The sequence below is a fragment of the Micromonospora sp. WMMD723 genome (genome assembly GCF_049863385.1).
Taxonomy (GTDB): domain Bacteria; phylum Actinomycetota; class Actinomycetes; order Mycobacteriales; family Micromonosporaceae; genus Micromonospora; species Micromonospora wenchangensis.
In genome coordinates this window covers 6,078,197-6,135,536 of sequence record NZ_JBMKNR010000001.1, presented here as the reverse complement: position 1 = coordinate 6,135,536, position 57,340 = coordinate 6,078,197, and the positions used below count along the sequence as shown (strand labels likewise).

Annotated in this window: 53 protein-coding genes, 1 pseudogene and 1 riboswitch (2 of these 55 cut by a window edge); of the genes and pseudogenes, 34 read left to right on the top strand and 20 right to left on the bottom strand. The window is 75.3% G+C overall.

Annotated features, from left to right (window positions below):
- Positions 1–151, bottom strand: the 5' end (the start) of a protein-coding gene (locus ACN261_RS26705; protein ID WP_421482410.1) for a Gfo/Idh/MocA family protein. It extends 1,178 nt beyond the left edge of the window; the window shows 151 of its 1,329 coding nt (coding positions 1–151); the start codon lies at positions 149–151; its stop codon lies off the left edge, out of view.
- A gap of 237 nt (positions 152–388) precedes the next feature.
- On the opposite strand from ACN261_RS26705, the gene ACN261_RS26700 reads away from it, so the two are divergent.
- The 8 genes from ACN261_RS26700 to ACN261_RS26665 are packed head-to-tail and all read left to right on the top strand — an operon-like array spanning position 389 to position 7,961.
- On the top strand, positions 389–1,507 hold the full coding sequence (locus ACN261_RS26700; RefSeq protein WP_421482409.1) for a LacI family DNA-binding transcriptional regulator: 1,119 nt from the start codon (positions 389–391) through the stop codon (positions 1,505–1,507).
- A 16-nt stretch (positions 1,508–1,523) separates the two neighbouring features.
- Positions 1,524–2,864, top strand: coding sequence for an ABC transporter substrate-binding protein (locus tag ACN261_RS26695; protein WP_421482408.1), 1,341 nt, complete (start codon positions 1,524–1,526; stop codon positions 2,862–2,864).
- Positions 2,865–2,899: 35 nt separating this feature from the next.
- Complete coding sequence (locus ACN261_RS26690) at positions 2,900–3,877, top strand: carbohydrate ABC transporter permease (protein WP_425852739.1); 978 nt, start codon at positions 2,900–2,902, stop codon at positions 3,875–3,877.
- Positions 3,877–4,755 carry a carbohydrate ABC transporter permease gene (locus ACN261_RS26685; protein WP_363793172.1) on the top strand — a complete coding sequence of 293 codons (879 nt, stop codon included), beginning with the start codon at positions 3,877–3,879 and terminating at the stop codon, positions 4,753–4,755. Before ACN261_RS26690 ends, ACN261_RS26685 begins: the two co-directional genes overlap by 1 nt.
- The gene (locus ACN261_RS26680; RefSeq protein ID WP_421482406.1) at positions 4,752–5,384 is read left to right on the top strand and encodes a hypothetical protein; all 633 of its coding nucleotides are present in this window, start codon (positions 4,752–4,754) and stop codon (positions 5,382–5,384) included. The genes ACN261_RS26685 and ACN261_RS26680 overlap by 4 nt, the downstream gene beginning before the upstream one ends.
- On the top strand, positions 5,381–6,322 hold the full coding sequence (locus tag ACN261_RS26675; RefSeq protein ID WP_421482405.1) for a PmoA family protein: 942 nt from the start codon (positions 5,381–5,383) through the stop codon (positions 6,320–6,322). The genes ACN261_RS26680 and ACN261_RS26675 overlap by 4 nt, the downstream gene beginning before the upstream one ends.
- Entirely contained in the window at positions 6,319–7,356 is a 1,038-nt protein-coding gene (locus ACN261_RS26670; protein WP_425852736.1) for a sugar kinase, read from the top strand. Before ACN261_RS26675 ends, ACN261_RS26670 begins: the two co-directional genes overlap by 4 nt.
- A complete protein-coding gene (locus ACN261_RS26665) occupies positions 7,353–7,961 on the top strand; it encodes a bifunctional 4-hydroxy-2-oxoglutarate aldolase/2-dehydro-3-deoxy-phosphogluconate aldolase (protein ID WP_357930049.1) in 609 nt (202 codons plus the stop codon). The genes ACN261_RS26670 and ACN261_RS26665 overlap by 4 nt, the downstream gene beginning before the upstream one ends.
- Positions 7,962–8,073: 112 nt before the next feature.
- Here ACN261_RS26665 and ACN261_RS26660 read toward each other — a convergent pair whose 3' ends face one another.
- Positions 8,074–9,090 carry a LacI family DNA-binding transcriptional regulator gene (locus tag ACN261_RS26660; RefSeq protein ID WP_425852733.1) on the bottom strand — a complete coding sequence of 339 codons (1,017 nt, stop codon included), beginning with the start codon at positions 9,088–9,090 and terminating at the stop codon, positions 8,074–8,076.
- A gap of 155 nt (positions 9,091–9,245) precedes the next feature.
- On the opposite strand from ACN261_RS26660, the gene ACN261_RS26655 reads away from it, so the two are divergent.
- The 3 genes from ACN261_RS26655 to ACN261_RS26645 are packed head-to-tail and all read left to right on the top strand — an operon-like array spanning position 9,246 to position 12,366.
- Positions 9,246–10,397, top strand: a complete 1,152-nt coding sequence (locus ACN261_RS26655; protein WP_421482402.1) for a Gfo/Idh/MocA family protein — start codon at positions 9,246–9,248, stop codon at positions 10,395–10,397.
- A complete protein-coding gene (locus ACN261_RS26650; protein WP_421482401.1) occupies positions 10,394–11,545 on the top strand; it encodes a dihydrodipicolinate synthase family protein in 1,152 nt (383 codons plus the stop codon). Before ACN261_RS26655 ends, ACN261_RS26650 begins: the two co-directional genes overlap by 4 nt.
- Positions 11,546–11,550: 5 nt before the next feature.
- On the top strand, positions 11,551–12,366 hold the full coding sequence (locus ACN261_RS26645) for a sugar phosphate isomerase/epimerase family protein (protein WP_421486838.1): 816 nt from the start codon (positions 11,551–11,553) through the stop codon (positions 12,364–12,366).
- A gap of 153 nt (positions 12,367–12,519) precedes the next feature.
- Here ACN261_RS26645 and ACN261_RS26640 read toward each other — a convergent pair whose 3' ends face one another.
- From ACN261_RS26640 to ACN261_RS26570, 15 genes are all read right to left on the bottom strand, one after another.
- Positions 12,520–13,269, bottom strand: a complete 750-nt coding sequence (locus ACN261_RS26640; RefSeq protein ID WP_421482400.1) for a hypothetical protein — start codon at positions 13,267–13,269, stop codon at positions 12,520–12,522.
- Positions 13,270–13,326: 57 nt separating this feature from the next.
- Positions 13,327–13,782, bottom strand: a complete 456-nt coding sequence (locus ACN261_RS26635; protein ID WP_421482399.1) for a hypothetical protein — start codon at positions 13,780–13,782, stop codon at positions 13,327–13,329.
- The gene (locus ACN261_RS26630) at positions 13,779–14,711 is read right to left on the bottom strand and encodes a hypothetical protein (RefSeq protein ID WP_425852731.1); all 933 of its coding nucleotides are present in this window, start codon (positions 14,709–14,711) and stop codon (positions 13,779–13,781) included. The genes ACN261_RS26635 and ACN261_RS26630 overlap by 4 nt, the downstream gene beginning before the upstream one ends.
- Positions 14,708–15,331: a phage tail protein gene (locus tag ACN261_RS26625; protein WP_425852729.1), complete on the bottom strand. Its 624-nt coding sequence runs from the start codon at positions 15,329–15,331 to the stop codon at positions 14,708–14,710. Before ACN261_RS26625 ends, ACN261_RS26630 begins: the two co-directional genes overlap by 4 nt.
- Positions 15,312–18,041 (bottom strand): putative baseplate assembly protein, encoded by a 2,730-nt coding sequence (locus tag ACN261_RS26620; RefSeq protein WP_425852728.1) that lies wholly within the window; start codon positions 18,039–18,041, stop codon positions 15,312–15,314. Before ACN261_RS26620 ends, ACN261_RS26625 begins: the two co-directional genes overlap by 20 nt.
- Entirely contained in the window at positions 18,038–18,514 is a 477-nt protein-coding gene (locus ACN261_RS26615; RefSeq protein WP_421482393.1) for a GPW/gp25 family protein, read from the bottom strand. The genes ACN261_RS26620 and ACN261_RS26615 overlap by 4 nt, the downstream gene beginning before the upstream one ends.
- Positions 18,511–18,849: a hypothetical protein gene (locus ACN261_RS26610; RefSeq protein ID WP_402896025.1), complete on the bottom strand. Its 339-nt coding sequence runs from the start codon at positions 18,847–18,849 to the stop codon at positions 18,511–18,513. Before ACN261_RS26610 ends, ACN261_RS26615 begins: the two co-directional genes overlap by 4 nt.
- The gene (locus ACN261_RS26605) at positions 18,849–20,435 is read right to left on the bottom strand and encodes a phage baseplate assembly protein V (protein WP_425852725.1); all 1,587 of its coding nucleotides are present in this window, start codon (positions 20,433–20,435) and stop codon (positions 18,849–18,851) included. Before ACN261_RS26605 ends, ACN261_RS26610 begins: the two co-directional genes overlap by 1 nt.
- Complete coding sequence (locus tag ACN261_RS26600; RefSeq protein ID WP_425852723.1) at positions 20,432–21,223, bottom strand: hypothetical protein; 792 nt, start codon at positions 21,221–21,223, stop codon at positions 20,432–20,434. Before ACN261_RS26600 ends, ACN261_RS26605 begins: the two co-directional genes overlap by 4 nt.
- A gap of 1,551 nt (positions 21,224–22,774) precedes the next feature.
- The gene (locus ACN261_RS26595) at positions 22,775–23,257 is read right to left on the bottom strand and encodes a phage tail protein (RefSeq protein WP_425852721.1); all 483 of its coding nucleotides are present in this window, start codon (positions 23,255–23,257) and stop codon (positions 22,775–22,777) included.
- 1 nt (position 23,258) lies between these two features.
- Positions 23,259–24,491, bottom strand: a complete 1,233-nt coding sequence (locus ACN261_RS26590; RefSeq protein WP_425852719.1) for a phage tail sheath family protein — start codon at positions 24,489–24,491, stop codon at positions 23,259–23,261.
- Positions 24,492–24,517: 26 nt separating this feature from the next.
- Complete coding sequence (locus tag ACN261_RS26585; protein ID WP_421482386.1) at positions 24,518–25,210, bottom strand: carboxypeptidase regulatory-like domain-containing protein; 693 nt, start codon at positions 25,208–25,210, stop codon at positions 24,518–24,520.
- Positions 25,207–25,815: a glycine zipper family protein gene (locus tag ACN261_RS26580; RefSeq protein ID WP_425852717.1), complete on the bottom strand. Its 609-nt coding sequence runs from the start codon at positions 25,813–25,815 to the stop codon at positions 25,207–25,209. The genes ACN261_RS26585 and ACN261_RS26580 overlap by 4 nt, the downstream gene beginning before the upstream one ends.
- Before the next feature lie 11 nt (positions 25,816–25,826).
- Positions 25,827–26,171, bottom strand: coding sequence for a hypothetical protein (locus tag ACN261_RS26575; RefSeq protein ID WP_421482384.1), 345 nt, complete (start codon positions 26,169–26,171; stop codon positions 25,827–25,829).
- Positions 26,168–26,953 (bottom strand): LppM family (lipo)protein, encoded by a 786-nt coding sequence (locus ACN261_RS26570; protein ID WP_425852715.1) that lies wholly within the window; start codon positions 26,951–26,953, stop codon positions 26,168–26,170. Before ACN261_RS26570 ends, ACN261_RS26575 begins: the two co-directional genes overlap by 4 nt.
- A gap of 248 nt (positions 26,954–27,201) precedes the next feature.
- Here ACN261_RS26570 and ACN261_RS26565 point away from each other — a divergent pair, with 248 nt between their 5' ends.
- From ACN261_RS26565 to ACN261_RS26545, 5 genes are all read left to right on the top strand, one after another.
- Entirely contained in the window at positions 27,202–28,335 is a 1,134-nt protein-coding gene (locus ACN261_RS26565; RefSeq protein WP_421482382.1) for a 3-oxoacyl-ACP synthase III family protein, read from the top strand.
- Complete coding sequence (locus tag ACN261_RS26560) at positions 28,332–29,687, top strand: aspartate aminotransferase family protein (protein ID WP_421482381.1); 1,356 nt, start codon at positions 28,332–28,334, stop codon at positions 29,685–29,687. Before ACN261_RS26565 ends, ACN261_RS26560 begins: the two co-directional genes overlap by 4 nt.
- Positions 29,688–29,699: 12 nt before the next feature.
- Positions 29,700–30,881, top strand: a complete 1,182-nt coding sequence (locus ACN261_RS26555) for an acyl-CoA dehydrogenase family protein (protein ID WP_421482380.1) — start codon at positions 29,700–29,702, stop codon at positions 30,879–30,881.
- A gap of 131 nt (positions 30,882–31,012) precedes the next feature.
- Positions 31,013–31,465, top strand: a complete 453-nt coding sequence (locus ACN261_RS26550; protein ID WP_363795424.1) for a thioesterase family protein — start codon at positions 31,013–31,015, stop codon at positions 31,463–31,465.
- A 278-nt stretch (positions 31,466–31,743) separates the two neighbouring features.
- Positions 31,744–32,955, top strand: coding sequence for an MFS transporter (locus tag ACN261_RS26545; RefSeq protein ID WP_425852711.1), 1,212 nt, complete (start codon positions 31,744–31,746; stop codon positions 32,953–32,955).
- A gap of 4 nt (positions 32,956–32,959) precedes the next feature.
- Here ACN261_RS26545 and ACN261_RS26540 read toward each other — a convergent pair whose 3' ends face one another.
- Positions 32,960–33,736: an AfsR/SARP family transcriptional regulator gene (locus ACN261_RS26540; protein WP_425853658.1), complete on the bottom strand. Its 777-nt coding sequence runs from the start codon at positions 33,734–33,736 to the stop codon at positions 32,960–32,962.
- A gap of 291 nt (positions 33,737–34,027) precedes the next feature.
- On the opposite strand from ACN261_RS26540, the gene ACN261_RS26535 reads away from it, so the two are divergent.
- The 15 genes and pseudogenes from ACN261_RS26535 to ACN261_RS26465 form a co-directional block, all read left to right on the top strand.
- Positions 34,028–35,269 carry an MFS transporter gene (locus ACN261_RS26535; RefSeq protein ID WP_421482376.1) on the top strand — a complete coding sequence of 414 codons (1,242 nt, stop codon included), beginning with the start codon at positions 34,028–34,030 and terminating at the stop codon, positions 35,267–35,269.
- A 73-nt stretch (positions 35,270–35,342) separates the two neighbouring features.
- The gene (locus ACN261_RS26530; protein WP_425852709.1) at positions 35,343–36,242 is read left to right on the top strand and encodes an aldo/keto reductase; all 900 of its coding nucleotides are present in this window, start codon (positions 35,343–35,345) and stop codon (positions 36,240–36,242) included.
- Between the two features lie 90 nt (positions 36,243–36,332).
- On the top strand, positions 36,333–36,668 hold the full coding sequence (locus ACN261_RS26525; RefSeq protein ID WP_088646738.1) for a hypothetical protein: 336 nt from the start codon (positions 36,333–36,335) through the stop codon (positions 36,666–36,668).
- A gap of 827 nt (positions 36,669–37,495) precedes the next feature.
- A riboswitch (cobalamin riboswitch) is annotated at positions 37,496–37,625 on the top strand.
- Between the two features lie 310 nt (positions 37,626–37,935).
- A complete protein-coding gene (gene cobN, locus ACN261_RS26520; protein WP_425852707.1) occupies positions 37,936–41,646 on the top strand; it encodes a cobaltochelatase subunit CobN in 3,711 nt (1,236 codons plus the stop codon).
- Positions 41,643–43,925, top strand: a complete 2,283-nt coding sequence (locus tag ACN261_RS26515; protein WP_425852705.1) for a VWA domain-containing protein — start codon at positions 41,643–41,645, stop codon at positions 43,923–43,925. The genes cobN and ACN261_RS26515 overlap by 4 nt, the downstream gene beginning before the upstream one ends.
- Positions 43,925–44,536 carry a cob(I)yrinic acid a,c-diamide adenosyltransferase gene (gene cobO, locus ACN261_RS26510; protein ID WP_145919775.1) on the top strand — a complete coding sequence of 204 codons (612 nt, stop codon included), beginning with the start codon at positions 43,925–43,927 and terminating at the stop codon, positions 44,534–44,536. Before ACN261_RS26515 ends, cobO begins: the two co-directional genes overlap by 1 nt.
- 80 nt (positions 44,537–44,616) lie before the next feature.
- Entirely contained in the window at positions 44,617–45,978 is a 1,362-nt protein-coding gene (locus ACN261_RS26505; protein ID WP_421486837.1) for a cobyrinate a,c-diamide synthase, read from the top strand.
- Entirely contained in the window at positions 45,975–46,757 is a 783-nt protein-coding gene (gene cobI / locus ACN261_RS26500) for a precorrin-2 C(20)-methyltransferase (protein WP_421482372.1), read from the top strand. Before ACN261_RS26505 ends, cobI begins: the two co-directional genes overlap by 4 nt.
- Positions 46,754–47,581 carry a precorrin-4 C(11)-methyltransferase gene (gene cobM / locus ACN261_RS26495; protein ID WP_088646742.1) on the top strand — a complete coding sequence of 276 codons (828 nt, stop codon included), beginning with the start codon at positions 46,754–46,756 and terminating at the stop codon, positions 47,579–47,581. The genes cobI and cobM overlap by 4 nt, the downstream gene beginning before the upstream one ends.
- Positions 47,578–48,729, top strand: coding sequence for a cobalt-precorrin-5B (C(1))-methyltransferase (locus ACN261_RS26490; RefSeq protein ID WP_425852702.1), 1,152 nt, complete (start codon positions 47,578–47,580; stop codon positions 48,727–48,729). Before cobM ends, ACN261_RS26490 begins: the two co-directional genes overlap by 4 nt.
- Entirely contained in the window at positions 48,717–49,991 is a 1,275-nt protein-coding gene (gene cbiE, locus ACN261_RS26485; protein ID WP_425852700.1) for a precorrin-6y C5,15-methyltransferase (decarboxylating) subunit CbiE, read from the top strand. The genes ACN261_RS26490 and cbiE overlap by 13 nt, the downstream gene beginning before the upstream one ends.
- Positions 49,988–51,781, top strand: coding sequence for a precorrin-3B C(17)-methyltransferase (gene cobJ / locus ACN261_RS26480; RefSeq protein WP_425852698.1), 1,794 nt, complete (start codon positions 49,988–49,990; stop codon positions 51,779–51,781). Before cbiE ends, cobJ begins: the two co-directional genes overlap by 4 nt.
- Complete coding sequence (locus ACN261_RS26475; protein WP_421482368.1) at positions 51,778–52,008, top strand: 4Fe-4S binding protein; 231 nt, start codon at positions 51,778–51,780, stop codon at positions 52,006–52,008. Before cobJ ends, ACN261_RS26475 begins: the two co-directional genes overlap by 4 nt.
- A gap of 46 nt (positions 52,009–52,054) precedes the next feature.
- Complete coding sequence (locus tag ACN261_RS26470) at positions 52,055–52,648, top strand: precorrin-8X methylmutase (RefSeq protein WP_421482367.1); 594 nt, start codon at positions 52,055–52,057, stop codon at positions 52,646–52,648.
- Positions 52,645–53,526 (top strand): annotated as a pseudogene (locus tag ACN261_RS26465) (sirohydrochlorin chelatase); the annotation flags it as partial. The gene ACN261_RS26470 and the pseudogene ACN261_RS26465, both read left to right, overlap by 4 nt.
- A 97-nt stretch (positions 53,527–53,623) precedes the next feature.
- Here ACN261_RS26465 and crcB read toward each other — a convergent pair.
- Together crcB and ACN261_RS26455 are read right to left on the bottom strand one after the other, a co-directional pair.
- A complete protein-coding gene (crcB, locus tag ACN261_RS26460; RefSeq protein WP_425852695.1) occupies positions 53,624–53,986 on the bottom strand; it encodes a fluoride efflux transporter CrcB in 363 nt (120 codons plus the stop codon).
- Entirely contained in the window at positions 53,983–54,537 is a 555-nt protein-coding gene (locus ACN261_RS26455) for a FluC/FEX family fluoride channel (protein ID WP_421482365.1), read from the bottom strand. Before ACN261_RS26455 ends, crcB begins: the two co-directional genes overlap by 4 nt.
- A gap of 311 nt (positions 54,538–54,848) precedes the next feature.
- Between ACN261_RS26455 and paaI the strand changes: the two genes are divergently transcribed.
- The 3 genes from paaI to ACN261_RS26440 form a co-directional block, all read left to right on the top strand.
- On the top strand, positions 54,849–55,229 hold the full coding sequence (paaI, locus tag ACN261_RS26450; RefSeq protein ID WP_421486836.1) for a hydroxyphenylacetyl-CoA thioesterase PaaI: 381 nt from the start codon (positions 54,849–54,851) through the stop codon (positions 55,227–55,229).
- Between the two features lie 206 nt (positions 55,230–55,435).
- The gene (locus ACN261_RS26445) at positions 55,436–56,971 is read left to right on the top strand and encodes an ABC transporter substrate-binding protein (protein WP_425852693.1); all 1,536 of its coding nucleotides are present in this window, start codon (positions 55,436–55,438) and stop codon (positions 56,969–56,971) included.
- A gap of 9 nt (positions 56,972–56,980) precedes the next feature.
- Positions 56,981–57,340, top strand: partial view of an ABC transporter permease gene (locus ACN261_RS26440; protein ID WP_421482362.1) — the beginning only. Its footprint extends 585 nt past the window's final position; 360 of the gene's 945 nt are visible here — the first part of the coding sequence; the start codon lies at positions 56,981–56,983; its stop codon lies beyond the right edge, outside the window.

The window sequence follows — 57,340 nt, the reverse complement described above, 5'->3', positions numbered from 1 at the left end:
GCGCGTCCATCCGGGTCTGGTTGACGTCGGCGAAGGCGACCAGCTCGGCGGTGTCGGCGTGCGCGGTGACCAGGGCCCGGACGAACATCTCCGCCCGCGCCCCGGTGCCGACGAGGGCGTGCCGTCGGCGTGACGTGGCTGGTGGTGGCATCCGTGGACCTCCCGTGGCTGCAAAGGTTTGCAGTGAAGAAACCACGTCGGTGAAGAGCACGTCAACGATCGATGCCAATCCCGTGGCATAGATACCGTTTCATGCGCATAAGGGGGCATGGCAGGAGCGCCCCCGCAATCGACCTGCAACAAACTCCCGTTGACAGTGGAGCAACCGTTTGCATTAATTGGCGGCACCCACGTGACCCCGACCACACCATCGACGAGAGGGCCGCCCGTGCCAGCCACCATCCGCGACGTCGCGCGGGCCTCGGGCGTGCACATCTCCACGGTGTCCCGGACCTTCTCGGCACCGCACCTGGTCAACCCGGAGACCCGGGGCCGGGTGCTGGCCTGCGCCGAGGACCTCGGCTACCGACCCAACCGGGCCGCCCGCGCCCTGATCACCGGCCGGACCCACAACATCGGCCTGATCATCGCCGACATCGCCAACCCGTTCTTCCCGCCGCTGATCAAGGCGGCCGAGGGGCAGGCCCGGCACCGCGACTACCACGTCTTCGTGGCCGACACCAACGAGGACCCGGCCGCCGAGGAGGAGCTGGTCCACGCGCTGGCCAAGCAGGTCGACGGGGTGCTGCTGTGCAGCCCCCGGATGAGCAACGGCCTGATCGAGCAGGTCAGCCGGGAAGTTCCGGTGGTGGTGATAAACCGGCAGGTCACCGGCCTGCCCTGCGTGATGATGGACGTCGGCCAGGGGGCGCGCGCCGCGATCGAGCACCTGCTCGGCCTCGGCCACCGGCGGATCGCCCTGCTCGGCGGGCCGCGCGGCTCCTGGACCCACCAGCAGATGCGCCGGGCGGCCGGCGCCGCCGCCCGCTCCGGCGGGGCCGAGCTGACCGTGCTCGGGCCCAACCCGCCCACCGAGACCGGCGGCGGTGAGCTGGCCGCCCGGGTACGCGACAGCGGCGTCACCGCCGTGCTCGCCTACAACGACCTGATGGCGATCGGGCTGATCGAGGGGCTCGACCAGCTCGGCATCCGGGTACCGCAGGACGTCAGCGTGGTCGGCGTCGACGACATCGCGCTGAGCCGACTCACCCGCCCCAAGTTGACGACGGTGGCCACGCCAACCGCGGCCGCCGGCCGGACGGCCGTCGACATGCTGCTGCAACACGACTCCGACCCGCGCCCGCGCGGCGGGGGACGGGCAGCGGCCGTCGGCGACCGTCGTACCACCGCACAGGTAATGCTCCAGACCGAACTGGTCATTCGCGACTCGACCGGACCCGTACCCGGTCGATCCCGTCCCGGTTCCGATCCGGATGGCCCGGGTCCGCATCGCCTTGCGGACCCGGGCGGCCCGACCGTGACCACCGGTGGCGTCGTCGCCTCCTAACCCGAGGAGTGAGCGCATGCACCCCGCAACGTCCCCCACCGCCGGCACGCCGGCCGAACCGCACCACCGTACCCCCGTGCCCCGTCGTCGATTCCTGCGCGGCGTGCTCGCCACCGCTGTCGCCGTACCGCTGATGTTCGGCGCGGCGGCCTGCGGCGACGACTCCGCCGGTGACGACGGCCAGGTCAAGCTCTCCGTCTTCTGGTGGGGCGGTGAGGCGCGGGCCAAGCTCACCGAGGACGCCCTCGCCCTCTACACCAAGAAGCACCCGAACGTGACGTTCGAGAAGACCTGGCAGGCCAACCAGGGCTACTTCGACAAGCTGGCCACCCTCACCGCCGGCGGCAACCCGCCGGACCTGTTCCAGATCGACGACAACTACCTGGCCGAGTACGCCGGCCGCAGCACCGTGCTCGACCTCAAGAGCTACCAGGACTCCGGCAAGCTCGACGTGTCGAAGTTCCCCAAGAGCCTGCTGGAGTACGGCGTCGTCGACGGCAAGCTGGCCGGGGTGGCCGCCGGCGAGAACACCCAGGGCCTGGTCTACAACAAGACCCTGCTGACCAAGAACGGCCTCCCGGAGCCGACCACCGGCCAGAGCTGGGAGGAGCACATCGCCTGGGCCGAGCAGGTGGCCAGGAAGGCCAAGATCCCCGGCACCCAGGACCCGAGCGCCGACTACAAGGCGTTCTGGATCTGGCTGCGCCAGCAGGGCAAGGACCTCTACAACGGCAAGGACCTCGGGTTCACCGCCGAGGACGTGACCAAGTGGTTCACCCTGTGGAAGGGTGCCCGGGACCGGGGCGCCACCCCCACCGCCGACGTGATCCACGAGGGCAACGCCAGCGACGTGACCAAGCAGCTCGTGGTCACCGGCAAGGCCGCGACCTCCTGGGTCTGGGTCAACCAGATGCCCGACCTGAAGAAGAACACCAAGGACGAGCTGGGGGTGGTGGCCTACCCCGGTGACCCGAGCGCCCAGTGGGCCCGTGCGTCGATGTACTGGTCGGTGTTCAAGGGCAGCAAGCACCGGGACACCGCCGTCGACGTGATCAACTTCCTGGCCAACGACCCGGAGGCGGTGGCCCTGCTCGGCACCGACCGGGGCCTGCCGTCCAACATGGACCTGCGGGCCACGGTCAGCCAGACGGTGACCGACCCGGCGATGAAGCAGTCCATCCAGGTCGAGACCGAGCTGGCGCAGAAGTTCGGCCAGTCGCCGCAGGTGCCCATCAAGGGACACAGCAAGGTCAAGTCCGAGCTGGTCAAGGCCGCCGAGAACGTCCAGTACCAGCGCGCCACCCCGGAACAGGCCGCCGAGCAGTTCCTCGCCGCCTGCAAGTCCGCGATCGCCTGACCGGCACACCGCGGACGACGAAAGGAGCCGGACCCGTGGCCCTCACCACGGTGCCCGGCCGGACCGGACGCACCGGTCCCGCCCGCCCCCACGCCAAGCGGCGTCGGGGCGGGCGGGACCGGCACGCCGAAGGACTGGCGGGGTACGTATTCCTCTCGCCCTGGCTCATCGGACTGATGGGCGTCACGGCGATCCCCATGCTGCTCTCGCTCTGGCTGAGCTTCACCAACTACGACATCCTCACCCCGCTGTCCGAGGTGCAGTGGGTGGGCCTGGCCAACTACGAGCGGATGTTCACCGCCGACCCGTCGTACTGGCACGCGGTGCGGGTGACGGTGACCTTCGCCCTGGTGGCGGTGCCGCTGAAGCTGGCTGCCGCGCTCGGGGTGGCGCTGCTGCTCAACAGGGCGTGGCGGGGGGTGGGCCTGTTCCGGGCGCTGTTCTACCTGCCGTCCCTGCTCGGCGGCAGCGTCGCGCTGGCCATCGTCTGGGTCAACATGTTCAACCGGGACGGCGCGTTCAACTCGTTCCTCGTGCTGTTCGGCATCGAGGGGCTGCCCTGGGTCAGCGACCCGGACTGGGCGTTGCAGACCCTGATGGTGTTGGCCATCTGGCAGTTCGGCGCGCCCATGGTGATCTTCCTGGCCGGGTTGAAGCAGGTCCCCGGCGAGCTGTACGAGGCCGCCTCCGTCGACGGCGCCGGCCGGGTCCGCCAGTTCTGGCACGTCACCCTGCCGATGCTCTCCCCGGTCATCTTCTTCAACCTGGTGCTGGAGACCATCAACGGGTTCCAGGGCTTCACCGCCGCCTTCGTGCTCAGCAACGGCACCGGCGGGCCGGTCGACTCCACCCTGATGTACACCCTGAAGCTCTACATCTCGGGCTTCACCGACCTGGAGATGGGCTACGCCTCCGCGATGGCCTGGGTGTTCCTGCTCGCGATCGGCCTGATCACCGTGGTCTTCTTCAGCACCGGGCGGTTCTGGGTGCACTACTCCGACGGGGAGAAGTGATGGTGGCGGTGACCTCGACGGCGCGGCGGCCCGGCCGGCGGCAGGGCGGCCGGCAGGCCGTACGCCTGCTGGTGCTGATCGTGATCGTGGCGGTGGTGCTCTACCCGCTGCTGTGGATGGTGGGCACCTCGGTCAAGTCGCAGGAAGAGATCGTCAACAACATCGGCCTGCTGCCCGAGCGGTTCACCCCGGGCAACTACACCGCCGGGTGGGGCAACTTCGACCTCAGCTTCGGCACGTTCTTCCTCAACAGCGCCATGGTCAGCCTGTTGACCGTGGTCGGCAACGCGGTCTCCTGCCTGCTCGCCGCGTACGCCCTGGCCCGGTTGCGGTTCCGGCTGCGGGGGGTCTGGTTCGCCGTCATGATCGGCACCCTGCTGCTCCCCGGCCACGTGCTGATCGTGCCGCAGTACATCCTGTTCCGCAGCCTCGGCCTGGTCGGCGGGGACTGGCCCTACCTGCCGCTGCTCATCCCGCAGTTCCTGGCCACCGAGGCGTTCTTCGTGTTCCTCATGGTGCAGTTCATGCGGGGCATCCCGCGCGAACTCGACGAGGCCGCCAAGATCGACGGGGCCAGCCCGTACGGCATCTTCCGGCACGTCATCCTGCCGCTGAGCCGCCCGGCGCTGGTCACCACCGCGATCTTCTCGTTCATCTGGACCTGGAACGACTTCTTCCGGCAACTGGTCTTCCTGTCCAGCCTGGACGACTACACGGTGCCGGTGGCGCTGACCCTGTTCATCGACTCGACCAGCCAGAGCGCGGTCGGCCCGATGTTCGCCATGTCGGTGCTGTCGCTGCTGCCGGTGTTCCTGTTCTTCCTGGCCTTCCAGCGGATGCTGGTCGAGGGCATCAACACCAGCGGGTTGAAGGGATGACCGCCGCCCCGCTGGTGCAGGAGGACGCCGTACCGGCCCGCCGGGACTGGCGCGACACCCTGCGCGACGCCACCGACCTGGCACTGCTCGGGTTCGCCGTGACGCTGGCCGCGCTGCCGGTGCTCACCCTCGCCCCGGCCCTGGCCACCGCCAGCGCCGCCGTGCACGACCGGCTGACCCTCGGCGGTTGGCCCGACCTGCGTACCACGCTGTCCCGGTTCGGTCGGGCGCTGCCCGCCGGGCTGGTCGCCAGCGCCGTCGGGCTGGCCGTCGCCGTCGCGCTCGGCGTCGACCTGGTCGCGCTGGCCACCGGCCGGGTACCCGGTGGCGGCGTCGCGCTGGCCGGCACCGCAGTGGTCACCGCCGCCCTGGCCGGGTACGCCGGGCTGACCGTGGTGGCGGTCGGTCGAACCGGCGCGCGGGGTTGGCGGGCGGCGGCCCGGGTCGCCGCCCGCACCGGCCTGGCCCGGCCGGGGACCTGGGCGGCGGCCGGCGGGGTCTGCGCGGTGGCCGCTCTGTTGGGGATACTGGTCACCCCGGTGGCGGTGCCGATCCTGGCCGGCTACGCGCTGGCCGCCCTGCACGCGGTCGCCGCCCGCCGGCCCACCGCCCGGATGGAGGCACCGTGACCGGTCACCCCCGGCCCGTCCCGGCCGGCCCCGGCCCGACGCCGACCCGCGCCGCCCCGGAACCGGCCGACGACGGCCCCCGGCCGCACGTCGAGGAGGATCCCCGGCTGCGCCTCGGCGACGTCGAGGTGGCCCGGTACGTGGTGCGCCCCGACCTGGACCCCAAGCACGGACCCCGGCCCTACCTGCACCCGGTCCGGACCCTGGCCGGCACCCCGGTCACCGACGCCCTGCCCGCCGACCACGTCTGGCACCTCGGGGCGTCGCTGGCCGTGCAGGACGTCGACGGCACCAACCTGTGGGGCGGCCGGACGTACGTCCGGGACACCGGCTACACCTGGCGTGACGACCACGGCGTGATCGCGCACACGCACTGGCGGGAGCGCGCGCCGGACCGGCTGGCACACGCGTTGCAGTGGCGCGACCGGGCCGGCGGGGTGCTGCTCACCGAGCACCGCCGGCTCGCCGCGAGCCCGGTGACCCCGGACGCCTGGGCGCTCGACGTCGACTACACCCTCACCGCCCCGGCCGGGCGCGACGTCCACCTGGGCAGCCCCGCCACCAACGGGCGGCCCGGCGGGGCCGGCTACGGCGGTTTCTTCTGGCGGGCCGTCGCCGACGGTGAGCCGGTCACGTTCACCGCCGACGCCGACGGCGAGCAGGCCGCCAACGGCAGCGCCGCCCGCTGGGTCGCGCTCACCGGGGTCGCGCCGGGCGGTGGGGCGTACACCCTGGTCTTCACCGGGCTGGGGCTCGGCGACAGGTGGTTCGTGCGGACGGCGATGTATCCGGGGGTCTGCGTGGCCTTCGCCTTCGACCGGCCGGCGGTGGTGCCCGCCGGTGGCCGGCGCACCGGCCGGCACCGGGTGCTGGTCGCCGACGGGGTACGCGACCGGGCCGGCGTCACCGCCCTGCTCGCCGCCGCGGAACCGCAGTGACCGCCGCCGACCCGACCGGCGGGGCCGGGCCCGGCCCGGAGGTGGTCACCGTCGGCGAGTCGATGGTGGTGCTGAGCCCCGACCCGACCGGACCGCTGGACCGGGCCGACCGGCTGGGCGTCTCGGTCGGCGGCGCGGAGTCCAACGTGGCGTGCGCGCTCGCCGCCCTCGGCCACCGCACCGCCTGGGTCAGCCGGGTCGGCGACGACCCGTTCGGCCGGCGGGTCCGCCGGCACGTCGCCGCCACCGGCGTGGACACCGGCCTGGTCACCGTCGACCCGACCGCCCCGACCGGCGTCTACCTCAAGGACCCGACGCCCGACGGCACCGCCGTGCACTACTACCGGTCCGGGTCGGCGGCCTCGCGCCTGCACCCGGGGGTGCTCGACGAGCCGGCGCTGGCCGGGGCGCGTCTGCTGCACCTGTCCGGGGTGACCGCCGCCCTCTCGCCGTCCTGCGCGGCACTGGTCCGCCGGGCGGTCACCGATCGGCCGCTGCCCGTCGCCCGGGTCACCTTCGACGTCAACCACCGGGCCCGGCTCTGGTCGGCGGCGACCGCCGCGCCGGTGCTGCGCGGGCTCGCCGACGCCGCCGACGTGGTCCTGGTCGGCCTCGACGAGGCGCACACCCTGTGGGGCGTCACCGCGCCGGCCGCCGTGCGGGACCTGCTGCCCGGCCCGGAACTGGTGGTGGTCAAGGACGCCGCCGTCGGGGTCACCGCGCTGCCCCGCGACGCGGCGGCCGTCTTCGTGCCGGCGCTGCGGGTGCCGGTGCACGAGCCGGTCGGGGCTGGCGACGCCTTCGCCGCCGGCCTCCTGTCGGGGCTGCTGCGCGGCCTCGACCTGGACCGCTGTCTGCGGCTCGGGCACCTCTGCGCGGCCCCCGCCCTGACCGTCGCCGGGGACACCGCCCCGCCGCCGCGGCGGGCGCTGGCCGATCGGCTCCTCGCACTGCCGGCGCGGGACTGGGCGAGCCTGGACCTGGTCGACGCCGGCCTGCTCCCCACCCCCGCCACCGGAAGGAACGGTCGATGACCGCGCACGACTTCGCACCCCTGTTCGGCACCGCACGGGTGATGGTGATCCTGCGGGACCTGCCGCCGACGGAGACCGTCCGACTCGCCGAACGGGCCTGGAACCTCGGCATCGACGTGGTCGAGGTGCCGATCCGCACCCCGGACGCGACGCTGTCCCTGCGGGCGGCGGTGGAGGCCGGCAAGGACCGGGGCCGCCGGGTCGGTGCCGGCACGGTGCGCACCCCCGCCCAGGTACGGCAGGCCGCCAGCGCCGGTGCGGCGTTCACCGTCGCCCCGGGGCTCGACCTGGCGGTGGCGGACGCGGCGGTCAGCTACGGCATTCCGCACCTGCCCGGGGTGGCCACTCCCACCGAGGCGCAGCTCGCGCTCGACCACGGGCTGATCTGGCTCAAGGCGTTCCCGGCGGCCAGCCTCGGTCCACAGTGGTTCAAGGCGATGGCCGGTCCGCTGCCGGAGCTGCGGTTCGTGGCGACCGGTGGGATCGACGCGGGCAACGCCGCCGACTTCCTGGCCGCCGGGGTGCGGGTGGTGGCGGTGGGTTCGGCGCTGTCCGACCCCCGGCAGATCGACCGGCTCGCCGAGCTGGCGACGACCCCCGCCTGAGCCGGTGCCGTCCCCGCCCACCCACCCGCCGCGCGGGCCGGTGCCGGCCGTCGGACCGTCGCTCCGAGGGTCGTCGGCCGTGCTGCCGGTCCGGCGGCCCGGTGCGGGCGGATCAGGCCGGGGCGGGGCCGAGGCTGTCCCGGACGACCAGGGTGGCCGGCAGCACCTCGACCCGGGACCGGTCGGCGGCCGGGCCCAGCGCCAGGGTCATCGCCCGTGCGCCCAGCTCCACCAGGGGCAACCGGACGGTGGTCAGCGCCGGGGTGACGTCGGCGGCGACCGGCATGTCGTCGAAGCCGACCACCGACACCTGCCCGGGGACCGGCACGCCCCGGGCGCGCAGCAGGGTCAGCGCGCCGACGGCCATCGAGTCGTTCAACGCCACCAGCGCGGTCAGCCCGGGGACGGCGTCGAGCAGCTCACCGGCGGCGCGGGCGCCCCCGTCGCGGTCGAAGTCGGCGTACCGGACGCGCTCGGCGGGCAGCGGGTGGCCGCCCTCGGCGAGCGCGGCGCGCAGCCCGTCGAGCCGGTCGGTGATGGTGGTCAGCACCTGCGGGCCGGCGACCACCCCGATCCGGGTGTGCCCCCGGCGCAGCAGTTCCGCGCCGAGCAGCCGGCCGCCGTCGGTGTTGGCCGGCATCACCGCGTCGCCGGGATGTTCGTGCCGGCCGACCACCGCCACCCGGCCGCCGGTCGCCTCGTAGGCGGCCAGCTTCTCGGCGAGCCGGGCGGTGAAGGTGGCGTCGTGGTAGCCGGAGCCGGCCAGCACGATCGCGGCGACCTGCTGGGCGCGCAGCAGCTCCACGTACTCCAGCTCGCGTTCCGGGTCGCGGTAGCTGTTGCAGATGATGACCAGCCGGCCGTGGTCGGTGGCGACCCGTTGCAGCCCCCGGGTCAGCTCGGCGAAGTACGGGTCGGAGACGTCGTGCACCACCACGCCGACCACGCTGCGCTGCGGCCGGGCCAGCAGCTGGGCGTGCGCGTTGGGCACGTACCGCAGGTCGGCGACGGCCCGCAGCACCCGTTCGCGCAGCTCGTCGGCGACGGGCTTGCTGCTGCCGTTGATCACCCGGGAGGCGGTGGCGGGGGAGACCCCGGCGCGGCGGGCGACATCGGCAAGCGTCGCCATGGGCACCCCCGAAAGTGTCCGGGCCCGGTCGGGGCCGCACGGTAGCGGACAGGTTACCGCAACGGGCGGCGGCGGCCTCTTGCCCGTGGTGGGGCGGCCACCTAGGCTGCTAGGAAAGCGCTTACCTATGCGATGTGCAAAGGGGAAGGACGACCATGACCCGAAGGTCGATCGGCATCATCGTCAACGGCGTCACCGGTCGGATGGGCTACCGCCAGCACCTGGTCCGCTCCCTGCTCGCCCTGCGCGAGCAGGGCGGCCTGGCACTCGACGACGGCACCCGGATCTGGCCCGAGCCGATCCTGGTCGGCCGGGACGAGACCCGGCTGCGGGCGGTCGCGGAACGGCACGGCCTCACCGACTGGACCACCGACCTCGCCGCCGCCCTCGCCCGCGACGACGCGGAGATCTACTTCGACGCCCAGGTGACCCAGCAGCGGGAGAAGGCCATCCGGCAGGCCATCGACGCCGGCAAGCACATCTACACCGAGAAGCCGCTGGCCGAGTCCAGCGCCGGTGCGTGGGAGCTGGTCCGCGCCGCCGACGCCGCCGGCATCCGCACCGGCGTCGTGCAGGACAAGCTCTTCCTCCCGGGGCTGCGCAAGCTCAAGCGTCTGATCGACGGCGGGTTCTTCGGCCGCATCCTCTCCGTGCGGGGCGAGTTCGGCTACTGGGTCTTCGAGGGCGACTGGCAGCCCGCCCAGCGTCCCTCCTGGAACTACCGCGCCGAGGACGGCGGCGGCATCGTGATGGACATGTTTCCGCACTGGCAGTACGTGCTGGAGGAGCTGTTCGCCCCGGTCCGGGCGGTCACCTGCGTCGCCGCCACCCACGTCCCGCAGCGCGTCGACGAGGCCGGCCGGCCCTACCCGGCCACCGCCGACGACGCCGCGTACGGCATCTTCGAACTCGACGGCGGGATCATCGCCGCGCTCAACTCGTCCTGGGCCACCCGGGTGCACCGCGACGAACTGGTCGAGTTCCACGTCGACGGCACCGAGGGCAGCGCCGTCGCGGGACTGCGCCGCTGCCGGGTCCAGCACCGGGCGGTCACCCCCAAACCGGTGTGGAACCCGGACCTGCCCGCCACCGAGGACTTCCGGGCGCAGTGGACCGAGGTGCCCGACAACGAGGAGTTCGACAACGGATTCAAGGTGCAGTGGGAGGCGTTCCTGCGGCACGTCGTCACCGGCTCCCCGTTCACCTGGGACTTCCTGGCCGGGGCACGCGGCGTGCAACTGGCCGAGCTGGGGCTGCGCTCGGCCCGGGAGGGCCGCCGGGTCGAGGTGCCGGAGCTGTCCCGGTGACCGCCGTCGTCCGGCTGCCCGACGGCGGCACCCACCGGCTGCGCGGGGGCGCGGGCCACGATCGTCCCACCGGTCCGTCCACCAGCAGAGTGGCGTACGCCGCCGCGCACGTCGTCGCCGACCCGCGCGCGGAGAACGTCCCGGGCGCCCCGGCCGCCGTCGACTGGGACACCACCCTCGCCTTCCGGCGGCACCTCTGGTCGTACGGGCTGGGGGTGGCCGAGGCGATGGACACCGCCCAGCGCGGCGCGGGCCTGGACTACCCGGCCACCCGGGAGCTGATCCGGCGCAGCGCCGCCGAGGCCCGCGCGGTCGGCGGCCGGATCGTCGCCGGGGTCGCCACCGACCAGCTCCCACCCGGCCCGGCCACGGTGCCCGAGGTGACCCGGGCGTACGCCGAGCAGCTCGCCGACGTCACCGCCGCCGGTGCCCGCCCGGTGCTGATGTGCAGCCGGCACCTGGCCGCCGCCGCCACCGGCCCCGACGACTACCTGCGGGTGTACGACGAACTGCTCACCGCCGCCGACCAGCCGGTGGTGCTGCACTGGCTCGGTGCCATGTTCGACCCGGCGCTGGCCGGCTACTGGGGCTCGACCGACCTCGACGAGGCCACCGGGACGGTGCTGCACCTGATCAAACAGCACCAGCACCGGATCGACGGGATCAAGGTGTCCCTGCTCGACGCCGACCGGGAGGTCGCGTTGCGCCGCAGCCTGCCCGCCGGGGTACGCCTCTACACCGGCGACGACTTCCACTACCCGGAGCTGATCCGGGGCGACGGACAGGGCCACTCCGACGCCCTGCTCGGTGTCTTCGCGGCCATCGCGCCGGCTGCCGCCGCCGCGCTGTCCGCCCTCGACGCCGGTGACCTGGACCGGTACGACGCGGTGTTCGCGCCGACCCTGCCGCTGGCCCGGCACCTGTTCGCCGCGCCCACCTGGTTCTACAAGACCGGCATCGTTTTCCTCGCCTGGCTGGCCGGGCACCAGGAGCACTTCACCATGCTGGCCGGGCAGCAGTCCGGCCGGTCCCCGGCCCACCTGGCCCGGCTGCTCGTCCTCGCCGACGCCGCCGGGCTGCTGCCCGACGCGGAGCTGGCCGCCGCGCGGGCCCGGGCGTACCTCACCGTGGCCGGGGTGGCCCAGTGACCGGGGTGGTGCCGGCGTCGGGGCTGGAACGGTTCTCGTTCAACCAGGCCACCGCCCAGCACTGGCCGCTTCAGGCGGCCGTCGCCGGCTGCGCGGCGGCCGGGGTGCCCGGCATCGGCCTGTGGCGGGAACCGGTCCAGGCGTACGGGCTCGACCGGGCGGCCCGGCTGGTCCGCGCCGCCGGACTGACCGTCACCTCACTGTGCCGGGGCGGGTTCTTCACCACCCCCGACTGGTGGGACGAGAACCGGCGGGCCATCGAGGAGGCGGCCACCCTCGGCACCCGGGAACTGGTGCTGGTCTCCGGTGGACTCCCCCCTGGCAGCCGCGACGTCGACGGGGCCCGCCGGCAGGTCGCCGACGCCGTCGCCGCGCTCGCCGACGAGGCCACCGCCGCCGGGGTGCGCCTCGCCATCGAACCGCTGCACCCGATGTTCAGCGCCGACCGGTGCGTCATCGCCACCCTCGGCCAGGCGCTCGACATCGCCGAACGGTTCGACCCCGCCGTGGTCGGCGTGGTGGTGGACACCTACCACGTCTGGTGGGACGACACGGTGTACGCGCAGATCGCCCGCGCCGGTGACCGGATCGCCGCGTTCCAGGCGGCGGACTGGGTGACCCCGCTGCCGGAGGGGGTGCTGCTCGGCCGGGCGCTGCCCGGTGAGGGCTGTGTGGAGCTGCGCCGGCTGCGCGAGGCGGTCGACGCCGCCGGGTACACCGGGCCGGTCGAGGTCGAGGTGTTCCAGGCGGCGCTCTGGTCCCGTCCCGGCCCGGACATCCTCGCCGCCACCATCGACGCCTACCTGACCCACGTGTCCTGACCGGGCCGTGAGCGGGACGGCTGCGGGACCCCGGGGCCCCGTCGTCATGGGGACCCAGTCGCCCGCCGGGCGGCGGGAGGGACGACACCCCTGCGGTGGACCGGTATGCCCCACCCCACCACCGCGCCGCCCCGGGGCCGCGCGGCGGGCGGGTCACCGGACGGTGGCGGTGGCGCGGACGGCCTTGACGACGGCGGGAACGGAGCCGACGAGCAGGACCAGGCCCCAGACGAGGGCCACGACGGCGAAGACCAGCGCGCCGACGTCGTCGAGGATGCTGACCAGGATCACCGGGACCAGCCGGTGCAGGAACTCCAGCACCACCGTGCCGACCAGGGTGGTCAGCGCCAGCAGGACGAGCCCCTTGTTCTGCAGGAACCGGGGCTGGGCGAGCAGCAGCAGCCCGGCCCAGACCAGCTTCAGCGCCAGCACCAGGCCGAGCAGCAGGCTGGCCTCGCCGACCGGGAAGAAGCCCCACAGCGCGAGGTAGGCCAGCGTGCCGAAGGGCACGGCGAGGAAGAGCGACACCATCACCGTCAGTTCCACGAAGACGGTCAGCAGCAGCACCAGCGACGCCAGGACCAGCAGGACCGCGAAGACCAGGGTGGCCACCCCCTGCACCCGGCCCTGCACCCGCTCGGAGAGCAGCAGGCTCAGGCAGAACAGGCCGGTGGTCCAGAGCGCCACCACGTCGACCAGCGCCAGGTAGCCGGTGCCCCGACCGGACGGCTCGCTGATCCGTCCCACCGCGCCGACGTCCACGCCCAGGTCCCGGGCGCCGGCCAGCAGCTCCCCGCCCGCGTCGCCGCCGCCGGTCAGCAGCGACGAGCCCAGTTCCAGCGCCACCACCAGCACCACCGCCAGCAGCGCCAACAGCAGGAACGGCCTGCGCAGCTCACCCATGCCGGGTCACCTCCCGGACCGGTGGCACCGCGACCCGGGGCACCGACAGGTGCCGGGTCACGAGGTGGCGATGGTGACGGTGCACCCGACACCTCCCGGGCAGCCCAGGCCGACCTCGGTGGCCCCGTCGAGGGCGATCGTCGCGACGGCGTCGCCCCCGTCGGCGGGCGTGACGTCGTCGCGTACGGTCAGGTCGGCGTCGCCGGGCGCGGGGGCGGTGACCGCGAAGGCCGCCCGGCTGCGCAGCACCAGGGTGCGCAGCCCGCCGGGGTCGTCCACCCGCAGCGCGCAGCCGCCGACGAAGGAGAGCACGTCCCCGGTACGGTCGCAGTCGGCCCGTACCGTCGCCGGGTCCACCGTGGTGGCGTCGCCACCGAGCCGGCCCAGCCAGCCCAGGGTGCCGGCGTCGGCCGGGTCACCGCGACCGGCGTGGCCCACCCCGAGCGCGCCGACGAACGCGGCGACCAGCAGCACGGCGACCGCCACCAGCAGCAGCTTCCGCCGGCCGCTCACGGTCGGCCCGTCGACGCGGGCAGCTCGGTGAACCGGACCAGGTCCACCCCGGCGAAGTACCGCTCGGTGCCCTGGGTCCGGCCGACCGCGACCAGGGTGAGGGTGTGCGGGCCCCGACCGAGCCGTACCGTGCCCACGTCCTCGACGTCACGCAGCGCCGGCTGCTTCGAGAAGCCGAGAAAGGTGCCGCCCACCTGCACCCCGTCGACCTGCCAGATGGTGTTGGCGTAGTCCGGCGCGGTGGTGCGGGACGCGGCGAACGACCAGGTGGCGTCCGCCGGCAGGGTGACGGTGAGACTGACCCGGTCACCCACCGCCAGCCCCTGCAGGAACAGTTGCCGGCCACCCGACCAGGTCAGCCCGCAGCAGTCCGGCTGTTCCACCACCTTCACCGCGGCACCCGCCGGTGACTCCGTCCTCGCCCCGGCGAGCAGGGTCTCCGCCTCCACCGTGACCACCCGGGCGGCGGGCGGCGGTGGGGCGGCGTCGGGGCGGCTGAGCAGGTAACCGACCACCGCGCCGACCAGCACCACCAGCGCCACCGCCGCCGCGATCCACGGCCACGGGGCCCGTCGGGGCGGGGCGACCCCGGTGACCTCGTACGTCACCCGGCCGCTCGCGCGGGAACTCTCCTCCGGCGCGGTGTTCGCCGAGTACGCGAAGCCCGTCATGTCGTACCGCCGGGGCGGGGTACCGGCCGGCACCGCCAGCCGGACCAGGAACGACACGGAGTTCTGCCCCGGCACCACCCGCTGCGGCTCGGCCACCGTGAACCAGGCCCGCTGGCTGCCCTCGCCCGGCGCGACATCGAAGACCACGGTGTCCGGCGCGCCGCCGGGATTGGAGACGGTGAAGGTCAGCTCGCCCCGGTTGGCCGGGTCGAGGGTGAACTGCTCGGCGGTGGCGACGACGGCCCATTCGGTGGTCATGACGGCTCCTCAGGCGACGGTCCGGGCGGGGGCGGGGGGCCCGGGGCGGGCACGGTGGCGCGGCCGACCGCCGGCCCGTACGGCACCGGCCCACCGTCGGCCTCGGCGGGTGGGGCGTCGGCGAGGACGACCTCGGCGGTCACCGCCGCCGGTTTCTCCGCCGCGACGATCCGGGTCACCACGGTCAGCAGCCCGGCCGCCGCCACCGGTACCCGGACGACCAGGTGGAACGGCCGGTCGGCCGGCTCGTCGAGGACGAACCCGGTGACCCCGGTGGCCAGTTCCAGCGCGGTCCGCATCCCGTACGGGGTGCCCCGCCAGCGGGCCAGCAGCGCGCCGTGCGCGACCAGGTCGCGTAGCCGGCCCACGGGCAGCGGCGGCGGGACGTCCGGCCGGGGCGGGCCGAGCACGTGGTCCATCGCCACCCAGCGGGTCAGGTAGCCGGCGAACCCGGCCGGCGTGCGGTACGGGTCGAACAGCACGTCCACGTCGGCGAGCAGCGCCTCGTCCGGGGCGTGCAGCGCCTCCATCACGTCCAGCAGGGCGGCCAGGACGCTGCCCGGCCCGGCGGCCCGCTGGTAGGCCGCCGGCAGCAGCCGTTCAATCGCGGCCCGGCGCATCGTGGCCCACCACCTCGATGTCGTGCTCGCCGGAGCAGAGCAGCCAGGTGTCGGGGACGGTCACCACGTCGGCGGTGGCCTGGTTGGCGCTGGCCGTCCAGTCGACGGCGTCGCCGCTGCGGTACACCCCGCGTTCGCCGCCGGCCAGGATCAGCCGGCTGCCCCCGCCCGTCCCGGTGACGCTGCCGGCGATCGCGTCCACCGGCACGAACCGGGTCCGGTCCCGCAGCGGCAGGCCGCAGTTGACCACCACCGGCTGCCACTGCGGCTGCGCGGCCAGGGTGTCGAGGCGGACCACCCCGCCGCTCTGCGTGGCGGCCACCGCCAGGGTGCCGACGAAGGCGAGGTCCCGGCAGGTGCCGCCGACCCAGCCGGCCTGCACCTGCTGCCACTTCACGTCGGACTCGAACAGCCGGGTGCGGTGGCAGCCCTGCCCCGGTTTCTTCGGGTCCGGTTCGCCCGCGCCCGCCCAGAGCAGGGTGGCCGGGCCGTCGTACTGCACGGCGAGGACCCGGTTGTCCACGTTGGCCAGGCCGACGTGGGTGAAGCTGCCGGGGCGGCCACCGGCGGTGGACAGGTACACCCCGAAACCCGCCTGCGCCGCGACCGCCACCCCCGGCGCGCCGCGCTCCGAGACGAACGACCGGACGGCGTAGAAGCCCCGGTCGGCGTCGGCCGGGTCGACCAGGATCTGCAACGGCACCGCGCCGGGCAGCAGGGACACCTCGTACAGGCCGGTGTCGGTGGCCAGCAGCAGCGCGCCCGCGCCGTCCCGGTCGATCCAGGCCAGGTCGGTGATCCGCGAGTCCAGGCCGGTCAGCGCCGTCCAGGTCTCGCCGAGGTCGGTGCTCAGGTGCACCCGGGAGCCGCCCGCCGTCCGGGTGGTCACCACCGCCACCGCGCCGGGGCGGGCCACCACGCCGGGACGCACCGGGGCCGGGGCGGGGGCGACCCGCACCACCGTCTCGTCGTCGTCGAATCGGCCCGCCGGTTCCCAGCCCACGCCCGCGTCGGACGAGCGGAACAGCACCGCGCCCCGGCCCGCGTACCAGGTGCCGGGCTGGTACCGGTCGACGGCGACGGCGCGGACCTGCGCGTCGGGGGCCTCGTCCACCACGAACCGGACCGACTCGACGTAGCGCACCCCCGGCTCGGCGTGCTCCAGCATCCGGTACACGTTGGACGCGCGCAGCGGCTCGCCGAACGCCCAGCCGGTCGGGTTCAGCGCGGTGGGCAGCGGGCTGAGCGTCAGGTGCAGCCGGTCGTGGATGCGCCGGCGGACCGCCTCGACGTCCTCCTCCGGCCGGACCACCACCCGGGCCCGGATCGACACGGCCTTGTACCGGGCCCAGCCGGCCCGGCAGCTCGTGCCCAACGCCCGACGTCGGTCCAGGTCGGCCTCCACCCGGCGGCGGGACTCCTCCACCTCGTGGGCGCGCAGCACCGCCACCGGCAGCCGGCCACCCGGGCGGGCCTCCGGCGGCACGTACGGCACCAGCACCACCTCGACCTCGCCGGGGCGGGCGAAACTGTAGACGGCGGCCCGGGTGAACGCCCGCGCCCGGGACACCCCGCCGGAGCCGGCGGCGAGGATCTCGAAGTCCCGGGCGGTGACCGCGCGTTGCTGGGCGAAGAACTCGTACGGGCCCCGGACCAGCGCCGAGTCGAGGCTTTCCAGCTCCCGTCCGCCACCTGCCGGTTCCGGGTTCTCCGCCCGTACCCCGGGCAGCGGGTCCCGCAGGGTGGTCAGGGTGCCGGCGGCGACGTTGCCGGCCCGGCCACCGCCGGCCCGGTACCACAGCCGCACCCGGGCCCCGGCCGGCGGCACCGCCGCGACGGTGACCGGCCCGCCGCCCGCCCGTGCGCCGTCCGGTCCCACGTCGGCCGGTCCCACGTCGTCCGGTCCCACGTCGGCCGGTCCCACGTCGTCCGGTCCCACGTCGTCCGGTCCCACGTCGGCCGGTCCTGGGCCGGGCGGGTCGGCGTCGGGCGGGCGCAGGTCCAGCGCCGGGGCGAAGGTGACCAGCCCCGAGCAGCGGTCCACCAGGTAGACCTTGGCCTGCGGGCCGACCCCGGCGAAGCTGTCCACCGGCCGCCACACCTCGTACGTCGCGCCCTCGTGTTCCCGGGCCACCGCGCCCAGCTCCACCGAGCCGGCCGGCACCTCCACCCCGAGCAGCAGGTCCCGTGCCTCGGCGGTACGTGTAAGCGGTGCCCGGGCGGCCCGCAGCGCCTGCCCCGGCTGGCCGGTGCCGACGCCCAGCAGCTCCGCCTCGACCGGTTCACAGTGGTGCATCCGGACGGTCACCTCGTCGGCGTCCGCCGGCAGCAGTGCCGGCTCGGTGGTGACGAAGACGACGGGCCTCGGGTCGAGGCCCCGGGCCGCCGCGACCCGGGTGCCGGCCGGGATCCGCACCGCCGCCCGGTCACCGCCGGTCCGGACGAACCGCACGTCGGCCCAGGCCGCCGTCGGCGCGTGCCGGGTGACCCCGAGCAGGTTCAGGAACTGCACGTACGCCTTCTCCGGCAACTGGTTCAGCCGGAAGATCATCACCTCGGTGAGGTGCGCGAACGCCTCCACCAGGGCGATACCCGGATCGTGCGCGGACAGGTCCGTCCAGCCGGGGCAGGACTGCCGGATGCGCTCCCGGGCCTCGGTGACCAGATCGAGGAAGGTGCGGTCGTCCAGGTGCGGCACGGGCAGCGTCATGACCGGTCCCCCTCGCCCCCGTCACCGGTCGACCGACCGGCGGCCCGGTGCGCGGGCGGGTCTACGTCGGCGGGGAGCAGGTCGACGGAGAGGACCAGCTGACCGGGGGAGAGGCTGGCCCGCACCCGGTAGTCCAACCGGATCACCAGCCGCCACGGGTCGCCCGGGTCGGGGCCGGCGTCCACGTCGATCACCTCGATCCGGGGCTCCCACCGGCGGATCGCCTGCCGCACGTAGTGGATGGCCAGCCCGGCGGTGGTGTCGTCGTTCGGCGCGAACACCAGCCGGTGCAGCCGGGAGCCGTACCCGGGGCGCATCAGCCGCTCGCCCGGCGTGGTGGACAGCAGCAGGTACAACGCCTGGCGTACCGTCTCGTCGCCGTCGGTCACCGCGAGCCCGCCGGTCGCGGTCAGTGCCAGGCCTCCGGCGCGGCCGGCGTCGAAGCCGGCCCCGACGAACCGCAACGCCCTCACCGGTCGGCCCCCACCAGGCGCTGCCGGGCGTCGTGCACGGTGTGCCGGACCAGGTTCGGCGGGGTGCCGTCGGTGAACCCGGCCAGGTGCGACAGGACGATCCGGTGCCCGTCGACCCGCAGCCAGTCGCTGTAGCCGACCCGCACCGCGAGGGTCCTCGCGCACGGTTTGACAGTCGGCCCGTAGTTGGGGCAGGCCACGATGTCCCGCCCGACGGGGTCGTCGTCGACCAGCACCGGCGTCCCGGCGACGGTCAGCCAGCCCTGCGACGCCCGGTTGGTGACCCGGCCGTCGTGGTCGCAGGCGATCAGCGAGTCGAGGGTGATCCAGCGCATCAGGCACCTCCGGAGTGGGCGCGGGCGAGCGAGCCGGCCTGTTGCCTGGCGGTCGCCGCGTCCTCGGTCGCGTCGGCGTGCAGGAAGTCGACGCTGCGGGCCCGCACCACCAGCGCCCGGCCCGGCGCGGAGAGCACCAGGTCGGTCGCGGCGTGCAGGGTGGTCAGCTCGGGGGTCAGCTCCAGGAAGCTGCCGGCGTCGGTGGCCAGCCGCAGCGTCCGCGCCGCGTCGTCGACCACGATGGTCTGACCGCTGCCGGTCCGCACCGACCAGCGGCCCGCGCGCCCGTCGGCCACCCCCGCGTCGTACGGGGTGACGGTGCCGAACAGCGAACCCAGCACCACCCCGGCGACCGGGTCACCGCCCGGCAGGGCCAGCAGCACCGTGTCGTCCGGGTCGGGCAGCGCCACGATGCCCTTGTCCCGGCCCGCCCCCGGGCAGAGCACGGCCAGCCAGCCGGCGTCCAGGTCGCCGTACCCGGGCAGCCGTACCCGGACCCGGCCGAGCCGCTCCGGGTCGTCGACGGCGGTGACCACCCCGAGGGTGACCACCGCCCCGCCGGCCGCGACGCGCGGCGGGGAGGGCGGCGGGGCGGTGGCGAACCGGGTGAGGTGGCCGCTGGCGTCGACGGTGTGCACCACCTCGGTGAGGACGTACACCCCGGCCAGGTCGTCGGTCACCCCGGCCAGCGCGACCCGGCGGCCGGGGCGCAACGCCGGGTCACCCTCGGCGACGCCCTCGGCGGTGACCAGCGCGGCCACCCGGTCGTCCAGGCCCGCCTGGGCGAGCGCGGCCAACTCGTCGTCGCCGCGACCGGGCTGGTCCAGCACGGTCCGCACGCCGTCCGCGCCGACCGCCGCCGGGTCCGGCCGCAACGGCACCCGCCGGCCGCTGCGCGCGGCGTCGACCCGGTGCCCGAGCGGCTCGGCCCGCTGCGGATGCCAGCCCAGCGCGGCACTGCTCCCGGCGGCCCGGTCCAGGTTGGCGGCCAACCGCACCGAGTGCAGCGTCCGGCCCAGGGTCAGCGGCACCGGCTCGCCGTGACCGTCCAACGTGACCAGCCGCACCCGGTCAGCCTCGACGGCCAGGTGCAGGCCGGCCCGGCCGGCCACCTCCCGCAGCAGCTCCAGGTCGCTGTGCCGGTGCTGGAGCAGCCGGTCCAACCGGGGCCCGTCGACCTCGGCGTCGACGGCGAGCCCCACCGCGCCGCACAGCTCCCGGGCCAGGTCGGCGGCGGTGACCGCCTCGAAGACCCGTAGCTGCTGCCGCTTGCGCAGCCGGTGCAGCAGGTCGTAGCCGAGCCAGCGGGACAGGGCGGTGCCGTCGGCGGCGTACTCCACCTCGACGCAGGTGACCTCCCCGGTGAACAGCAGGTCGTCGCCGAGCCGGACGGCCAGCGTCGCGCCGGTCGGCACCGCCGGGCCGGGACCGGGACCCCGCGCCGAAGCGCCCGGATCGGCTTCGTGCACCACCTCGCACTGGGTCGGCTGGTCGAGGCGGGCGGCCACCCGGACCGACCGGATCCGCCGGTCCGCCGCCCCGCCCAGCGGCACGCCGTCGAGGAACACCGACGGGCGGGCACTCACCGCACACCCCCGCCGGCCTGCTCCGGGCCGGTGCCGCCCGCGCTTTCCACCGGGGACACCCCGGCGGGCCGCGGTGCGGTGGCCGGGGGTACCGCGAGGGCGGTGCCGGCCGGCACGGCGAACGGGTCGGTGATCCGGTTGTGCTCGGCGAGCAGCCGCCAGCGCAGCGGCGAGCCGAGCGCGTCGTGGGCGAGCAGGTCGAACCGGACCCCGGAGTAGCCGGGCGTGGCCGCACCGTCCCCGGCCGCCACCACCGCCTGCCCCGGGGGCGTCGCGGGCGGGGTGGCGGCGGCCAGTTCCTCGGCGAAGCCCTGTTGCGCCTCGTCGGCCGACTCGGCCACCCGCAGCAGCTTCATCCGCAGCCACGAGCGGCGGGGCGAGCCGGTACGGGTGAACACGTCGAACCGTTCGGCGACGGCCACCACCACCCCGGGCACGTTCCACGTCTTGCCCCAGACCAGCCGGACCAGCGGCGGACGCTGCCAGCCGTACGCCACGGCGGAGTTCTCGGCCAGCATCCACAGCGGCCGGGTGAGGGTGCGCACGTCCCCGGGCCGGGTCGGCCCCTCCACCAGGTCGGTGTCGAAGAGCAGGTCCAGCACCAGTTCGGTCCGCCCGCCACCGGTGAAGGCCAGCGGGTCGTCGGCCAGCCCGATCCCGGTGAGCCGCCCCTCGGCGCTGCCCCGCGGTCGTACCCCGGCGACCCTGGTGACCTGCACGGTCTGCGGATTGAGCAGGCAGTCGATCCGGACGCCGGACTCGTCGACCAGGAAGGCGACCCGTTCCATCAGTACCCCCGCTGTTCGGCGTCGAGCCGGGCGTACCGGGCGTCGTCGCGGGCGGTCCCCGTCGGCCGTCGCCACGCCCCGTCGTCGGGCAGTGCCGGCCACGGGTCGGCCCCCACCGGCCATCCGTGTGGTCCGGCCGCTCCCGCCCCGGTCGGGCCGGCAGCGGGCAGGGCCGGCCACGGGTCGCCGGCCGGGGGCGGGTCGTCTTGCGGCCACCGGGTCGCGGTGGTCCGCCGGGTGGGTTTGCCACGCGCCGGTGCGCCGCCGCCGGGGCCCGGCCGGGTTCCGTCGTGCCGGCCGCCGCCCGTGACCGGGCCGCCCGCCCCACCGGTGCCGTCCCCGCCGGCCCAGTCGCCGGTTGCCGCGCCGGTGCCGGTCGCCGACGCCGGGCCGAACAGCGCTGAGGTCGGTCGGCCGTCGGTCGGCCGTCGCCCGGCACCGGTTCCGGCGGCCGTCCGGTGCGCCAGGCCCGCCGACCGGCCCGGTCGACCGGGGTCGTCGCGGTCCGGCCACCCCGGCGGGACGAGGTCCGCCCGGCCGGGGGCCTGCGACGGTACGTCGGACCCCTGGTGCCGCGTGCCGGCCGGTGGGGGCGTGCCCGGGGCCCGGTCGGCGTCGGAGGAGGGACGGTGCCCCACCCACCCGCGTGGGGCAGGTGTTCGTGCCCCGGACACGGCAGCCGCCTCCGGGTCACGTCGCGACCCCGAACGGGGGCTGATCCCCGCCACCACCTCCGGGGCGGTTCCCGTCGCCGGCTCCGCACCGGTCTCCGTCGTGGGTTCCGGGCCGGTCTCGCTCGTCGGGGGGCGGCGCGGGCTGGTCCGTCGCCGGCCCGGTCGCAGCAGCCACCCGAGCCCGGCACCGATCGTCCACCCCGGACCGGGACGCGCCGCCACCGGACCGGGCGGTGCTCCCGCGTCGGGACGGACCGCCGTCGCCGGGTCCGGGCGATGGGTCCCCGACCGGTCCGGGCGGTGTGTCGAGGGCGGGTACGCACGGTGCGCCGAGGGCGGGTGCGCCGTCGTCGGGTCCGGGCCAGGTGCCGAGGTCGGGCGCGTGCGGTGACCCGCCGATCCGTCGGTCGGGGCGTCTGTCGGGGAGCGGTCGGCCGGGCCGGCGGGTCGGGGGTGAGGGGTACCGGTCACCGGGGTCGGTGTCGGCGACGACCCCCACGGCCCGGTCGGCGGGGTGGGGGCGGGTGGTGGCACCGGGACCGACGGGTGTGCGGGGTACCGGTCGGCGGTGCGGCCACCGGGGTCGGGCGGGTACGCCGGGGACTGGGCGGATGCCGGGGTGGACTGTCCGCGTACCCCCGGGTGGGATGCGGGCGGCGGACCCGGCGGGGCGGCGGCCGGCCCGACCAGGTCGTGCAGCAGGCCGGGGGCGTGCGTGGCGACCGTCCGCAGCCAGTGTTCCGGCGGCTGCCCCGGCCGGCGCGACACCGGGACCGGCCCGGCCCACCGTGTGGCGGGGTCGGTGATGGGGGTGGCCGGGTCGGCCGGGGCAGGGGCCATCGCGTCGGCGACGGCCCGCAGCCGGGTGGCCAGCCAGTCACGCGGTCGTGGACGCCGCGGCACTGCCGTCCTCCAACTCCAACCCCTCGTACGCGAGGGTCAGCGCCACGATCGCGATCTCCTGGGACAGGGTATGCAGGTGCGCGCCACGCCACCGCATCGGCCACGCGTTGATCAGGTTCCAGCGCAGCACCTCGGCGGTGCCGGCGGCGTCGAGCAGCACCACCGACACGTTGCGGCGGCTCACCGTCCCGGTCGCCGCGCCGTGCACCCAGTCCCACAGCTCGCGCGACGGGGTGAGCCCGAAGTGCAGGGTCACCGGCGCGTAGTCGACCTGCCCCGGGACCGACCGCACCCGGTCGTTGCCGGCCTCCCGGTAGGCCAGCCGGCCGATCGTCATCTCCAAGCCGCTGACCTCGGTGAAGTGGCCGTTGGTGATGCCGTTGATGAGCAGCTTGAAGTGGTACGCCCGGTACGGGTCGACAGGTGCGCCCGGTTGCGGGCTGGCCGGGGTCGGCATGTCAGCCTCCGATCGTCTCGGTGTCGGTGCCGCCGGCCCACTGGCTCAGCTTGAACACCACGAACTCCGCCGGCTTGACCACCGCGATGCCGATGTGTGCGACCACCATCCCGGCGTCGCGGACGTCGACCGGGTTGGTCTCCTCGTCGCACTTGACGAAGAACGCCTCCTCGGGGGTGCGCCCCAGCAACGCCCCGTCGCGCCACACCCGGGTGAGGAACGCGCCGATGTCGCGGCGGATGGAGCGCCACAGCGAGTAGTCGTTGGGCTCGAACACCATCCACCGGGTGCCGCCCGCGATGGCCTGCTCGATGGAGATCGACAACCTGCGGACGTTGAGGTAGCGCCACTCGCTGGCCTCGGCGGCCAGGGTGCGGGCCCCCCACACCCGGATGCCCTCCCCGGCGAAGTACCTGATGACGTTGACCCCCTTGGGGTTGAGCACGTCGTGTTCCGAGCGGGTGACCAGGTACTCCAGGTCGACGGCACCGCGTACCGGCTCGTTGGCGGGGGCCTTGTGCACCCCGCGCAGCGCGTCGGTGCGGGCCCAGATGCCGGCCATGTGACCGCTCGGCGGGGTGAGCACCAGCTCGCCGGTGAGCGGGTCACGCACCCGCAGCCAGGGGAAGTAGTAGGTGCCGTAGTCGCACTGCCGGGCCCGGTGGGCGGTGCCGGTGTCGGGGTCGGCCGGCTCGCCGGCCTTGCCGTCGGCGGGCTTGCCGTCGCCGGCCTTGCCGGGGCGCGTGGGGGTGGCCACCCGGGTCAGCGTCGAGATGTCCTCGATGCCGGGCGGCGGGTCGCAGATCGCCACCATGGTGCGCAGCCGCTCGGCCATGCTCAGCAGCGCCTCGTGCGACACCGGGTCGTGGAAGCCGGGCGCGGCGAGGATGGCCACCTCGTCGATCGCCTCCACCAGTTGCAGCCCGGTGCGCCGCTGCCCGGTGCCGGTGAGCTGCCCGTCGGCGCCGACGTTGACCACCCAGCAGCGGCTGCCGCCGTTGTCGAGGAAGCCGAAGACCGCCCGGGCCAGCGGGGTGCTCTCCAGGTCGTCGCCGTCGGCGTACAGCCGGAGGAACTCCGACCAGCTGGTGACGGCCAGCGCCCGGTCGACGTGGGCGGTGCGGTTCGGTGCGACCCCGACGAACGCGGCGACGGCCATCCCGACCGGCCCGATCGGTCGGGCGGCGCTGGGCACCTCCTCGACGTAGATGCCGGGGGAGAAGTAGTGGGGCATCGGTCCTCCTGTACGGCCGGTCCGGCTCAGCGGGCCGGGGGTTCGCAGACGATGACGATGTCCGCGTCGGCCGGGTCGACCTCGGCGGTGAGGGTGCGGCCCCGGCCGACCAGGCGCAGCCGGACCGGCTGGTCGGGGTGCTCCGGGTCGTGCGGGACACCGGCGAGCCGGAACCGCCCGCCCGCGTCGGTGTGGGTGGCGTACGGGGTGCCGACCAGTTCCACCCGCAGCGCCGCCAGGGGTTGCCGCTGCGGGCCGACCACCCGGCCGACGAGGTCACGCAGGTCCAGCCGGCGCAGCCGCAGCGGATGCAGCACCGGTGGCGCGACCGGCGGCGTGGACGTCACCTGGGCCGGCACGTCGACCAGTAGCGCCGGCCGGGGGGCGACGCCCAGCGTCACCCACAACGCCGGGTCACCGGCCTCCAGCACCAGCTCCGGCTCACCGGCCGTGGCGGCGGCGGTCAGCACCCGGTCCAGCCCGGCCAGCGCGGCCGGGCCGGCGGCGGCGACCAGGTAGCGGATCGTGAACCGGTACGGCGCGGGCGTCCCGGTGCCCCGGGTCTGCCGGGCCGGCCGCAGGGCCAGCGGCCACAGGGTCAGCCCGACGCCCCCGTCGGCGGGCGGGCCGACCGGGACGTCCTCGCCGGCCGCCCCGGCCAGCCAGGCGGCCAGCCCGGCGGTGGCCGCCTCGACCGGTCCCGGCCCGTCGCCGGTCATCGCGGCGGCGTTCCCTGGATGCGGTACGCGATGGCCTCGTTCCACACGTGCGGGTAGACGCCGATCTCGAAGTACCTGGTGAACCGGTTGATGGGTGCGTTGGCGTGGTCGTGCCAGAGCAGCCACACCGGGGCGATGGTGAACAGCACGTAGTTGAGCGCCACCAGCGGCAGGTAGAGCGGCCCGAGCAGCCGGGCCTGGAGGATGTGCACGTCCTCGTGGCGTTGGATGCCGGGGCCGGCACCGGCGCAGACCGTGCCGATGGTGGTGGCGTAGCGCGGGGACACCCCCTCGACCAGGCTGACCCGGCAGGTGTGCTGCGAGGTGGGCCGGTCCAGCGAGTGGCCGACGACCAGGTGCAGGGCGAGGTAGAGCGCCCCGGCGGCGGTGTTCGGCAGGCTCCAGGTGTGGTCGACGACGAACAGGGCCACGCCCCGGGCGTCCGGGCCGTACACCCGGGCGGCGGCGACCGACCAGCCGAACGGGACCCCGATCAGCAGGCCGACGACCGCGCCGATCAGCAGGCCGACCGGACCACCGGTGGTCACCCCGAGCGCCGCCCCGCACAGGACGTGGACGGTGGCGCTGACGATTCCGTAGACCATGACACGCCTCCTCAGACCCAGGAGCGGACGAAGCGGGGCTCCCGCCCCTGGGCGAGCTGGCCGGGGGTGGCCCGGGTGGGCTGCCGGTTGCCGGACGGTAGCTGGTTGACGCCCAGCGCGGCGGAGAAGATGACCAGCCCGTTGAAGAACGCGATCAGCCACTTCTCGCCGCCCGCGTCGGTGGCGAACGCCGCGGTGGCGTACGACAGGAGCAGCGCCACGCCCAGGGCGATCCACTTGCGGGCCCTGTCGCTGTCCGGGCCGAGCAGGCCGCCGATGACGTTGGCGGTGAGCAGGGTGGCGGCGCTGGCACCGGCCACGGTGCCGAGGGCGGCCCAGGTGAAGAGATCGTTCACGGCGATCCCCCTTCGGATGGTGCGGGACGGGCGGGGGCGGCCGGGGCGGCGGCGGTGCCGCCCCGACGGCGCAGCAGGACGGCGGTGACCCCGCCGGCCAGCAGGAGCAGGACGAGGACCGCCCCGGCCACCGGCAGCCACGGGAAGCCACCCGGGTCGTCGGTGCCGCTCGCGGCGGCGGGGCTGGCCGACGGGGTGGGGCGCGGCGGGGCCTCGGCGACCGCCCGCAGTTCGGCCGGTTTGGGTTCGCTGGCGACGACCTTCCAGGTGACCGAGCGTCCGGTGATCGTGCCGTTGGAATCGATCACCCGGCCGGGAAAGGTCACCGAGATCTCGAACGACATGAGATGCAGGAACCGCTGCTGGTTCTGGGGATCCTGTTCGGCCACCTTCCCGCCGTATTTCTTGGGGTCGAGCGGCAGGCTGAACCGGTAGAGATCACCGTCGCGGACGAGCTTCACGCTCTCGCTGGTGAAGTTTTCCAGCGGGGTTTTCCGATAAGTGATCTGCGCGCCGTAGAAACGCTCGTCGTCGTAGACGGTCTCCTCGCCGGCGGGTAGGGCGGGAATGTTCTCCCGCAGTTCGGCGTAGGCGACCACGAGGTTCTTGTTGCGGCTGCTGAGCACGGACTTCTCCGCGGTGAGCAGGAGCTGCCCGTCGACGGTGTCGTCGGCGTTGACGGTCAGCCCCAGGTTGAGCTGCATGCATCCGGCCAGCAGGGTCAGCAGGGCCAGACACGCCGTGAGCCGGGCCACCCTGCCGCGCCCGCGTCCGGTATTCATGGGCACATTGTGTGTGATCCACTTCACACCGGGCAGTCGGCGATCGGTCAGATGGCTGTCTCCGATCTTACCGATCCGCTTATCGGTCCGGCCGGCACGGATATGGTCCGCCGGTCGATATCCTGGAGGGTCGGCATCCATTACCGACCATTGTGGATGATCGCGGGAAACCCATTTCCGCGTCCGCTAGATCTGCGTTAAATCTCGGCGGCGACGGGTGCTGAACACGCCGGCCGCAGCCTGGGGACATGCATGCCGACGCCGAACAGGCAAGCCCGACCGAACCCCGCCGCCACGACCCACGACGGCCCCCTGCCCGCCCCCTCGCCGCCGCCGTCCGCACCCCCACCCCGGGTGCGACGCCGGGCATCCTCGCCACCGGTGCCTGCCTACCCGAGCAGGTGGTGACCAACGCGTCGCTGGCCGCGGCGCTCGGCGTCACGGCCGACTGGATCGTCGACCGGACCGGGGTCCACGAACGCCGCGCCGCCGCGCCCGGCGAGGCCACCTCCGACCTGGCCACCCACGCCGCGCGGCAGGCCCTCGACCGGGCCGGCGTCGACCCCGCCGACGTCGGCCTGATCATCCTGGGCACCTCGACCCCGGACCTGCCGCTGCCCGCCACCGCCTGCCGGGTGCAGGCCAACCTCGGCGCGTGGGGCGCGTACGCGATGGACCTGGACGCCGTCTGCACCGGCTTCCTCTACGCCCTGGACGTCGCCCACAAGATCATGCGGTGCGACCCGGCCATCCGGTACGCCGTGGTGATCGGCGCGGACACCTACTCGCGCATCCTCGACTACACCGACCGGCGCACCTCGGTGCTCTTCGGCGACGGCGCGGGCGCGGTGGTGCTGGGCCGCTCGGCCGCCGCCGCCGACATCGCCTACACCCGGCTGGGCAGCGACGGTCGGCAGCACGACCTGGTCCGGATCCCCGCCGGTGGCAGCCGCGCCCCGGCCAGCACCGCCACCGTCGCCCACGGCGGGCACCACTTCACGATGGACGGCCGGGCGGTACGCGCGTTCGCCGAACGCAAGCTGCCGGAACTCGTCGCCGACGCCACCGCCGCCTGCGGGCTGACCGTCGCCGACCTCGACCTGCTCGTCCCGCACCAGGCCAACGTGCGGCTGCTGCGCGAGGTGACCAAGGAACTCGGCTTCGTCGCCGACCAGGTGGCGATCAGCGGCACCCACTACGGCAACACCGGCGCCGCGTCCGTGCCGGTGACCCTCGACGCGGCGATCGACGCCGGCCGGGTCCGCCCCGGGGCCCGGGTCCTGCTCGCCGCCTTCGGCGGGGGGATGACCTGGGGAAGCGCCCTGATCACCTGGCCCGGCGGCACGGCCGGCCAACCGACCCACGAGGAGCCAACGGCATGAGCATCCTGTCCGACTACGCCAAGCGCACCCCCGGCTCGAAGGAACACTTCGCCCGGGCCGGCGCGATGATCCCGGCCGGGGCGACCCGCAGCCTCAACTCCTGGCCGCCGTACCCGGTCTACCTGGACCGGGGGGTCGGCGGCACGGTCTGGGACGTCGACGGTAACGCCTACCGCGACTTCCTGGCCAACTACACCGGCCTGCCGCTGGGCTACGCCGACCCGGACGTCACCGCCGCCATCCGGGAGCAGTTGCCGCACGGCACCTCGCACTCGTTCTCCCGCACCCTGGAGGCCGAGCTGGCGGGGCTGCTGGTGGCGCGGGTGCCGAGCCTGGAGCGGGTCCGGTTCACCGGCTCCGGCACCGAGGCGGTGATGTTCGCGCTGCGCCTGGCGCGGGCCCACACCGGTCGCCCGCTGGTCGCCAAGGCCGAGGGCGGCTACCACGGGACCACCGACGACGTCATGATCAGCGTACGGCCACCGGCCGACCTCGCCGGTGACGTCCGGTCGCCCGCCTCCGTGCCGGAGATGCGCGGCATCCCCGCCTCCCGTACCCGGGAGACCCTGGTGGTGCCGTTCAACGACGTCGCCGCGTCGCAGCAGATCCTGCGCGCCCACGCCGACCGGGTGGCGGCGCTGGTGCTCGAACCGGTGCTCGGCGTCGGCGGGATGATCCCGGCCACCGCCGAGTACCTGACCGCCATGCGGGCCACCTGCGACGAACTGGGCATCCTGCTGGTCTTCGACGAGGTGATCACGCTGCGGCTGGCGCACGGCGGCGCGCAGCAGGCGTACGGCGTCACCCCCGACCTGACCACCATGGGCAAGATCATCGGTGGCGGGCTGCCGATCGGCGCGTACGGCGGCCGGGCCGACATCATGGGGTTGCTCGAACCCCGGGGCGGCACCGACGTCTACGACTCCCGCTCCGGCGGCCCGGCGCTCTACCAGGGCGGCACGTTCACCGGCAACGCGCTGAGCGTCGCCGCCGGCATCGTCACCCTCGGCAAGCTCGACGCCGCCACCATCGACGCGCTCAACCGCACCGGCGACCTGCTGCGCCGCGAGCTGACCGGGGTGTTCGCCGGTGCGCCGGTCGACGCCGTCGTCACCGGCGTCGGGTCGCTGTTCAACATCCACATCGGCCCGCGCCGGGTAGCGGTCTTCCGCGACGTGCGCGCCGTCGACGCCGCCCGCCAGCAGGCCTTCTTCCTGGGTCTGCTCAACCACGGCGTGATCGTCGCCCCCCGGGGCATGGGCTGCGTCACCACCTGCACCACCCCGGATGACGTCGCGGCCTTCACCGCCGCCGTCCGGCTCACCCTGCACGACATCACCGAGGCCGGCTGAGAGGGCACGACGATGCAGATCACCTGGACACAGGAGCAACACGCCCGCCGGGAGCGGTTCCGCCGCTTCGCGGCGACGACCGTCGCCCCCGGCACCGCCGAGCGTGACCGCGCCGGGGTCTTCGACTCCAAGTCCTGGCAGGCGCTGGCCGACGAGGGTTTCTGGACCGCCCACCTGCCCCGCGAGCACGGCGGTGACGGGGGCACCCTGTGGGACTTCCTGGCCGGGCTGGAAGGGCTCGCCCAGGGCGCGGACGACTCCGGTTTCGTACTGTCCGCCGTCGCCCACGCCGGCCTGCTGCACGTACTGTGCGAACACGGCACCCCCGAACAGCGTCGGCGGCTGCTCCCGGCGCTGGCCGGCGGCGCGGTGGGCGCCACCGCCGCCACCGAACCGGCCGGTGGCTCCCACGTCGCCGCCGTCGGCACCCGGGCCCGCGTGCACGGCGTCGACGACTGGCGACTCACCGGGCACAAGGCGCACATCACCAACGCGCCCGTCGCCGACCACCTGCTGATCGTCGGCCGGCTCGACGGCATCGGCCCCCGGGACATCACCCTGTTCGTGCTGGACCGCGACCGGCCCGGCGTCGACACCGGCGTCGCCGAGGACCTGCTCGGCCAGCGGACCAGCCCCACCGGGCCGATCATCCTGGACGGGGTGCCGGTCGGCCCGGCCGACGTGGTCGGGCCACCCGGCGACGGGCTCGCCACCCTCTACTCGTTTCTGGCCTTCGACCGGCTCATGTACGGCGTCGTGGTCGCCGCCCAACTGGAGGCACTGCTCCCCGTGGTGCTGCGCCGCTGCGCCGAGCGCCGGGCGTTCGGCGTCCCCATCGGCGAGCACGAGTTCATCCAGGACAAGGTCGTCGGCATCCGGACCACCATCGAGTCGGCCCGGCACCTCGCCTACGCCGCCGCCGACGCGCTGGTCCGGGGCGACGACGCCTACAGCGCGCTCGCCTCCTGCGCCAAGCTGGCCGCCTCCGAGGGTGCGGTCCGGTCCACCGTCGAACTGGTCCAGATCTTCGGGCACGCCGGCTACGACCGTACCGGCGGCATCGAACGGCACCTGCGCGACGCCGTCGCCATCCGGATCGCCGGCGGCACCACGGAGATGCAGAAGAAGAACATCTACAAGGACGTGGTACGCCGCTACGCCACCCCGGTCGACGCGCCGGCGGTGCCGGCGTGACCGCCCCGACGGGCCCCGGCACCGTGGCCGTTCCGGCGGGTTCCGGCGGCGTTCCTGTTCCGTCGGGTTCCGGTGGCATGGCCGCTCCGTCGGGTTCCGGTGGTGTGGCTGTTCCGTCGGGTTCCGGCGGTGTGGCCGCATCCGGTGCCGCGTCCGATCCGGCCGGTGCTGCCGGTGGGGCGGGCGCCGCCGGTGCGGGGCAGGGGCGTCGGGTCGAGGGGGAGCGGACCCGGGTGGTCCGCGAGGACGACTGCGCGACCCGGTGGGGCAACGAGGGCCTGATGGTCCTGTCCACCCCGGCCATGCTGGGCCTGATGGAACAGACCTGCGTGGAGGTGCTCGCCCCGGTGCTGTCGTCCGGCGAGATGACCGTCGGCGTCGGCGTGACGCTGACCCACGCGGCGGCGGCCGGTCGTGGTGAGCCGGTCACCTACCGGGTCGCCCTCACCGTGGCGGGCCGCGACGTCGACGTCGACTTCACCGTGGTCGGTCCGACCGGGACGGTGCTCGGTCACGGCTCCCACCGGCGTCGGATCGTCGACCGGGCGGCCTTCCTCCGCCGACTGGCACCCCCGACCGGCTAGCCCACCCGCCCCCGGGGGCCCGGTCGGGCCCCCGGGGCACCCGTGCCCCCGCCCGCGCCGTCATGCGGTGATCAAGAGGTTCGCGTCACCGGCCACGGTTTCCTGACGCAAACCTCTTGATCACCCGGGCGGGAGGACCACGTGGGCGGGGGCGGGGGGAGGGGAGGGGGCGGGCGGGTGGGTGGGGGTGGTGGAGCGGTGGGGTGGGTGGTGGGGTACCGAGCGTGTCGGTGGTGACTACTGTTCGTCCCCGGTGGACGGGTGGGAGGGGTGGTCGGGTGGCGACGTCGCGGGTGGACCTCTCGGGTCGGGCCGGCACGCCTTTGCGGGCGATTCTGCGGTCGCCCGGCTGGGTGGGCTGGGCGGTCGCCACCTTCGGGGCCCGGCTGCCGGTGGCGATGGCCCCGCTGGCACTGGTCTTCGCCGGCCGGGCGCTCAGCGACGGCTACCTGCTCAGCGGCCTGCTGGTCGGCGCGCACACCATCGGCGAGGCGGTCGCGGCACCCGCCGCCGGTGCGCTGATCGACAGGTGTAACCCGCGTCGCGTGCTGGCCGGGTGCCTGGCCGCCGAGGCGCTGCTGTTCCTGGCCGCCGCCGTGGTGGTCGGCACCGGTGGCGGCACGGCGCTGCTGGTCGTCCTCGTCGCGTTGGCCGGTGCGGTGCCGGCCGGCGCGCCGGGCGGTCTGCGGTCGATGCTCACCCACCTGGTCGACGTGGCCGTGCTGCCCCGGGCGCTGTCCCTGGACACGGTGCTCAACCAGGTTTGCTGGGGGCTCGGACCGGTGCTGGTCGGGGTGGCGGTCGCCGCCGTCTCGCCCGCCGCCGGTGTCGGCCTGGTCGCGCTGCCGGCCGCGATCGCCGCGGGGGCGGCCCTGCGCCTGCCCGATCCGGCGGCGGCCCGGCCCGCAGCCGGGCGCAGCCGGGTGCTGCCGGTGCTACGCCTGCTGGCCCGCACCCTGGCGTTGACCGCCGCGCTGCGGGTGCTGCTCGGGGTGCTGACGGTGGCGGCGGTGCCGCTGTTCACCGGCAGCGGGCAGGCGTCGCTCGCCGGGCTGGCCCTCGCCGCGTACGCGGTCGGGACCGGCCTCGGCAGCGTCCTGTACAGCCTGCGGAGTTGGCCGGGCGGCCACCAGCGGCAGGCCGACGTCGCCCTGCTGGTGCTCGGCCTGGTGGTCGCGTTCGCGGTGGTCGCGCGACCGCACGCCGTCGCGCTGCTGACGCTGTACGCCGTCGCCGGGTTCTTCGAGGGGCCGACCGTGCTGGCCCGGTCGCTGCACCTGGAACGGGTCCTGCCGCCCGACCGCCGGGCCACCGGCTTCTCCCTCCAGTACGCGGCGATCGGCTGGGGGTTCGCCGTGGGCAGCATGGTGCTGGCACCCCTGTTGACCCGCTGGGGCGCGGCCACCGTGGTCACCGGGGCGGGGCTGGCGGTGGCGGCGCTCGCCCTCGTGGCGACCCTCCTGCCCTCGCGCCCCGACCGGGTCCGGTGACCCGTCACCGGTACGCCGACCCCGACCATCCGGCCGCGGCGGGTCGGCGGGCGTCGGACGGCTCGCTGAGCGCCGGGTCGCCGTCGAGTACCCGCCGGTGCAGCCGCTGCAACGCCGGCCCCGGCTCGATGCCCACGCCGTCGGCAAGCGTCTGACGGAGGTCGCGGTACACCGCGAGGGCGTCGGCCCGGCGGCCCACCTGGCACAGCGCCCGCATCTGCATGTCGCGCAGCCGTTCCCGCTCGGGGTGGAGGGTGACCAGCGCGGCCAGTTCCTCGACGGCTTCGTCGTACCAGCCGAGGCGCAGGTAGGCGTCGGCGCGCATCTCGATGGCGAGCAGCCGCCGTTCACCGAGCCGTCGGCTCTCGGCCAGGATCGAGGGGGACGGGTCGACGTCGGCGAGCGGGTCCCCCCGCCAGGCGGCCAACGCCTCGGACAGGGACCGCACCGCGTCGTCGAGCCGGCCCGCCGCGAAGGCGGCCCGGCCGCGCACCACGTTGGCGTCGAAGAGGTGACTGTCGACGTCGCCGCGTGCCAACCGCAGTTTGTAGCCACCCGGGCCGGTGGTGATGGCCCGCCCCACCGACGGGGGCAGACTGCGCCGGAGACGGAAGACGTACTGCCGGATCAGATTGCCGGCCGAGGCGGGTGGTTCGTCGGGCCACACCTCTCTGGCCAGGCGTTCCACCGGGATGAGTACATTTCCGTTGACCGTCAGAACCGCCATCAGTTTGCGCTGCTTGGGAGCATTGATGCAGTAGTTCTGCCCGGGAAGTATCACAAATGTTCCGAGTATGCCGAACTTCACGAATCCCCCACGATGCGCGTGCCCCCGTACCGTCAGTGCCCACCACTGATTGAAGTTAATCGATCAATAATGACGGTGCCGCGCCATCTCCGTTCGGCCGCGCCGCTGCGGTAAGGAGCACATCGCGCTTGTGGCCGTGACGAAAGCGGTGTGAGATCAGCGGTGGGACGTCGGGCCCGGACGGGACATACCGGGCCGGGAGAACGGCCCACACCAGGAAAGCCGGGCCGGGAAGGCCATGCCAGGGGAAGAGGACCGCGCGCCGTGAACACCGCCACCGAGAACCGAGCCGTCCCACCCCCGGTGGTACGGGCCGCCCGTACCGGGGTCGCGGTGGTCTTCGCCCTCAACGGCCTCGCGGTGGCGACCTGGTTCTCCCGGGTCCCGGCGGTCCGCGACGCGCTCGGCCTCAGCGCCGGCCGGCTCGGACTGCTGCTGCTGGCCATGTCCGGAGGCGCGGTGCTGGCGCTGACCAGTGCCGGACTGGTGACCCAGCGGCTCGGCCCGGCCCGCACCGTCGTCGCCTCGACCGTGCTGGTCGCGGTCGGCCTGGCCGGGGTCGGCATCGCCACCCCGCTCGGCTCGCTGCCAGGCGTCGCGGTCGGCCTGTTCGCCCTCGGCTACGGCTCCGGCACCTGCGACGTGGGCATGAACGTCGAAGGTGCGGCGGTGGAGAAACGGCTCGGCCGCACCATCCTGCCCCGCTTCCACGCCGCCTGGAGCCTCGGCTCGGTGGCCGGCGCCGGACTCGGCGCGGGCGCCGCCCGGCTCGCGGTGCCGATCACCGTGCACCTGGCCGTGCTGGCGGCCGTGGTGCTCGGCGGCACCCTGCTCGGGGCGCGGAACTTCCTGCCCGCCCTGCCCGCCTCCACCGCCGACGGCGCCGCGTCGGCCCGCCGGGGTGGCCTGCTCGCGGCCTGGCGGGAGCCGCGCACCCTGCTCATCGGCGCGCTGGTGCTGGTGATGGCGTTCACCGAGGGCAGCGCCAACGACTGGCTGGCGGTCGCCTTCGTCGACGGCTACGGGGTCAGCGAGGCCGCCGGGGCCGCCGTCTTCGGGGTGTTCGTCGCCGGCATGACCATCGGCCGGACCGCCGGCACCGTGGCCATCGACCGCTGGGGTCGGGTGCCGGTGCTGATCGGCACGATCCTGTTGGCCGCCGCCGGCTCCCTGCTGGCGGTGCTGGCCGGCTCCGGTCCGCTCGCCGTCGTCGGGGTGGTCCTCTGGGGGCTCGGCGCGTCGCTCGGGTTCCCGGTCGGGATGAGCGCCGCCGCCGACGACGAGGAGCACGCCCCCGCCCGGGTCAGCGTCGTCGCGGTGATCGGCTACACGTCGTTCCTGGCCAGCCCGCCGCTGCTGGGTCTGCTCGGCGACCACGTCGGCATCCTGCACGCCCTGCTGGTGGTGCCGGTGCTGCTGATTCCGACCCTGGCCCTGGTGCCGGCGACCCGTCCACCGGCCGGTGCCGCGCCGCAGACACCCGCCGGCCCGATACAGAAAACCTAACAGTCGTCGGCCCCGGCCGGTATCGGGTGCGCGGCCGTTACGCCGGGTCACCGCCGCTGGCTAGGGTCGCCGGATGCCAACCGAGATCACCGCCGCAGCGGCGGGCCGCTGGACCCTGGGCGACCGCACCGTGCACCGGATGGGCTTCGGCTCGATGCGGCTCACCGCCCACCCCGACCGGGACCGGGCGCTGCGCGTCCTGCGCCGGGCCGTCGAACTGGGCGTCGACCACATCGACACCGCCGCGTTCTACGTCTCACCGGGCGGCACCCTGAAGGTCGGCACCGGCCCCGCCCGGTACGCCACCGAACTGATCCGCGCCGCGCTCGCCCCGTACCCGGAAGGGCTGGTCGTCGCCACCAAGGTCGGCTTCCGGGACGACCCGACGACCGGCCTGCACGAGGAGGCCGGCCCGGCGCAGCTGCGCGCCCAGGTGGAGGAGAACCTGCGCCGGCTCGGCCGCGACCACCTCGACCTGGTCAACCTGCGGATCGTCAGGCGGCCCGCGCCGGACTCCGTGGCCGAACGTTTCGGCGCGCTGGCCGAGCTGCGCGACGCCGGCCTGATCCGGCACCTGGGTCTGTCCAACGTCCGCCTCGACCACCTCGACGAGGCGCAGACCGTCGCCCCGGTGGTCTGCGTGCAGAACAACTACGCCCTGGACAACCGCGGCGACCAGGACGCCATGGTCCGCGAGTGCGGTGCCCGGGGGATCGCCTACGTGCCGTTCTTTTCCCTGACCGGCGGCAACCGCGAAGGCGGGGCCCGCACCGACCACGGCGCGGCCGTACGCGCCGTCGCCCGCGCCCACGACGCCACCCCGCAGCAGGTACGTCTCGCCTGGACGCTGCACCAGGGCCCGCACGTGCTGGCCATCCCCGGCACCGGTGACCCGGCCCACCTCGCCGAGAACGTCGCGGCCGCCGCGCTGCGACTCACCCCCGACGAGCTGGCCGCGCTCGACCGGCGGTGAACGGGCCGCCCAGCCGGCTGTCACCGGGCTCGCAGCGCCCTTCCAGGTGGGGGTGCTCCACTGGAGGGACGCCGAGGAGAGGACGGGCAGATGGGCTGGTTCAGCCGACGGACCCGGGCTGACGAGGGTATCCCGACCAAGCTCGACCGGGAGGCCACCCGGGACGACCTGACCGCGTTGGCGGACTTCGTGGCCGCCCACCGGGGGGTGGAGTTCTATCTCGAACCCGAGACGACCGCCACCGACACCACGGTGGTGGCGATCGCGCACGACGGGGAGTGGATCCGCCGCCGCACCGGCTCCCCGCGTACGGCGGCGAAGCTGGCCCACCGGCACGCGGTGCCCCTCTACGAGGCGGCGAAGACCGGGTACCCGGAGCGGATGCGGGCCTGGAACCGGGCCCACCCCGAGCGTCGCCTCCGCTGATCCCGCAGCAACGCGTGAAGCGTGGCGGGGTTGTGGCCCCGTGGGATGTGGGTCCGTGGGATGTGGGTCCGTGGGGGTGCGGCCACGGCGGCGGGTGCGACCGCCGGCCGCCCCGGTCGCCTGCCGCTGCGGGGCAGGGGTGTGGGGTATGTCGTCGCGGGCCCTTTCGAGCTGATGACGGTGACGGATCGGCCCCGCCGGGTGGGACGACCCGTACCGCCAGGTCGGGGGTGGCCGGGGTGGCGCGGCCCCGCGGTACCGGATGGGCCTGTGACCGGAGGGCCTGCGGCACCGGAGGAGGCGGCCCCGTGGCCCCGGGCCGGGGCCGCCGCCCTCAGGCCGCCCCGGCCCCGGGGTGTCGGGCGGGTGGCCGGCGCTACCCGGCGCGACAACTGTCCGGCCAGGTCGGCCGCGCCGGCCCCCGAGTCGTTGACGTCATCAGCTCGACAGCGTGCGAGAGAGGTGTCCCGGCCGACCAGGGCCGGGTCGCCCGGGGCCGGGCAGCCTGAGGGCGGCGGCCCCGGCTCCGTGCCGCCCGGATCAGGTTCGTGCCGCCCGGATCAGCTCCGTGCCGCCCAGTTCCGCGCCGGTCGGTCGCGGACGGTGGCGCTTCCCCGGGCGGGTGGCGGGCTCCCTCGGCGGATCGGTGGGTGCGCGGCACGGGACGCTGCGGGTCGACCGTCGGGAGGGACCGGGCCCACCCGGGAACGTGGGCAGCGGCGGTCGCCGGCCTCGCCACGGGGGGCGATCGGTGCCCTCGCGGGGCCGGTGGCCGCCGTTGACCTCGGGGTGAGGAGTGTGGCAGCATTCGCGGCCTGACGGCAGTGAAGGAAGTCGGTGCGATTCCGACGCGGTCCCGCCACTGTCACCGGGGAGCGATCCCCCCTCGTGGGTCACGACCGTGCGTGCACGGTTGGAAGGCCGGGGGTGAGCGTCGATCCGGGAGCCAGGATACTTCGGCCGTCGGAGAACCCCAGGGCGTGGACACCCGAGGAGGACCCGATGACGCACAGCGTCACTGCCGACCCGATCACGGTCGGTGACTTCCGCATCACCGTAGAGCCCGCGCCGCCGCGTGCCCCCACCTCTCCCACCGTCGCCGGCCGTCGCCGGGGCGGTCGGCCTGCCACGTACCGCTGACGGCCGGTCCGGGGTGCCCCGCCGCCGGTGGGGTGCGTCGTACCTCCGCCGCCGCTGACCGGCGTCCCTCCCGCCCCGCTCGGCCCGGCCCCGTGGTCGAGCCGGACGTCACTCTCCGGAGCCGCACGTGCGCATCCTGCTGTTGTCCACCGCCGACACCGATCTGCTCGCCGCCCGCGCCAGCGCCGCCGACTACCGCCTCGCCAACCCCACCCGGGTCGACGTGGCCGCCGTGCCCGCCCTGCTCGACGGGGTCGACCTGGCCGTCGTACGGTTGCTCGGCGGGCGGCAGGCGTGGCCGGACGGCCTCGCGGCGGTGCTCGGCTCCGGCGTCCCCACGATCGTGCTCGGCGGCGAGGCGGTGCCCGACGCGGAGCTGATGGCGGCCTCCACGGTGGCCTCCGGGGTCGCCACCGAAGCGCTGTCCTACCTGGTGGAGGGGGGCGCGGACAACCTCGCCCAGCTCGCCCGGTTCCTCTCCGACACCGTCCTGCTCACCGGTGAGGGCTTCGACCCGCCCACCCCCACCCCGCCCTACGGCATCCTCGACCACCGCCGCCCGTCCACCCCGGTCGACGGGGCGGACCCGGTGGCCGGACCGGACGGGGGCGGGCGGCCCACGGTGGGGATCGTGTTCTACCGGGCGCACGCGCTGGCCGGCAACACCGGTTTCGTGCAGACCCTGGCCGACGCGGTCGACGCGGCCGGCGGCGAACCGCTGCCGATCTTCTGCGGATCGCTGCGCGGGCTCACCCCCGGCGACGGGCCGCTGGACCTCTTCGCCCGCTGCGACGCGCTCGTCGTCACCGTCCTCGCCGCCGGGGGGACGGTCGCCGCCGACGCCTCCGGCGGGGGCGACGAGGACGCCTGGGACGTCGGCGCGCTCGCCGCCCTCGACGTGCCGGTGATCCAGGCGCTGTGCCTGACCAGCACCCGGGAGCAGTGGGCTGCCAGCGACGCCGGACTGTCCCCGCTGGACGCGGCCATGCAGGTGGCCATCCCCGAGTTCGACGGTCGGATCGTCACCGTGCCGTTCTCGTTCAAGCGGATCGACGCCGACGGGCTGTCGGTCTACGCCGCCGACGCCGAGCGGGCCGGCCGGGTCGCCGGCATCGCCGTCCGGCAGGCCCGGCTGCGCCACCTGCCCAACGCCGGCAAGCGGGTGGCGATCGTGCTCAGCTCCTACCCGACGAAGCACTCCCGGGTCGGCAACGCCGTCGGCCTGGACACCCCCGCCTCGGCGGTCCGGCTGCTCGCCGCCCTCGCCGCCGACGGGTACCACCTCGGCGACGCGCCGCCACCCACCGACGGGGACGCGCTGATCCACGCCCTGATCGCCGCCGGGGGCCACGACGTCGAGTGGCTCACCCCGGAACAGTTGGCCGCCGCCGAGGCCCGGGTGCCGGGGAAGACCTACCGGCGCTGGTTCGACCAGGTGCCGGTCGACCTGCGGGACCGGATGCGGGAACACTGGGGTGAGCCACCCGGCCAGCTCTACACCGACGCCGGGGACATCGTCCTGGCCGGTCTGCGGTTCGGCAACGTCACCCTGCTGATCCAGCCGCCGCGCGGCTTCGGCGAGAACCCGATCGCCATCTACCACGACCCCGACCTGCCGCCCAGCCACCACTACCTCGCCGCGTACCGGTGGCTGGCCGCGTCGGTCGACGACGGCGGGTTCGGCGCCGACGCGGTGGTGCACCTCGGCAAGCACGGCACGTGCGAGTGGCTGCCCGGCAAGGGCCTCGGCCTGGCCGCCGACTGCGCCCCCGACGCCGTCCTCGGTGACCTGCCGTTGGTCTACCCGTTCATCGTCAACGACCCCGGCGAGGGCACCCAGGCCAAGCGGCGGGCGCACGCCGTCGTGGTCGACCACCTGGTGCCCCCGATGGCCCGCGCCGAGACCTACGGCGAACTGGCGAAACTCGAACAGCTGCTGGACGAGTACGCCACCGTGCAGGCCCTCGACCCGGCGAAGGTGCCGGTGGTCCGGGGGCAGATCTGGGAGCTGGTGCGCGCCGCCGAACTCCACCACGACCTGCACACCGAGGCGATGCCCGCCGCCGACGACTTCGACGACTTCGTGCTGCACCTCGACGGCTACCTGTGCGAGGTCAAGGACGTGCAGATCCGCGACGGGCTGCACGTCCTGGCCGGGGTGCCCACCGGTGAGGCCCGGGTGAACCTCGTCCTGGCCGTGCTGCGTGCCCCGCAGGTGTGGGGCGGCAGCCGGGCCCTGCCGGGCCTGCGCCAGGCCCTTGCCGCCGGTTACGGCCTCGACGAGCAGGCGCTGCTCGCCGAGCCCGGGGCGCGGGTGGCGGTGCCGACGGCGCTGACCGACGTCGTCGACGGGCCGGCGGTCACCGCCGCCGACGCGGTGGACCTGATCGAGGCGCTGGCCCGGCGGCTCGTCCTCGGCATGGAGACCCTCGGCTGGGATCCCGACCGGGCCGACCCGGTGGTCGCGGAGGTGACCGGCGGGTCCTGCCCCGACGCCGCCGAGGTGCTGCGGTTCGCCGCCCGCGAGGTGGTGCCCCGGCTGGACCGCACCACCGACGAGATCACCCACACCCTCGGCGCGCTCGCCGGCCGGTTCGTGCCGCCCGGACCGTCCGGGTCGCCCACCCGGGGCCTGGTCAACGTGCTGCCCACCGGCCGCAACTTCTACTCCGTCGACCCGAAGGCGATCCCCAGCCGCAACGCCTGGGACGTCGGGGTGGCGCTGGCCGACTCGCTGCTCGCCCGCTACCTCGCCGACACCGGGGAGTACCCGCGGTCGGTCGGGCTGACCGTGTGGGGCACCAGCGCCATGCGTACCCAGGGCGACGACATCGCCGAGGTGCTGGCCCTGCTCGGCTGCCGGCCGGTGTGGGACGACCGGTCGCGGCGGGTCACCGGCGTCGAGGTGGTGCCGGTGGCGGAACTGGGCCGGCCCCGGGTCGACGTCACGGTCCGCATCTCCGGCTTCTTCCGGGACGCGTTCCCGCACGTCGTCGCCCTCCTCGACGACGCGGTACGGCTCGTCGCCGCCCTCGACGAGCCGGCCGGGGACAACTACCTGCGCGCGCACGTGGCCGCCGACCTCGCCACGCACGGCGACGAGCGGCGGGCCACCGCCCGCATCTTCGGCTCCAAGCCCGGGGCGTACGGGGCGGGACTGCTGCCGTTGATCGACGCCCGCAACTGGCGCACGGACGCCGACCTGGCCGAGGTGTACGCCGTCTGGGGCGGCTACGCCTACGGCCGGGGCCTGGACGGGCGGGAGGCGCGGGCCGACATGGAACGGTCCTTCGCCCGGATCGCGGTGGCGGCGAAGAACCAGGACACCCGCGAGCACGACATCGTCGACTCCGACGACTACTTCCAGTACCACGGCGGGATGGTGGCGATGGTGCGGCACCTGACCGGGACCGCCCCGGCCGCGTACGTGGGTGATTCGGCGATGCCGCACGACGTGCGTACCCGCACCCTCGGCGAGGAGACCCGGCGGGTGTTCCGGGCCCGGGTGGTCAACCCGAAGTGGATCGCGGCGATGCGCCGGCACGGCTACAAGGGCGCGTTCGAGCTGGCCGCCACCGTGGACTACCTGTTCGGCTACGACGCCACCGCCGGGGTCGTCGACGACTGGATGTACGAGCGCCTCGCCGAGGCGTACCTGTTCGACGGGCAGACCCGGGAGTTCCTGGAGCGGTCCAACCCGTGGGCGCTGCGCGGCATCACCGAACGGCTCCTGGAGGCCGCCGAACGCGGCCTGTGGGCCGCCCCCGACCCCACCACCCTGGACCGACTCCGGGAGACGTACCTGGCCACCGAGGGCGACCTGGAGGATCTCCAATGAGCGGTTTTCCCTTCTCGGCCGTGCTCGGGATGGACGACATGCGGCTGGCGCTGCTGCTCAACGCGGTCAGCCCGGCGATCGGCGGGGTGCTGGTGCGGGGCGAGAAGGGCACCGCCAAGTCCACCGCCGTGCGGGCCCTGGCCGCGCTGCTCCCGCCGGTGGACCGGGTCGCCGGGTGCCGGTTCGGCTGTGACCCGGCCGCCCCCGACCCGACCTGCCCGGACGGCCCCCACCCGGGTGCGGGCGGGCACGACGACCCGGCCGCCGCGCCGGTGGAGCGCCGGCCGGCCCGGCTGGTGGAGCTGCCGGTCGGTGCCGCCGAGGACCGGGTGGTCGGCTCGCTGGACCTGGAGAAGGCCCTCGCCGAGGGGGTACGCGCCTTCGAGCCGGGCCTGCTCGCCGCCGCCCACCGGGGGGTGCTCTACGTCGACGAGGTGAACCTGCTCCACGACCACCTGGTCGACCTGCTCCTGGATGCCGCCGCGATGGGCCGCTGCCACGTCGAACGGGAGGGCGTCTCGGTCAGTCACGCCGCCCGGTTCCTGCTGGTCGGCACGATGAACCCGGAGGAGGGTGAGCTGCGTCCGCAGCTGCTCGACCGGTTCGGGCTCACCGTCGAGGTGGCCGCGAGCCGCGACCCGGTCGTCCGGGTGGAGGTGGTGCGCCGCCGGCTCGCCGCCGACGCGGACCCGGCCGGGTTCGCCGCCCGGTGGGCCGCCGCCGACGCCGAGGTGGCCGCCCGGGTGGCCGCCGCCCGGGACCGGCTCGACGGGGTGCTGCTGCCCGACGCCGCGTTGCGGCAGATCGCCGAGGTGTGCGCCGCGTTCGACGTGGACGGGATGCGCGCCGACATCGTCACCGCCCGGACGGCCGTCGCGCACGCCGCCTGGCAGGGCCGGGACCGGGTGACCGCCGACGACGTCCGGGTCGCCGCCCGGCTCGCCCTGCCGCACCGCCGTCGCCGCGACCCGTTCGACACCCCGGGCCTGGACGAGAAGCGCCTCGACGAGGCGTTGCAGCGGGCCCGCGACGAGCACCCCGACGACGATCCGCCGGACACCGGGCCGGCCGGTCCGGGTGACCCGACCGGCGGGCCGGACGGTGCCGGCCCCGGTGGGCCGGGCGGCCCCTCGGCGGGCGGCCCCGGCGACGGGTCGGGCCCGCAGTCACCCGACGACGCCGGTGGGCCGCAGGACGCCGGTGGTCCGCTGGGCCACGACGACCACCCGCGCGCCCGGACCGGTCCGGCCTCCCCACCGTCCGGGGACGACCGGTGGCCGGACCGCATCGACGACGGCGGACCGGCCGGCGACGACGGGCCGGACACCGGACACCGCGCCGACGGCCGGTCGGGACGCCCCGACGACGGGTCCGCCGAGCACGCCGGTGCCCGTCCCGGGCGACCCGGCCAGGACGGCACCACGAACCCGGGTGACCCGGCGGGCACCGGCTCGGTGGCCGTACCGCAGCGGGGGTTGACGGCCCGGTTGTTCACCGCGCCGGGGGTCGGCGACGGGGTGCCCGGCCGGCGGTCGCGGGCCCGGACCGGGCGCGGACGGACCACCGGGGCCCGGGTGCCCGCCGGCCGGCCGGCCGCGGTGCACCTGCCGGCGACCCTGCGCGCCGCCGCCCCGTACCAGGCCCGGCGGGGCCGGTGCGGCGGCCGGCTGCTGCTGCGCCCCGACGACCTGCGGGAGGCGGTCCGGGAGGGCCGCGAGGGCAACCTGGTGCTGTTCGTCGTCGACGCCAGCGGGTCGATGGGCGCGCGGCAGCGGATGTCGGCGGTCAAGGGTGCGGTGCTGGCCCTGCTCACCGACGCCTACCAGCGGCGGGACATGGTGGCGGTGGTCGCCTTCCGGGGTGCCGGCGCGCAGGTGCTGCTGCCGGCCACCTCCTCGGTGCTGGCCGCGTCGGCGCGGCTGGCCGAGCTGCCCACCGGCGGGCGTACCCCGCTGGCGGAAGGGCTGCTCGTCGCCGCCGACCTGCTGCGGGTGCAGCGGCTGCGGGACCCGCGGCGGCGTCCGCTGGTGCTGGTCGTCACCGACGGCCGGGCCACCGCCGGGCACCGGCCGCTGGAACGTTCGGCGCGCGCGGCGGCCGTGCTCGCCGCCACCGGCGCGCCCTGTGTCGTGGTGGACTGTGAGTCCGGCCCGGTGCGGCTGCACCTGGCCCACCGGCTGGCCGGTCAGCTCGGCGCGGCCCACCACCGCCTGGACACGGTCACCGCCGACCCGCTGACCGGGCTCGCCACCGTCGGAGCGAATCGGAGCGTGCGCTGATGCCGCAGGGAAAGCCGGAACACGTCCCCGCCGACGGCTTGACCACCCGGCAGCGGCGGCACCGTCCGTTGACCATCGTGCACACCGGGCAGATGAAGGGGAAGTCGACGGCGGCGTTCGGGTTGGCGCTGCGGGCCTGGACGGCCGGGCTGCCGATCGGGGTGTTCCAGTTCGTCAAGAGCGCCAAGTGGCGGGTGGGTGAGGAGAACGCCTTCCGGGCCCTGGGCCAGGTGCACGCCGACACCGGGCAGGGCGCGCCGGTGGCCTGGCACAAGATGGGCGAGGGCTGGTCGTGGATCCAGCGCGGCGGCGACGCCGACCATGCCGCCGACGCCCTGGAGGGCTGGCGGCAGATCCAGCGTGACCTGGCCGCGCAGCGCTACGGCCTGTACGTCCTCGACGAGTTCACCTACCCGATGAAGTGGGGCTGGGTGGACGTCGACGAGGTGGTCGACACCCTCACCCACCGGCCCGGCTTCCAGCACGTGGTGATCACCGGCCGGGACGCCGACCCGCGGCTGGTCGAGGCGGCCGACCTGGTCGCCGAGCTGACCAAGGTCAAGCATCCGATGGACGCCGGCCAGAAGGGCCAGAAGGGCATCGAGTGGTGACCGGACCGACCCGCCGTACCGACCAGCGCCGCCCGCCGGGCAACGCGCCGGCCGGTCACCCGGGCGGTACCGCGCCGGCCGTGCCGCCGACCGGCCCGTGGGCGCTGCCCCGGCTGGTGGTCGCCGCCCCCGCCAGCGGGCACGGCAAGACCACGGTCGCCACCGGACTGCTCGCCGCGCTGCGCCGCCGGGGCCTCACGGTCAGCCCGCACAAGGTCGGCCCCGACTACATCGACCCCGGCTACCACGCGCTCGCCGCCGGCCGCCCCGGCCGCAACCTCGACCCGTGGCTGGTCGGGGAGGACCTGGTCGCCCCGCTGCTGCGGCACGGCGCCAGCCTGCCCACCCCCGCCGACGTCGCCGTGGTGGAGGGCGTGATGGGGCTGCACGACGGCGCGGTCGGCCGGGGCGGCTACGCGTCCACCGCGCACGTCGCCACGCTGATCGACGCGCCGGTGCTGCTGGTCCTGGACACCACCGCGCAGGGCCGGTCGGCCGCCGCGCTGGTGCTCGGCATGCGCGCCTTCGACCCGGCGGTCCGGGTCGCCGGGGTGATCCTCAACCGGGTCGGCTCGCCCCGGCACGAGACCCTGCTGCGCGACGCACTCGCCGAGGTGGGCGTACCGGTGCTGGGGGCGGTGACCCGGGCGGTCGAGGTGGCCGCGCCGGCCCGGCACCTGGGGCTGGTGCCGGTCGCCGAACGGGCACCGGAGTCACTGGCCGTCGTCGACGCGCTCGCCGGTCTCGTCGAGGCAACCGTCGACCTCGACGCCGTGCTCGACCTGGCGCGCAGCGCCCCACCGGTGACCGTGGACGCCTGGGACCCGGGCACCGCCGTCGGTGGCCCGGCCGGCGGGGACCGTCCGGTCGTCGCGGTCGCCGCCGGTGCCGCCTTCACCTTCTCGTACGCCGAGACGGCCGAACTGCTCACCGCCGCCGGCGCGACCGTGGCCCCGTTCGACCCGCTGCGTGACCCGGCCCTGCCCACCGGCACCCGGGCCGTGGTCATCGGTGGCGGTTTCCCCGAGGTGCACGTCGAGGCGTTGAGCGCCAACACCGGCCTGCGTGCCGAGTTGGCCGGCTTCGCCGGTCCGGTGGCCGCCGAGTGCGCCGGGCTGCTCTACCTCGGCCGCTCCCTGGACGGGGTGCCGATGTGCGGGCGGCTCGACCACCACGCCCGGATGTCCGGCCGGCTCACCCTCGGCTACCGCGACGCGGTCGCCGCCACCGACTCCCCGGTCCACGCCGCCGGTGAGCGGGTACGCGGCCACGAGTTCCACCGCACCGTCACCGACCCCGGGCACGGCGACCGGCCCGCCTGGCGGTGGGACGGTACCGACCACGGTTTCGTCACCGGGCAGGTGCACGCCTCCTACCTGCACACCCACTGGGCGGGTCACCCCCGGGCCGCCCGCCGGCTGGTCGAGGCGGCGGCCCGGTGACCGGCACCGGTGCGGGTCACCCGCCCGTCGCCGCCACCGCCACGCTGACCGGGGTGGGGGTCGGGCCGGGGGACCCGGAACTGCTCACCCTCAGGGCGGTCCGGGTGCTGACCGAGGCCGACCTGGTGGTCGTACCGGTGCTGGACCGGCTGGCGGCGGACCCGGCGACGCCCCCCGGCCGGGCCGAGACGACGGTCCTCGCGCACGTGCCGGCGGACCGGCTGCGCCGGCTGCCGTTCGCCCTCGAGGACCGGGGCGGGGTGACCGCGCGCCGGGAGGCCGCCTGGGACGCCGCCGCCCGCGCCGTCGTCGACGCGTTCGACGCCGGGGCCCGTTCGGTCGCGTTCGCCACCATCGGCGACCCCAACGTCTACTCCACCTTCACCTACCTGGCCGACGGCGTCCGCGCGCTGCGGCCGGCGGTACGGCTGAGCACCGTGCCCGGCGTCACCGCCATGCAGGAGCTGGCCGCCCGCAGCGGCGTCCCGCTGTGCCAGGGGCGGGAGCCGCTGACCCTGCTGCCGGCCACCGCCGGCGCGGCACCGGTCGCCGACGCCCTCGCCGGGCCCGGCACCGTGGTGGTCTACAAGGGCTGGCGACGGCACCGGGAACTCGTCGACGAGCTGCGCCGGCACGACCGGCTCGACGACGCCGTGCTCGGCTGCGGCCTCGGCCTGCCCGACGAGCGGATCGGGCCGGTCGGCCCGGACGACGAGCTGCCCTACCTGTCGACGCTGCTGGTCCCGGCCCGCCGGGACCGGCGGGGAGGAAAACTGTGACGTCCACCGGAAAGGTGTGGTTCGTGGGGGCCGGGCCCGGCGCCGCCGACCTGCTCACCCTGCGCGCCGCCCGGGTGATCGCCGACGCCGACGTGGTGATCTGGGCGGCCAGCCTGGTGCACGCCGACGTGCTGGCCCACGCCCGCCCCGACGCCGAGATCGTCGACTCGTCGCAGCTGCCCATCGAGGGGGTGCTGCCGCTGTACCGGCGGGCCGCCGCCGACGGGCTCACCGTGGCCCGGATCCACTCGGGCGACCCGGCGCTGTGGGGTGCGGTGCAGGAGCAGCTCGACCTGTGCCGGGCCCTCGACCTGGCCGTGGAGATCGTCCCCGGGGTGTCCTCGTTCACCGCCGTCGCCGCCATCGTCGGCCGGGAACTGACCATCCCCGAGGTGGCCCAGTCGGTGATCCTCACCCGGCTGGAGGGCGGCAAGACGCCGATGCCGGCGGGGGAGCGGGTCCGCGACTTCGCCCGGCACGGCACCACCATGGCGCTGTTCCTGTCCGCCGCCCGCGCCGGGCAGGCCCAGACCGAACTGCTCGCCGGCGGCTACCCGGCCGACACCCCGGTGGTGGTGGCCTACCAGGCGACCTGGCCGGACGAACTGGTGGTGCGGTGCGCCCTCGGCGACCTGGCGGCCACCGTCAAGGAGCACCGGTTGTGGAAGCACACCCTGTTCCTGGTCGGGCCGGCGCTCGCCGCCACCGGCACCCGGTCGCACCTCTACCACCCGGGGCACTTCCACACCTTCCGCCGGGCCGAGCCGGCCGCCCGCGCCGAGCTGCGCCGGTCCCGGGCCGCCGTGGAGGACGCCACCCCGTGACGTACGCCGAGCCGCCGCTGCGCGAGCCGGACCTGCCGCGTACCGCGAAGGTCCGGCCGGTGGCGTTGCGTACCGGCTGGACCACCGGCGCGTGCGCGACGGCGGCGGCGAAGGCGGCGGTGACCGCCCTGGTCACCGGCGTACCCCCGACGGAGGTGGAGATCGGGCTGCCCGCCGGCCGGCGGGTGACCTTCGCGGTGGCCCGCTGCGACCTGACCGCCCGGCCCGAACCGACGGCGGAGGCGGTGGTGGTCAAGGACGCCGGGGACGACCCGGACGTCACCCACGGCGCGCACCTCACCGCGACCGTCGGTTGGCGGCCCCGGCCCGGCCTGGAACTCGCCGGTGGGGACGGCGTCGGCACCGTCACCCGCCCCGGGCTCGGTCTCGCCGTCGGCGGGCCGGCCATCAACGACACCCCCCGCCGGATGATCGGCCGGGCCGTCGCCGAGGTGGTCGACCTGGCGGAGGTGGGTGTCCGGGTGGTGATCAGCGTCCCGGGCGGCGAGGTGATGGCCCGCAAGACCACCAACCGGCGGCTCGGCATCGTCGGCGGCATCTCCATCCTCGGCACCACCGGCATCGTCAGGCCGTTCTCCACCGCCTCCTGGCGGGCCAGCGTGGTGCAGGCGGTGCACGTGATGGCCGCCCAGGGGCAGCGGACCGTGGTGTTGTGCACCGGCGGGCGCACCGAACGGGCCGCCCGCGCGCTGCTGCCGGAGCTGCCGGAGGTGTGTTTCGTCGAGGTCGGCGACTTCACCGGCGCGGCCGTCACCGCCGCCGTCGGCGACGCGATGACCGGGGTGGTCTTCGTCGGGATGGCCGGCAAGCTGGCCAAACTCGCCGCCGGCATCCTGATGACCCACTACACCCGGTCGAAGGTGGACCTGTCCCTGCTCGGCGCGGTCACCGCCGAGGCCGGTGGTGACACCGACCTGGTCGCGGCGGTGCTGGCGGCCAACACCGGCCGGCACGCCTACGAGCTGTGGGAGGCCGCCGGGCTGCTGCGCCCCGCCGGTGACCTGCTCTGCGAGCGGGTCCGCCAGGTGCTGCGCCGCTTCGCCGGGCCGGCGCTCACCGTCGACGTGGCGATGGTCGACTTCACCGGCGACCACCTGGTCGCCTCCTCCGGCCGGTGGCCGGCGTGACCGGGCCCGAGCCGGTGGTGGTGCTGGGGATGGACGCGGCCGGTCGGCCACTGCCGCCGCCGGCGCTCGCCGCCCTGGCCGGGGCCGGGCTGGTCGTCGGGGCGGCCCGGCACCTGGCCGCCGTGCCGGTGCCGGCCGGCGTCGACACCGTCACCCTCGGCCCGCTCGCCCCGGCGGTGGCACGGCTCGCCGCCGCGCACGCCGCCGGGGTTGCGGCCGTGGTGCTGGCCAGCGGCGACCCCGGCCTGTTCGGCGTGGTACGCCGGCTGCGCGCCGCCGCACTGCCGGTCCGGGTGCTGCCGGCGGTGTCCAGCGTGGCCGCCGCGTTCGCCCGCGCCGGGCTCGACTGGGACGGCGCGGTGGTGGTCACCGCCCACGGCCGGCAGTTGGGCCCCGCGCTCAACGCCTGCCGGGCGCTGCCCGCCGTCGCCGTGCTGACCGCGCCGGACGCCGGGGCGGCCGAGATCGGGGCCGGGCTGGCCGGCTGGTCCCGCCGCCTGCTGGTCGCCGAGCACCTCGGCACCCCCGCCGAGCGGGTCACCCGGGTCAGCCCCGAACAGGCCGCCGGTCGCCGTTGGGCCGACCCGCACGTCCTGCTCAGCCTCGCCGGTGCGGCCGACGACGCCGGTGCGACGCACCCCGGTCCGGGTGGTGCGGCCGGGTCCGGCGGTGGGGTCGGGCCGGTACGCGGCGACAACCAGCCGGCCGCCGCGCCGGCCGCCGGCTGGGCGCTGCCCGAGTCCGCGTACCGGCACCGGGACTCGATGATCACGAAGGCCGAGGTGCGGGCGCTGGCCGTCGCCCGGTTGCGGCCCCGGCTCGGTCGACTGGTCTGGGACGTCGGCGCGGGCAGCGGATCGGTGGGTATCGAGTGCGCGCTGCTCGGCGCGGCGGTGATCGCCGTGGAGCGGGACCCGACGGCACCGGTCGCCGACAACGCCGCCCGGCACGGCGTCGACGTCCGGGTGGTGACCGGTGACGCGCCGGCAGTCCTGGCCGGGCTGCCCGATCCGGATGCCGTCTTCGTCGGCGGTGGCGGGACCGACGTGCTGACCGCCGTCGCCGACCGCCGCCCCGACCGGGTGGTGGTCACCCTCGCCGCCCTGGACCGGGTCGCCCCGGCCGTGCACCTGCTGCGCGCCGCCGGCTACACGGTGACCGGCAGCCAACTCGCCGCCGCCCGCCTCGCCGACCTGCCCGGCGGGTCCGTCCGACTCGCGGCCACCAACCCGGTGGTCGTCCTCACCGGGGAGCGTCCGTGACCACCACCGCACCACACCGGCACCGGGACGCGCCCGGCACCGGCCCGCACCGGGTCGGGCTCGTCGCGGCCACCGCCGCCGGCCGCCGGCACGCCCGGACCCTGGCCGCCGCCTGGCCGCACGCCCGGCTGGTCGAGGCCGACGGGGTCGCCGACGCGCTGCGCACCGCGTGGACGACGTGCGACGCGGTGGTGGCGTTCCTCGCCACCGGTGCGGTGGTCCGGGTGCTGGCGCCGCTGCTCGGCGACAAGCGCACCGATCCGGCGGTGGTGGTGGTCGACGAGGCCGCCCGGCACGCCGTGGCCCTGCTCGGCGGGCACGCCGGGGGCGCGAACACGCTCGCCGCCGAGGTGGCCGCGGTGCTCGACGCCCGGCCGGTGGTCACCACCGCCACCGACGCGGTCGACCTGCCCGGCCTGGACATCCTCGGTTGGCCGGTCGAGGGGGCGGTGGCCGCGGTGTCCCGGGCGATCCTCGACGGCGAGCCGGTCCGGCTGGTCGCCGACGCGGTGTGGCCGCTGCCCGCCCTGCCGCCGAACGTCCATCTCGTGCCACCGGCCGCCGCGCCGTCTCCCGCCACGGAACACCCGCCCGTCGGCCCCGCGCCGGCAGCCGACCCGCAGGGCGGGTACCGGGTGCTGGTGACCGACCGGGTGGTGCCCGTCGACGACCGGACCGTCGTGTTGCGGCCGCCGTCCCTGGTCGCCGGGGTCGGGTCCAGCCGGGGGGTGCCCGCCGCCGAGGTCGACGCGCTGCTGCACCGGGCGCTCGCCGACGCCGGCTTGAGCCCGGCCAGCCTGCGCTGCCTGGCCAGCGTCGACGTGAAGGCCGACGAGGAGGGCATCCGGGCCACCGCCGACGCGCTCGGCGTACCGCTGCGGACCTGGCCGGCGGCGGAGCTTTCGGCGGTGGACGTGCCGCACCCCAGCGAGGTGGTGCGGGCCGCCGTCGGCACGCCCAGCGTCGCCGAGGCGGCGGCGTTGCGCGACGGCGGCACCCTGCTGGTGCCCAAGACCGCCTCGGCGATGGCCACCGTGGCGGTCGCCCGGCACGCCCCGCGCGGCCGGCTGGCGATCGTCGGCCTGGGTCCCGGCGCGGCCGACCTGCGCACCCCGCGCGCCGTGGCCGAGTTGCGCCGGGCCGCCGTGGTCGTCGGCCTCGACCAGTACGTCGACCAGGTCCGTGACCTGCTGCGGCCGGGCACCCGGGTGCTGGCCAGCGGGCTCGGCGCGGAGGAGGAACGGGCCCGCAGCGCGGTCGCCGAGGCCACCGCCGGGCACGCCGTCGCGCTGGTCGGCTCCGGTGACGCCGGGGTGTACGCGATGGCCAGCCCCGCCCTGGAGTACGCCGACGAGCGGATCGACGTGGTCGGGGTGCCCGGGGTGACCGCCGCGCTGGCCGCCGCCGCGCTGCTCGGTGCGCCGATCGGCCACGACCACGTCTACCTGAGCCTGTCCGACCTGCACACCCCCTGGCCGGTGATCGAACGGCGGGTCGCCGCCGCCGCCGAGGCGGACCTGGTGGCGCTGCTGTACAACCCGCGCAGCCGGGCCCGGGACTGGCAGCTCGGCGCGGTGCTGGCGACGTTCGCCGCGCACCGCCCGCCGCAGACCCCGGTCGGGGTGGTCCGCAACGCCAGCCGCCCCGACGAGCAGGTCCACCTGGCCACCCTGGCCACCTTCGACCCGACCGTGGTCGACATGTACGGGCTGGTGGTGGTGGGCAGTTCGCAGACCCGGCTGGTCGGCGGGCGGATGGTCACCCCCCGGGGCTACCGGTGGCGCGGATGACCCCCGTCGTGCCGGTGCCCGGTCCGGCCGGGGTGCCGCCGCCGGTGGTGATCGACGCCTGCCAGGGCTGCGGGGCCTGCCTGCTGACCTGCCCCACCCACGCGATCCGCCCGGTGCCCGGTGGCCTGACCGTGCGCGCCGACCGCTGCACCGGCTGCCTGGAGTGTCTGGAGATCTGCCCGGTGGACGCGATCCGGGCCACCACCGACCGTCGAGGAGCACCATGACCAGCATCCACCCGGCCCGTCGCCGGCCCATCCCGGGAGGCGGGCGGTGAGAAGGGTCGTCCACCCCATCGAGCAGGAGTCGTACCGGATCCTGCGGGAACGGGTCGACCTGGGCGGCCTGCCGCCGCTGACCCGGGCGGTCGTCGAGCGGGTGGTGCACGCCAGCGCCGACCTCGACTACGTCACCGACCTGGTCTGCGACGAGGCGGCGCTGGCCGGCGGGCTGGCCGCGCTGCGCGCCGGGGCACCGATCGTCACCGACGTGGCGATGGTCGCCGCCGGGATCACCGGGGCCGGGCGGGAGATCGTCTGCCCCGTCGCCGAACCGGCCGCCGCCGCGCTGGCCCGGCAGACCGGCCTGACCCGGTCGGCGGCGGCGGTGCGGATCGCCCTGGACCGGGTCGGCCCGGGGGCGGTCTGGGTGGTCGGCTGCGCGCCGACCGCGCTCGTCGAACTGATCGCGGTGCACGCCGCCCCGGCGCTGGTGATCGGGTTGCCGGTGGGCTTCGTCGGGGCCGCCGAGTCCAAGGCGGCGTTGCGGGCCAGTGGCCTGCCGGCCGTGTCCAACATCGGCGAGAAGGGTGGCTCGGCGGTCGCCGCCGCCGCCCTCAACGCCCTGCTCTACCTGGAGGAAACATGACCGCACTGGTCATCGTCGGGCACGGCACGCGCAGCGCGGCCGGGGTCGACCAGTTCGCCGCGCTCGTCGACCGGGTGCGGGACCGGGCGGGGGCCGTCGGCGACGTCGAGGGCGGGTTCATCGAGCTGTCCCGGCCGCCGCTGACCGACGCGGTGACCGCGCTGGTGACGCGGGGGCACCGGGCGCTCGTCGCGTTGCCGCTGGTGCTCACGGCCGCTGGCCACGGCAAGGGCGACATCCCGGCCGCGATGGCCCGCGAGCAGGAACGCCACGCCGGCCTGACCTACCGGTACGGGCGACCGCTCGGCCCGCACCCGCTGCTGCACACCGTGCTGGAGCAGCGGATCGACGCGGCGCTGGCCGGGGCCGACCGGGCCGGCACCTGGGTGGCGTTGATCGGGCGGGGCGCCACCGACCCGGACGCCAACGCCGAGGTGGCCAAGGTGGCCCGGCTGCTGTGGGAGGGGCGCGGCTACGCCGGGGTGGAACCGGGATTCATCTCGCTGGCCGAGCCCTCGGTGCCGGCGGTGCTCGACCGGCTGCGCCGCCTCGGTGCCCGCCGGATCGTGGTCGCCCCGTACTTCCTGTTCGCCGGGGTGCTGCCGGACCGGATCGTGGCGCAGTCGCAGGCGTACGCCGCCGACCATCCCGACCTGGACGTCCGGGTCGCGGATCTGATCGGCGACTGCGACGCCCTGGCCGACCTGGTGCTGGAGCGGTACGCCGAGGCGCTGCGCGGGGACATCCGGATGAACTGCGACACCTGCGCCTACCGGGTGCTGATGCCGGGCTTCGCCGACAAGGTGGGCCGCCCGCAGACCCCGCACGACCACCCCGACGACCCGGTCGACGGCCACGGCCACCACCACCACGGCCACCAGCACGGGCACGACCATCAGCACGGCCCCGGTCACCACCACCACGCGCACGGTCCGGGGCAGCCGGCGACCCCGGTCGGCTGAGGGGGACCGCCGGTCAGCCGGCCAGCGCGCGGGCCAGGGCGAAGCCGAGCGTCGCCGCGCCCAGCCCGGCGACCACGCTGACCAGCACGTTGGCCAGCGCGGGCCGGCGGTCGCCGGCCCGCGCCAGCTGTACCGTCTCGTAGCCGAAGGTGGACCAGGTGGTCAGCGCGCCGCAGAAGCCGGTGCCGACCAGCGCGGTCACCGCCGGCCCGGCGGGCACCCCGGTCACCACGCCGAGCAGCAGCGACCCGGCGACGTTGACGGTCAGCGTCCCCCACGGGAACCGGGAGCCGTGCCGGGCCTGCACGGCCCGGTCGGTGAGGTAGCGCAGCGGCGCGCCCAGCGCCGCGCCGAGCGCGATCAGCAGCACGCTCACCGTCCCTCCCGCCGGCCGGGCCGCTCCGCCGCCGGGCCGGACCGGCCGGGCCCGCGTCCACCCCGGTCGGCCCCCGACCGGCGGCGGTCGGCGCGGTCCAGCAGCCCGCCGGCCAGGGCGTCACCGGCCGCGACGGCCGCGAGCCCACCGACCAGGGTGGCGACCAGGTAGGCCAGCGCCGTCCCGGCGGCCCCGGCGGCCAGCGCCCGGTGGACGTCCATCGCGTACGCGGAGAAGGTGGTGAACCCGCCGAGCACGCCCACCCCGAGCAGCGGCCGGACCAGCGGGCCGGCCCGTCGTCGGCCGAGCACCGCCATCAGCGCCCCGATCAGCAGGCACCCGGTGACGTTGACCGTGCAGGTGGACCAGGGGAAGCCGGTCGGGGAGTGCGGCAGGGCGGCCTGCACCCCGGCGCGGGCGAGCGCCCCGAGCGCCCCACCGGCGGCGATCACGCCCAGCACGGTGGCCGGGTGCGCGGCCAGCTCGCCCCGGTCGGCCGGGACCCGCAGGTCGACGTCCGGATCGACGCGCCGCGACGACGGTGACGTCATCGGGACCTCCCCACCAGCATCGCCGGGCACTGGCAGGGACCGTCGCCGCGTCCGCGCGGTTCTCCCGGTCGGGCCGGGACGGCGGGCCCCACCACCGACCCGTCCGCGAGCATAGCCCGGCCGGCCCGGGGGCCGTGGCCGGTGCCCACCGGCGCGTACGGTCGGCGGGGTGGCCGGCCCGGGTGCCGGTCGTCGTGCCACGACCGTCAGGAGGAGCAGTGCCGGACCGTAGCCCGTACCCCCGCGAAGCGGACCCCGCCGGGCGGGCCGGCGGCGCCGCGGTGCCGCCGGCCCGGACCGCGGCCCACGACATGTTCGACGCCGACGTGGCGTCGCGAGGGCTCGGCATCGAGCTGGTGCACGCCGCCGGTGGTACGGCGGTGGCCCGGATGCGGGTGACCGCCGGGATGGTCAACGGTCACCGGATCGGCCACGGCGGGTTCGTCTTCCTGCTCGCCGACACCGCCTTCGCGCTGGCCTGCAACACGCACGGCCCGGCCACCGTCGCGGCCGGCGGCGAGATCAGCTTCCTGCGCCCGGTCCGCGAGGGGGACCTGTTGACCGCGTCCGCCACCGAACGCGTCAGGTACGGCCGCAGCGGCATCTACGACGTCACCGTCACCCGCGACGGCGAGGTGGTGGCCGAGTTCCGGGGACGCAGCCGCACCCTCACCCGCCCCGCCGACGACTGACCCCGGGCCGGGTTTCGACAGGCGTCCGACGGGAAAAGGAGCCGGTACGGGAGCGGTCCGCTGTGCACCCTCCACGCGCGACGGTCATTGATTGCACTGGTTTCCGGGCTTACACACCACTTTGGTCGGGTTTTGTTGACATCGCCCCGCCCGGCAGAGAAGACTCGCCCTTCTGATCTGCCAGGCGACGAAGGGTGACCGAGTCCATGACCAGATCGACGATCGTCGCGGCGGCGCTCGCCGTCGCCCTGACCGCGCTGGCCGGCTGCGACGCCGGAGAGAGCGTCGACGTCGACGGCGGGTCCACCGCCGGGGGATCGACAGGTGGCACGCTCACCGCCGCGATCGGCGGCGAACCCGACCAGCTCGACCCGCACAAGACGTCGGCCTACCACAGCTTCCAGGTGCTGGAGAACGTCTACGACACCCTGGTCGAGCCGGACGCCGACCTGAAGATGGGGCCCGCGCTGGCCACCAGGTGGACCACCAGCAGCGACCAGCTCACCTGGACCTTCACCCTCCGCGAGGGGGCCCGCTTCTCCGACGGCTCGCCGCTGACCGCACCGGACGTCGTCTACTCCTACCGGCGGATCATCGACGAGAAGCTGAACGCGGCGTACAAGTTCGCCACCGTCAAGACCGTGACCGCGCCCGACCCGGCCACGGTGGTGGTCACGCTGACCGCGCCCACCCCCAACCTGCTGGCCAACCTCGGCGGCTTCAAGGGCGTCGCGATCGTGCAGAAGGCCAACGTGGAATCGGGCGCGATCACGACCCGGCCGGTGGGCAGCGGCCCGTTCACCGTCGCCTCCTACACCTCCGGCGACACCATCAAGCTGACCCGCAACGACGCCTACTGGGGGCCGAAACCGAAGATCGAGGGGGTCACCTTCACCTTCGTCAAGGACCCGACGGTGGCCCTGCAGAACCTGCGCGGCGGCGAGGTGCAGTGGACCGACAACCTGCCACCCCAGCAGGTGCCGACCCTCAAGGAGGACGGCGCGCTGACCGTCGCCACCACCCCCTCGACCGACTACTGGTACCTCGCCCTCAACGAGGCACGCAAACCGTACGACGACGTGAACGTGCGCCGCGCCGTCGCGTTCGCGCTGGACCGGGAGGCGATCACCAAGGCCGCCAAGTTCGGCCAGGCCACCGCCAACCAGACCGCCATCCCCAAGGGCAGCTCCTGGTACTACGACTACGCGCCCTACCGGCACGACCCGGACCAGGCCCGGCAACTGCTCGGCGGGGCCGGCGTCAGCGGCCGCACCATGGACCTGATGGTCACCAGCGAGTACCCGGAGACGGTCACCGCCGCCCAGGTGATCGCCGCCCAGCTGAAGGACGTCGGGATCACCGTGAAGATCCGTACCCTGGACTTCGCCCAGTGGCTCGACGAGCAGGGCAAGGGCAACTTCGACGCCTTCCTGCTCGGCTGGCTGGGCAACATCGACCCGGACGAGTTCTACTACGCCCAGCACCGCACCGGCGGCACGTTCAACTTCCACAAGTACAGCAACCCCGCCGTCGACACCCTGCTCGACCAGGCCCGCACCCAGACCGACGAGGCCGTCCGCAAGCAGACGTACGAGCGGGCCGCGAAACAGATCGTCGACGACGCCAGCTACGTCTACCTCTACAACCCGGACGTGGTGCAGGGCTGGTCCCGCAAGGTCACCGGCTACCAGGTCCGCTCCGACCGGGCGATCCGGTTCCGCGACGTCGCCCTGAACCGCTGAGGGGGCGAGGTGGGACGCTTCGTCCTGCGGCGGCTGCTCCAGTCGGTCGTCGTCCTGCTCGGGGTGACCCTGGTGGTCTTCCTGCTGCTGCAACTGGTCCCCGGCGACCCGGTGCGGGTCTCCCTGGGCACCCGCTTCGACCAGCAGACCTACGACGCGCTACGGGAACGCTCCGGGCTGGACCGCCCGCTGGTGGTGCAGTACCTCAGCTACGTCGGCAACGCGCTCACCGGTGACCTCGGGGTGAGCTTCCGCAGCGGCCAGCCGGTCACCACGATCGTGTTGCAACGGCTGCCCGCGACCCTGTCCCTGGCGGTGACCGCCGTGCTGCTCGCCCTGCTCGTCGCCTTCCCGCTCGGGGTGCTCTCC

Excerpts from the sequence above, each read along its gene's own strand:
- ACN261_RS26695 (WP_421482408.1), top strand. The coding sequence starts at position 1,524 with ATGCACCCCGCAACGTCCCCCACCGCCGGCACGCCGGCCGAACCGCAC.
- ACN261_RS26685 (WP_363793172.1), top strand. The coding sequence starts at position 3,877 with ATGGTGGCGGTGACCTCGACGGCGCGGCGGCCCGGCCGGCGGCAGGGC.
- ACN261_RS26680 (WP_421482406.1), top strand. The coding sequence starts at position 4,752 with ATGACCGCCGCCCCGCTGGTGCAGGAGGACGCCGTACCGGCCCGCCGG.
- ACN261_RS26665 (WP_357930049.1), top strand. The coding sequence starts at position 7,353 with ATGACCGCGCACGACTTCGCACCCCTGTTCGGCACCGCACGGGTGATG.
- ACN261_RS26660 (WP_425852733.1), bottom strand. The coding sequence starts at position 9,090 with ATGGCGACGCTTGCCGATGTCGCCCGCCGCGCCGGGGTCTCCCCCGCC.
- ACN261_RS26655 (WP_421482402.1), top strand. The coding sequence starts at position 9,246 with ATGACCCGAAGGTCGATCGGCATCATCGTCAACGGCGTCACCGGTCGG.
- ACN261_RS26640 (WP_421482400.1), bottom strand. The coding sequence starts at position 13,269 with ATGGGTGAGCTGCGCAGGCCGTTCCTGCTGTTGGCGCTGCTGGCGGTG.
- ACN261_RS26630 (WP_425852731.1), bottom strand. The coding sequence starts at position 14,711 with ATGACCACCGAATGGGCCGTCGTCGCCACCGCCGAGCAGTTCACCCTC.
- ACN261_RS26625 (WP_425852729.1), bottom strand. The coding sequence starts at position 15,331 with ATGCGCCGGGCCGCGATTGAACGGCTGCTGCCGGCGGCCTACCAGCGG.
- ACN261_RS26620 (WP_425852728.1), bottom strand. The coding sequence starts at position 18,041 with ATGACGCTGCCCGTGCCGCACCTGGACGACCGCACCTTCCTCGATCTG.
- ACN261_RS26610 (WP_402896025.1), bottom strand. The coding sequence starts at position 18,849 with ATGCGCTGGATCACCCTCGACTCGCTGATCGCCTGCGACCACGACGGC.
- ACN261_RS26600 (WP_425852723.1), bottom strand. The coding sequence starts at position 21,223 with ATGGAACGGGTCGCCTTCCTGGTCGACGAGTCCGGCGTCCGGATCGAC.
- ACN261_RS26595 (WP_425852721.1), bottom strand. The coding sequence starts at position 23,257 with ATGCCGACCCCGGCCAGCCCGCAACCGGGCGCACCTGTCGACCCGTAC.
- ACN261_RS26590 (WP_425852719.1), bottom strand. The coding sequence starts at position 24,491 with ATGCCCCACTACTTCTCCCCCGGCATCTACGTCGAGGAGGTGCCCAGC.
- ACN261_RS26585 (WP_421482386.1), bottom strand. The coding sequence starts at position 25,210 with ATGACCGGCGACGGGCCGGGACCGGTCGAGGCGGCCACCGCCGGGCTG.
- ACN261_RS26580 (WP_425852717.1), bottom strand. The coding sequence starts at position 25,815 with ATGGTCTACGGAATCGTCAGCGCCACCGTCCACGTCCTGTGCGGGGCG.
- ACN261_RS26570 (WP_425852715.1), bottom strand. The coding sequence starts at position 26,953 with ATGAATACCGGACGCGGGCGCGGCAGGGTGGCCCGGCTCACGGCGTGT.
- ACN261_RS26565 (WP_421482382.1), top strand. The coding sequence starts at position 27,202 with ATGCATGCCGACGCCGAACAGGCAAGCCCGACCGAACCCCGCCGCCAC.
- ACN261_RS26560 (WP_421482381.1), top strand. The coding sequence starts at position 28,332 with ATGAGCATCCTGTCCGACTACGCCAAGCGCACCCCCGGCTCGAAGGAA.
- ACN261_RS26555 (WP_421482380.1), top strand. The coding sequence starts at position 29,700 with ATGCAGATCACCTGGACACAGGAGCAACACGCCCGCCGGGAGCGGTTC.
- ACN261_RS26530 (WP_425852709.1), top strand. The coding sequence starts at position 35,343 with ATGCCAACCGAGATCACCGCCGCAGCGGCGGGCCGCTGGACCCTGGGC.
- ACN261_RS26525 (WP_088646738.1), top strand. The coding sequence starts at position 36,333 with ATGGGCTGGTTCAGCCGACGGACCCGGGCTGACGAGGGTATCCCGACC.
- ACN261_RS26515 (WP_425852705.1), top strand. The coding sequence starts at position 41,643 with ATGAGCGGTTTTCCCTTCTCGGCCGTGCTCGGGATGGACGACATGCGG.
- cobO (WP_145919775.1), top strand. The coding sequence starts at position 43,925 with ATGCCGCAGGGAAAGCCGGAACACGTCCCCGCCGACGGCTTGACCACC.
- ACN261_RS26475 (WP_421482368.1), top strand. The coding sequence starts at position 51,778 with ATGACCCCCGTCGTGCCGGTGCCCGGTCCGGCCGGGGTGCCGCCGCCG.
- ACN261_RS26455 (WP_421482365.1), bottom strand. The coding sequence starts at position 54,537 with ATGACGTCACCGTCGTCGCGGCGCGTCGATCCGGACGTCGACCTGCGG.
- paaI (WP_421486836.1), top strand. The coding sequence starts at position 54,849 with ATGTTCGACGCCGACGTGGCGTCGCGAGGGCTCGGCATCGAGCTGGTG.
- ACN261_RS26445 (WP_425852693.1), top strand. The coding sequence starts at position 55,436 with ATGACCAGATCGACGATCGTCGCGGCGGCGCTCGCCGTCGCCCTGACC.